This window comes from Amycolatopsis sp. NPDC033938, from assembly GCF_055575975.1.
Genome location: NZ_JBVIRO010000016.1, coordinates 28,674 through 77,433 on the forward strand (window position 1 = coordinate 28,674; position 48,760 = coordinate 77,433).

At 69.3% G+C, this 48,760-nt stretch carries 47 protein-coding genes and 1 pseudogene; 22 read left to right on the top strand and 26 right to left on the bottom strand.

The features are described from left to right. Window positions 1-152: 152 nt before the first annotated feature. The 7 genes and pseudogenes from ACZ5ZX_RS31335 to ACZ5ZX_RS31365 form a co-directional block, all read left to right on the top strand. Window positions 153-911, top strand: a complete 759-nt coding sequence (locus ACZ5ZX_RS31335; protein ID WP_465505742.1) for an ABC transporter ATP-binding protein — start codon at window positions 153-155, stop codon at window positions 909-911. Then, a complete protein-coding gene (locus ACZ5ZX_RS31340; RefSeq protein WP_465505585.1) occupies window positions 898-1,599 on the top strand; it encodes an ABC transporter ATP-binding protein in 702 nt (233 codons plus the stop codon). Before ACZ5ZX_RS31335 ends, ACZ5ZX_RS31340 begins: the two co-directional genes overlap by 14 nt. 11 nt (window positions 1,600-1,610) lie before the next feature. After that, window positions 1,611-2,489: a branched-chain amino acid ABC transporter permease gene (locus tag ACZ5ZX_RS31345; protein WP_465505586.1), complete on the top strand. Its 879-nt coding sequence runs from the start codon at window positions 1,611-1,613 to the stop codon at window positions 2,487-2,489. A 1-nt stretch (window position 2,490) separates the two neighbouring features. After that, entirely contained in the window at window positions 2,491-3,492 is a 1,002-nt protein-coding gene (locus ACZ5ZX_RS31350; RefSeq protein ID WP_465505587.1) for a branched-chain amino acid ABC transporter permease, read from the top strand. After that, window positions 3,489-4,796, top strand: a complete 1,308-nt coding sequence (locus tag ACZ5ZX_RS31355) for an ABC transporter substrate-binding protein (protein ID WP_465505588.1) — start codon at window positions 3,489-3,491, stop codon at window positions 4,794-4,796. Before ACZ5ZX_RS31350 ends, ACZ5ZX_RS31355 begins: the two co-directional genes overlap by 4 nt. Window positions 4,797-5,105: 309 nt before the next feature. Next, window positions 5,106-6,365, top strand: coding sequence for an HNH endonuclease signature motif containing protein (locus ACZ5ZX_RS31360; protein ID WP_465505589.1), 1,260 nt, complete (start codon window positions 5,106-5,108; stop codon window positions 6,363-6,365). A gap of 428 nt (window positions 6,366-6,793) precedes the next feature. Then, window positions 6,794-7,102, top strand: a pseudogene (locus ACZ5ZX_RS31365) (HNH endonuclease signature motif containing protein); the annotation flags it as partial. Window positions 7,103-7,106: 4 nt separating this feature from the next. Here ACZ5ZX_RS31365 and ACZ5ZX_RS31370 read toward each other — a convergent pair. Further along, window positions 7,107-8,513: a hypothetical protein gene (locus ACZ5ZX_RS31370; RefSeq protein WP_465505590.1), complete on the bottom strand. Its 1,407-nt coding sequence runs from the start codon at window positions 8,511-8,513 to the stop codon at window positions 7,107-7,109. Between the two features lie 182 nt (window positions 8,514-8,695). Here ACZ5ZX_RS31370 and ACZ5ZX_RS31375 point away from each other — a divergent pair, with 182 nt between their 5' ends. Next, a complete protein-coding gene (locus tag ACZ5ZX_RS31375) occupies window positions 8,696-9,157 on the top strand; it encodes a hypothetical protein (protein WP_465505591.1) in 462 nt (153 codons plus the stop codon). 176 nt (window positions 9,158-9,333) lie between these two features. On the opposite strand, the gene fahA is transcribed toward ACZ5ZX_RS31375, so the two are convergent. The 3 genes from fahA to ACZ5ZX_RS31390 form a co-directional block, all read right to left on the bottom strand. Then, window positions 9,334-10,509 carry a fumarylacetoacetase gene (gene fahA / locus ACZ5ZX_RS31380; protein WP_465505592.1) on the bottom strand — a complete coding sequence of 392 codons (1,176 nt, stop codon included), beginning with the start codon at window positions 10,507-10,509 and terminating at the stop codon, window positions 9,334-9,336. Then, window positions 10,506-11,351 (bottom strand): hypothetical protein, encoded by an 846-nt coding sequence (locus ACZ5ZX_RS31385; RefSeq protein WP_465505593.1) that lies wholly within the window; start codon window positions 11,349-11,351, stop codon window positions 10,506-10,508. Before ACZ5ZX_RS31385 ends, fahA begins: the two co-directional genes overlap by 4 nt. Before the next feature lie 80 nt (window positions 11,352-11,431). Beyond that, window positions 11,432-11,965 (bottom strand): MarR family winged helix-turn-helix transcriptional regulator, encoded by a 534-nt coding sequence (locus ACZ5ZX_RS31390; RefSeq protein ID WP_465505594.1) that lies wholly within the window; start codon window positions 11,963-11,965, stop codon window positions 11,432-11,434. Between the two features lie 151 nt (window positions 11,966-12,116). Here ACZ5ZX_RS31390 and ACZ5ZX_RS31395 point away from each other — a divergent pair, with 151 nt between their 5' ends. From ACZ5ZX_RS31395 to ACZ5ZX_RS31405, 3 genes are read left to right on the top strand one after another with little or no spacing between them, the layout of a single operon-like run. Further along, window positions 12,117-12,755: a DUF1989 domain-containing protein gene (locus ACZ5ZX_RS31395; protein ID WP_465505595.1), complete on the top strand. Its 639-nt coding sequence runs from the start codon at window positions 12,117-12,119 to the stop codon at window positions 12,753-12,755. Next, window positions 12,752-13,879, top strand: a complete 1,128-nt coding sequence (locus ACZ5ZX_RS31400) for an oxidoreductase (protein ID WP_465505596.1) — start codon at window positions 12,752-12,754, stop codon at window positions 13,877-13,879. Before ACZ5ZX_RS31395 ends, ACZ5ZX_RS31400 begins: the two co-directional genes overlap by 4 nt. Continuing rightward, window positions 13,876-14,745 (top strand): polysaccharide deacetylase family protein, encoded by an 870-nt coding sequence (locus ACZ5ZX_RS31405; RefSeq protein ID WP_465505597.1) that lies wholly within the window; start codon window positions 13,876-13,878, stop codon window positions 14,743-14,745. The genes ACZ5ZX_RS31400 and ACZ5ZX_RS31405 overlap by 4 nt, the downstream gene beginning before the upstream one ends. Here ACZ5ZX_RS31405 and ACZ5ZX_RS31410 read toward each other — a convergent pair. Further along, window positions 14,733-16,295, bottom strand: a complete 1,563-nt coding sequence (locus tag ACZ5ZX_RS31410; RefSeq protein WP_465505598.1) for a PucR family transcriptional regulator — start codon at window positions 16,293-16,295, stop codon at window positions 14,733-14,735. The genes ACZ5ZX_RS31405 and ACZ5ZX_RS31410 overlap by 13 nt on opposite strands. 117 nt (window positions 16,296-16,412) lie before the next feature. Between ACZ5ZX_RS31410 and ACZ5ZX_RS31415 the strand changes: the two genes are divergently transcribed. The 3 genes from ACZ5ZX_RS31415 to ACZ5ZX_RS31425 are packed head-to-tail and all read left to right on the top strand — an operon-like array spanning window position 16,413 to window position 18,906. After that, complete coding sequence (locus ACZ5ZX_RS31415; RefSeq protein ID WP_465505599.1) at window positions 16,413-17,636, top strand: serine/threonine-protein kinase; 1,224 nt, start codon at window positions 16,413-16,415, stop codon at window positions 17,634-17,636. A 56-nt stretch (window positions 17,637-17,692) separates the two neighbouring features. Further along, window positions 17,693-18,319, top strand: coding sequence for a ClpP family protease (locus ACZ5ZX_RS31420; RefSeq protein WP_465505600.1), 627 nt, complete (start codon window positions 17,693-17,695; stop codon window positions 18,317-18,319). Continuing rightward, on the top strand, window positions 18,316-18,906 hold the full coding sequence (locus tag ACZ5ZX_RS31425) for a ClpP family protease (protein WP_061983772.1): 591 nt from the start codon (window positions 18,316-18,318) through the stop codon (window positions 18,904-18,906). Before ACZ5ZX_RS31420 ends, ACZ5ZX_RS31425 begins: the two co-directional genes overlap by 4 nt. Before the next feature lie 4 nt (window positions 18,907-18,910). Here ACZ5ZX_RS31425 and ACZ5ZX_RS31430 read toward each other — a convergent pair whose 3' ends face one another. The 3 genes from ACZ5ZX_RS31430 to ACZ5ZX_RS31440 are packed head-to-tail and all read right to left on the bottom strand — an operon-like array spanning window position 18,911 to window position 20,761. Then, window positions 18,911-19,258, bottom strand: a complete 348-nt coding sequence (locus ACZ5ZX_RS31430) for a helix-turn-helix domain-containing protein (protein WP_465505601.1) — start codon at window positions 19,256-19,258, stop codon at window positions 18,911-18,913. A gap of 45 nt (window positions 19,259-19,303) precedes the next feature. Then, a complete protein-coding gene (locus tag ACZ5ZX_RS31435) occupies window positions 19,304-19,771 on the bottom strand; it encodes a hypothetical protein (RefSeq protein ID WP_465505602.1) in 468 nt (155 codons plus the stop codon). Between the two features lie 54 nt (window positions 19,772-19,825). After that, window positions 19,826-20,761 (bottom strand): GlxA family transcriptional regulator, encoded by a 936-nt coding sequence (locus ACZ5ZX_RS31440; RefSeq protein WP_465505603.1) that lies wholly within the window; start codon window positions 20,759-20,761, stop codon window positions 19,826-19,828. Between the two features lie 97 nt (window positions 20,762-20,858). Between ACZ5ZX_RS31440 and ACZ5ZX_RS31445 the strand changes: the two genes are divergently transcribed. Beyond that, the gene (locus ACZ5ZX_RS31445; protein WP_061983769.1) at window positions 20,859-21,194 is read left to right on the top strand and encodes a cupin domain-containing protein; all 336 of its coding nucleotides are present in this window, start codon (window positions 20,859-20,861) and stop codon (window positions 21,192-21,194) included. A gap of 70 nt (window positions 21,195-21,264) precedes the next feature. Here the strand turns inward: ACZ5ZX_RS31445 and ACZ5ZX_RS31450 are convergent, their stop codons facing one another. From ACZ5ZX_RS31450 to ACZ5ZX_RS31460, 3 genes are all read right to left on the bottom strand, one after another. After that, window positions 21,265-21,924, bottom strand: coding sequence for a pentapeptide repeat-containing protein (locus ACZ5ZX_RS31450; RefSeq protein WP_465505604.1), 660 nt, complete (start codon window positions 21,922-21,924; stop codon window positions 21,265-21,267). A 79-nt stretch (window positions 21,925-22,003) separates the two neighbouring features. Beyond that, a complete protein-coding gene (locus tag ACZ5ZX_RS31455) occupies window positions 22,004-22,180 on the bottom strand; it encodes a CsbD family protein (protein WP_037313578.1) in 177 nt (58 codons plus the stop codon). A gap of 41 nt (window positions 22,181-22,221) precedes the next feature. Beyond that, complete coding sequence (locus tag ACZ5ZX_RS31460) at window positions 22,222-22,641, bottom strand: ATP-binding protein (RefSeq protein ID WP_465505605.1); 420 nt, start codon at window positions 22,639-22,641, stop codon at window positions 22,222-22,224. A gap of 467 nt (window positions 22,642-23,108) precedes the next feature. Between ACZ5ZX_RS31460 and ACZ5ZX_RS31465 the strand changes: the two genes are divergently transcribed. After that, window positions 23,109-23,639, top strand: coding sequence for an EF-hand domain-containing protein (locus ACZ5ZX_RS31465; RefSeq protein WP_465505606.1), 531 nt, complete (start codon window positions 23,109-23,111; stop codon window positions 23,637-23,639). A 519-nt stretch (window positions 23,640-24,158) separates the two neighbouring features. Here the strand turns inward: ACZ5ZX_RS31465 and ACZ5ZX_RS31470 are convergent. Next, window positions 24,159-24,794: a helix-turn-helix transcriptional regulator gene (locus ACZ5ZX_RS31470; RefSeq protein WP_465505607.1), complete on the bottom strand. Its 636-nt coding sequence runs from the start codon at window positions 24,792-24,794 to the stop codon at window positions 24,159-24,161. A 73-nt stretch (window positions 24,795-24,867) separates the two neighbouring features. Next, window positions 24,868-25,125 carry a hypothetical protein gene (locus ACZ5ZX_RS31475; RefSeq protein ID WP_465505608.1) on the bottom strand — a complete coding sequence of 86 codons (258 nt, stop codon included), beginning with the start codon at window positions 25,123-25,125 and terminating at the stop codon, window positions 24,868-24,870. 193 nt (window positions 25,126-25,318) lie between these two features. Here ACZ5ZX_RS31475 and ACZ5ZX_RS31480 point away from each other — a divergent pair, with 193 nt between their 5' ends. The 3 genes from ACZ5ZX_RS31480 to ACZ5ZX_RS31490 are packed head-to-tail and all read left to right on the top strand — an operon-like array spanning window position 25,319 to window position 32,298. Further along, complete coding sequence (locus ACZ5ZX_RS31480; RefSeq protein ID WP_465505609.1) at window positions 25,319-27,310, top strand: BTAD domain-containing putative transcriptional regulator; 1,992 nt, start codon at window positions 25,319-25,321, stop codon at window positions 27,308-27,310. 58 nt (window positions 27,311-27,368) lie between these two features. Further along, window positions 27,369-31,022 carry a BTAD domain-containing putative transcriptional regulator gene (locus ACZ5ZX_RS31485; RefSeq protein WP_465505610.1) on the top strand — a complete coding sequence of 1,218 codons (3,654 nt, stop codon included), beginning with the start codon at window positions 27,369-27,371 and terminating at the stop codon, window positions 31,020-31,022. 16 nt (window positions 31,023-31,038) lie between these two features. Then, window positions 31,039-32,298: an ABC transporter substrate-binding protein gene (locus ACZ5ZX_RS31490; protein WP_465505611.1), complete on the top strand. Its 1,260-nt coding sequence runs from the start codon at window positions 31,039-31,041 to the stop codon at window positions 32,296-32,298. 39 nt (window positions 32,299-32,337) lie between these two features. Here the strand turns inward: ACZ5ZX_RS31490 and ACZ5ZX_RS31495 are convergent, their stop codons facing one another. The 8 genes from ACZ5ZX_RS31495 to ACZ5ZX_RS31530 form a co-directional block, all read right to left on the bottom strand. Then, window positions 32,338-33,165, bottom strand: a complete 828-nt coding sequence (locus tag ACZ5ZX_RS31495; protein WP_465505612.1) for a carbohydrate ABC transporter permease — start codon at window positions 33,163-33,165, stop codon at window positions 32,338-32,340. A gap of 2 nt (window positions 33,166-33,167) precedes the next feature. Next, entirely contained in the window at window positions 33,168-34,061 is an 894-nt protein-coding gene (locus ACZ5ZX_RS31500; RefSeq protein WP_465505613.1) for a carbohydrate ABC transporter permease, read from the bottom strand. Between the two features lie 13 nt (window positions 34,062-34,074). Continuing rightward, window positions 34,075-35,277 (bottom strand): RNA polymerase sigma factor, encoded by a 1,203-nt coding sequence (locus ACZ5ZX_RS31505; protein ID WP_465505614.1) that lies wholly within the window; start codon window positions 35,275-35,277, stop codon window positions 34,075-34,077. Continuing rightward, complete coding sequence (locus ACZ5ZX_RS31510) at window positions 35,277-35,636, bottom strand: YciI family protein (protein ID WP_465505615.1); 360 nt, start codon at window positions 35,634-35,636, stop codon at window positions 35,277-35,279. Before ACZ5ZX_RS31510 ends, ACZ5ZX_RS31505 begins: the two co-directional genes overlap by 1 nt. Before the next feature lie 28 nt (window positions 35,637-35,664). Beyond that, a complete protein-coding gene (locus ACZ5ZX_RS31515) occupies window positions 35,665-36,060 on the bottom strand; it encodes a DUF6069 family protein (RefSeq protein ID WP_465505616.1) in 396 nt (131 codons plus the stop codon). A gap of 125 nt (window positions 36,061-36,185) precedes the next feature. Continuing rightward, entirely contained in the window at window positions 36,186-38,006 is a 1,821-nt protein-coding gene (gene glmS, locus ACZ5ZX_RS31520) for a glutamine--fructose-6-phosphate transaminase (isomerizing) (protein ID WP_465505617.1), read from the bottom strand. Between the two features lie 69 nt (window positions 38,007-38,075). After that, complete coding sequence (locus tag ACZ5ZX_RS31525) at window positions 38,076-38,348, bottom strand: hypothetical protein (RefSeq protein WP_465505618.1); 273 nt, start codon at window positions 38,346-38,348, stop codon at window positions 38,076-38,078. A gap of 57 nt (window positions 38,349-38,405) precedes the next feature. Then, a complete protein-coding gene (locus ACZ5ZX_RS31530) occupies window positions 38,406-39,386 on the bottom strand; it encodes a helix-turn-helix transcriptional regulator (RefSeq protein WP_465505619.1) in 981 nt (326 codons plus the stop codon). 91 nt (window positions 39,387-39,477) lie between these two features. On the opposite strand from ACZ5ZX_RS31530, the gene ACZ5ZX_RS31535 reads away from it, so the two are divergent. After that, the gene (locus ACZ5ZX_RS31535) at window positions 39,478-39,873 is read left to right on the top strand and encodes a RidA family protein (protein WP_465505743.1); all 396 of its coding nucleotides are present in this window, start codon (window positions 39,478-39,480) and stop codon (window positions 39,871-39,873) included. 176 nt (window positions 39,874-40,049) lie between these two features. On the opposite strand, the gene ACZ5ZX_RS31540 is transcribed toward ACZ5ZX_RS31535, so the two are convergent. Further along, window positions 40,050-41,123, bottom strand: a complete 1,074-nt coding sequence (locus tag ACZ5ZX_RS31540; protein WP_465505620.1) for a M20 family metallopeptidase — start codon at window positions 41,121-41,123, stop codon at window positions 40,050-40,052. A 22-nt stretch (window positions 41,124-41,145) separates the two neighbouring features. On the opposite strand from ACZ5ZX_RS31540, the gene ACZ5ZX_RS31545 reads away from it, so the two are divergent. Both ACZ5ZX_RS31545 and ACZ5ZX_RS31550 read left to right on the top strand, forming a co-directional pair. After that, a complete protein-coding gene (locus ACZ5ZX_RS31545; protein ID WP_465505621.1) occupies window positions 41,146-42,333 on the top strand; it encodes a cytochrome P450 in 1,188 nt (395 codons plus the stop codon). A 92-nt stretch (window positions 42,334-42,425) separates the two neighbouring features. After that, window positions 42,426-43,361 (top strand): helix-turn-helix domain-containing protein, encoded by a 936-nt coding sequence (locus ACZ5ZX_RS31550; RefSeq protein WP_465505622.1) that lies wholly within the window; start codon window positions 42,426-42,428, stop codon window positions 43,359-43,361. On the opposite strand, the gene ACZ5ZX_RS31555 is transcribed toward ACZ5ZX_RS31550, so the two are convergent. The 4 genes from ACZ5ZX_RS31555 to ACZ5ZX_RS31570 all read right to left on the bottom strand — a co-directional run bounded on the left by ACZ5ZX_RS31555 (window position 43,348) and on the right by ACZ5ZX_RS31570 (window position 48,593). Continuing rightward, complete coding sequence (locus ACZ5ZX_RS31555; protein WP_465505623.1) at window positions 43,348-44,121, bottom strand: hypothetical protein; 774 nt, start codon at window positions 44,119-44,121, stop codon at window positions 43,348-43,350. The two genes, ACZ5ZX_RS31550 and ACZ5ZX_RS31555, sit on opposite strands and share 14 nt — an antisense overlap. A 9-nt stretch (window positions 44,122-44,130) precedes the next feature. Next, window positions 44,131-44,802: a papain-like cysteine protease family protein gene (locus tag ACZ5ZX_RS31560; protein ID WP_465505624.1), complete on the bottom strand. Its 672-nt coding sequence runs from the start codon at window positions 44,800-44,802 to the stop codon at window positions 44,131-44,133. A gap of 187 nt (window positions 44,803-44,989) precedes the next feature. Continuing rightward, window positions 44,990-46,552 (bottom strand): adenylate/guanylate cyclase domain-containing protein, encoded by a 1,563-nt coding sequence (locus tag ACZ5ZX_RS31565; RefSeq protein WP_465505625.1) that lies wholly within the window; start codon window positions 46,550-46,552, stop codon window positions 44,990-44,992. Between the two features lie 61 nt (window positions 46,553-46,613). Continuing rightward, window positions 46,614-48,593, bottom strand: a complete 1,980-nt coding sequence (locus ACZ5ZX_RS31570; protein ID WP_465505626.1) for an APC family permease — start codon at window positions 48,591-48,593, stop codon at window positions 46,614-46,616. Between the last annotated feature and the right edge of the window lie 167 nt (window positions 48,594-48,760).

Consider the following 48,760-nt stretch of genomic DNA (forward strand, 5'->3'; position numbering starts at 1 on the left):
CCCACCCGGCCCGCGGTCAGTTTCGGGGGGGTGGGGGGGGTGTGGTGGGGTGGGTTTTGTTCCCAAACACCACCCCCCCCCACCGGACCCCCCTCCACACTCCGTCCCTTTTCGCCGTTGGGAGCACCTGCGTGACCCTGTCGACCTTCGAGATGTCCGGCGTGTCGGTGACCTTCGGCGGTCTCGTCGCGCTGTCCGGCGTCTCACTGACCGTCGCCCCGGGCCGGGTGCTCGGCGTGATCGGCCCGAACGGGGCGGGTAAGACCACACTGTTCAACGTCGCGTGCGGTTTCGTCCGGCCGGACACCGGCACGCTGACCTGGCGCGGCGCCGAACTGCACCGGCTGCGCCCGCATCATCTCGCCGGCCTCGGCATCGCCCGCAGCCTGCAGGAACTCGGCCTGTTCGACCGGATGACGGTGCTGGACAACGTCCTGGTCGGCGCGGACAAGCATGCGGAAGCGGGCTTCTGGTCGTCGATGCTGGGCCTCCCGCGCCGGACCCGGGACGAGAAGGCGCTGACCGAGCGGGCGATGGCCTACCTCGACGACTTCGACATCGCCGACGTCGCCCACCGCTATCCCGCCAGTCTCCCTTATCCGGTCCGCAAACGGGTCGCCCTCGCCCGGGCCCTGGTCGGCGAACCGGATCTGCTGCTGCTCGACGAACCGGCGGGCGGGCTCTCGGCCGCCGAGATCGCCGACGTCGGCACGCTGGTGCGCGGTTTGACCGAACGGATGTCGGTGATGCTCGTGGAACACCACATGGATCTCGTCATGGGGGTGTGCGACGAGATCGTCGTGCTGGATTTCGGCAAGGTGATCGCCACCGGCACGCCGTCGGAGATCCGCGTGAACCCGGCGGTGCAGGCGGCCTACCTCGGCGAGGAGGTGGCCGGTGCTGACCGTTGAGCATCTTTCGGCGAGCTACGGCCCGGTCCGGGCGCTCGATTCCGTCAGCCTGTCCGTCGCGCCCGGTGAGATCACCGCGGTGCTCGGCGCGAACGGGGCGGGCAAGACCACCTTGCTGCGCACCATTTCCGGCCTCGTCCGGCCCTCGGGCGGCCGGGTCACCCTCGCGGGCCGCGACCTCACCGGAGTGTCCACTGAGGACCTTCCCGGGCTGGGTCTCGCCCACGTGCCCGAGGGTCGCGGCGTGCTGGCCGAACTGACCGTCGAGGAGAACCTGCGGCTGGGCGCGCTGGGGGCGCGCGGCCGCGCGTCGGCGACCGAACTGCGCCGCGTCTACGACCTGTTCCCGGTGCTCGCCGACCGCAAGAACGGGCTCGCGCACGTCCTTTCCGGCGGGGAACGGCAGATGCTGGTGATCGGCCGCGCACTGCTGTCCCGGCCGAAGGTGCTCCTGCTGGACGAGCCGTCGCTGGGCCTCGCGCCGCGGATCGTGGCGCAGATCTTCGAACTGCTGCGTGGCCTCGTCCTCGACGGGCTGGCCGTCGTGCTGGTCGAGCAGAACGCGCGCAGCGCGCTGTCCATCGCCGACCACGGCGTCGTGCTCAACCTCGGCCAGGTCGTCGTCCGGCGGGAAGCGGCCGCGCTGGTCGCGGACGACGGCCTGCGGCACGCCTACCTCGGATTCTGAAAGGGAGCTTCGTGCAGCAACTGCTGACCACCGCGCTCACCGGCCTGACACTCGGCGTGGTCTACGCCGCGTTCGCCTTGGCGCTGGTGCTGATCTGGCGCGCGACGCGGATCGTGAACTTCGCGCAGGCGCCGATGGCGATGATCACCACCTACATCGCGCTGGTGCTGATCGACGCCGGCTGGTCGTACTGGCTCGGTTTCGCCGTCGCCCTGCTTTCGGGGCTGGTGCTCGGCGCGGTGGTGGAACGTTTCGTGGTCCGGTTCGTCTCCGGCAAGGCCGAGATCAACGCCGTGATCCTCACCCTCGGGTTGTTCATCGTGCTGCACGCGCTGGCGGCACTGGTGTTCGGCTCGCGGTACCGCTCGTTTCCCGCGCCGTTCGGGCTCACCGGTTTCCAGGTCGGCGGCACGACGATCGCGCTCACCGGGTTCGGCGTGTTCACCATCGTCGCCGTCGCGGTGGTGCTGACGGGGTTGGTGCTGTTGTTCCGCGGTACCGATCTGGGCCTGCGGATGCGCGCGGCGGCGTTCGACCAGGAGGTGGCGCGGCTGCTCGGCGTGCGGGTGGGGCGGATGCTCACCCTCGGCTGGGCGCTCGCCGCGCTCGCCGGTTCGCTGGCGGGACTGCTGATCGCGGGCGGCGGGCTCGTCCATCCGTCCTATATGGACGGAGTGGTGGTGTACGGGTTCGTCGCGGCGGTGCTCGGCGGGCTGGACAGCCCGGTCGGCGCGGTGGTCGGCGGGGTCGTGCTCGGCCTGTCACTGAGCCTGGTCAGCGGGTACGTCGGCTCGGAACTGGTGCCGCTCGCCGCGCTGGCGATCCTCATGGTGGTGCTGCTGCTCAAACCCGGCGGACTGTTCGCCAGTGTCCGCGAACGGAGGGTCTGACGTGCTGCGCAGACATCTGCTCCTCGCGCTCGCCGCGCTGGTCGTCGTCGTGCTCGTCCTGGAGAGCACCGGTCCGTTCCTCAACGCGCAGTTCACCGCGATGGCGTACTTCGCGATCGCGACAGGCGGTCTGACCGTCCTGACGGGACTGAACGGGCAGCTGTCACTCGGCCACGGCGCGCTCATGGCGGTCGGTGCTTATTCGACCGCGCTGCTGCTGAAGCCGTCGGCCTTGCCGCTACCCGTGATCCTTCTCCTCGCGGTGGTGATCACCCTGGCCGTCGGCGCGCTGGTCGGCGTCGCCGCCGCCCGGCTGCACGGACCGTATCTCGCCGGTGCCACGCTGGCGCTCGCCGTCGCCGTGCCCGGGATCCCCTTGTTCTTCGGCGAAACACTCGGCGGAGAACAAGGACTCCCCGTCCGGATGCCGGACATCCCCGCCTGGCTCGCCGACGCCGCGTACTTCGTCACCGGCCAGGACCTCACCCCGATCCGTTATCTCGCCTACCTTTCCTGGCTCGCCGTGATCGTCGTGTTCATCCTGCTCGCGAATCTCTCCCGCAGCCGCGTCGGCCGCAACTGGCGTGCGGTGCGCGACGAAGACGTCGCCGCCGAACTGGCCGGGATCGACCTCGGCCGCACCCGGGTGGGCGCCTTCGTGGTCAGCGCGGGCTGCGCGGGGCTCGCCGGGGCACTGATGGCGTTGTCGGCGCGGCTCGCGGCGCCGAGCGGGTTCGCGCTGACCTTGTCACTGTCACTGGTTTCCGCGGTGGTGCTCGGCGGCCTGGGGACGCTCACCGGCGCGCTCGCGGGAGCGGCGCTCTTGACGTTCCTGCCGCCGCTGGTGACCGGCACGGGAACGGATCTCGGGCTGTCCGACGTCCAGGCCGCGCATCTGGCGCCGTTGATCTACGGCCTGGTCACTGTCCTGATCGTGCTGCTCGCACCGGCCGGCCTCACCGGCGGGCTGCGGAAACTCATCAACCGGAGGCGAAGTTCATGAAACGCTGGTACCAGGCCGTGGCCGTACTCCTGGCCGTCACGGTCACCGCCGCCTGCGGGGCGGGCGGCAGACCCGAGGGCGAGCAGAAGGGTTCGACCGTCGGTGTCACCGACACCACCATCAAGATCGGCGCGCATTTCCCGCTCACCGGCGTCGCCGCGCCGGGCTACAGCGAGATCCCGAGCGGGCACCAGGCCTACTACGACTACGTGAACGCCAGCGGCGGGATCAACGGCCGCAAAATCGAGTTCGTGGTCAAGGACGACGGGTACAACCCGACGAACACCAGCGCGGTCACCAACGAACTGGTACTGAAGGAGGAGATCTTCGCGATGGTCGGCGGCCTCGGCACGCCGACGCACAGCGCCGTCGTCGACTTCCTGAACAACTCGAAGGTCCCGGACCTGTTCGTGTCTTCCGGATCGCTGCGCTGGGGCGAAGATCCCAAGAAGGCGCCGTTCACCTTCGGCTGGCAGCCGGACTACGAGATCGAAGGCAAGATCATCGGCGACTGGGTGCGGAAGAACCTGCCGAACGCCAAGGTCGGCCTGTTCGTCCAGGACGACGACTTCGGCCGCGACGGCGAGAAGGGCGCGCGCCGCTACCTCGACAAGCAGATCGTGGAGGTCGCGAAATACTCGCCGGGTAACATCGACATCGCACCGCAGATCGCGAAACTCAAGGCCGCGGGCGTCGATCTGGTGCTGGGCTTCAACGTCCCGTCGTACACCGCACTCTCGCAGCTGGCGTCGTTGAAGATCGGCTTCAAGCCGAAATGGTTCTACAGCAACGTGGGTTCCGACCCGGCACTGGTCGGTTCCCTGCTCGCGCGGTTCTCCGAAGGCAAGGTGACCAATGGGGCGTCGCTCATCGACGGCGTCCTCACCACCGAGTACCTCCCCGGCGTCGACGCCCCGGACAACGCGTGGACCAAACTGTGGCAGAAGGTCTGGGGCGCGCACGGCAAGGGCGGCGACCTGACGAACTACCGGATCTACGGGATGGCTCAGGCGTACACCTTCGTCCAGGCGCTGCAGGCGGCCGGACGGGACCTGACCCGCGAACGTGTCGTCGAGGCGATCCAGCAGTCCGGCAAGACGTTCGAAGGGCCGGGCCTGGCGCCGTTCCGCTACACCGGGGACAGTCATATGGGCATCTCCGGTATGTCGGTGGTCGAACTCCAGGGCGGCGTCGGCAAGGACCTGACGCCGGTTCTCGTGACCGACGTCGGCGAGGCCCCCATCGAGGCGAACGACTCGGCGGCCAACGACTCGCCGCCACCGAACGGGATCCCGGGTAGCTGAGCGTTGGCCTGCCAGGCCGGTCGCCACTGTGTGTCGGGTGGTGGCCGGCTTGGCGGGTGGATCTGTGGGAGTGCCGGACGGGTGGAATGCGCGGTTGCGATTCCCTCGACTCCCGCCCGATGATTCGGACTGTGAATCCTCCTTTTCCGCGCACCAATCACCGCATCTCGTCGATCAGTTTCCGCTGGGCCCACTTCGACAGCCGACCCGGCGGAGCGCCGTGAATCACCCTGGAGTGGGAATCGCACCATTTCACCGTCACGGAAAATTACGAACACATGTTCGATCGTTGTTTGGTATTATCGAAGGGTGTCCGAGACTTTTCTTCCTGAACTCCCGCAGGAGTTGTGGCGTGCCGGCAGGCTGGAGCTTGCCCACGGTGTGCAGCACACTCTGCAGGTGATCCGGATCGCCTCCGCCGCGCTGGGGCAGTTTCTGGCGGAGATCGAATCCCGTGGCCCGAAAGACTTGTACGGCTATGGTTCGACGGCGTCGTGGCTCGCTGATGTGGCGGGGCTGACCCGGGGTGAGGCGGGCGCGATCGTGCGCCGCGCGATCGCGCTGAACCCGACCCGTGCACTTGATGGCACCGAGATCCCGGCGTTCGCTCCGGCGACCGCGGCGGCGGCTGCTGAGGGTGTGATCGGGGAGCATCGGATCGATCAGATCCTCGAGATCTTGAAGAAGATCCCGGCGGATACGGCCCTAGAGGACCGGGAGTACGCGGAGAAGGTCCTGGCTGATCTTGCCCGGGAGGCAGGGCCGAAACAGCTCGGGAAGGCCGAGGAGAACCTGCTGGGCTGGCTCGACCCTGACGGCAAGGAACCGAAGGATCCCGAACCGGCCCAGCCCGTGCGGGAAGTCAGCCTGGAGCGCCGCAAGGACGGCTTCTGGAAGCTGACCGGGCTGCTGGATGACGAGTTGGGTGCTCGCACCGCGGCCGTGCTCGACGCGTACGCCAAACCGCGTCCGGTGGATGAGTTCGGCCAGGCGGATCCGCGCACGAAAGCCGAACGGCAAGGCGACGCCTTTGCCGAGGTCCTGGATCTGGCGATCGCCTGCCCGGACCAGCCCGGCACCAGCGGTTACCGGACGTTGGTGCATGTCACCATCGGGCTTGAGGAACTCAAGACTGGGATCGGGACCGCGTGCCTGGACTTCGTAGGGGAGATGACCGCCCGCGAGGCACGACTGGCCGCCTGTGATTGCCTGATGTTGCCGGTGGTGCTGAGCGCCGCCGGGGAACCCCTTGATATGGGGCGGCTGCGACGGTTCGTCACCCCCGGGCAACGACGGGCGCTGAACATCCGAGACCGAGGCTGCGCCTTCCCCGGCTGTCACCGGCAACCCAAGCACTGCCACGCCCACCACATCGATCACTGGGCCGACGGCGGACCCACTGACCTGCGGAATCTCACCCTGCTCTGCGGTTTTCATCACCGGCTGATCCACCACGGGGATTGGCAAGTCCGCATGGCCCCCGACGGACTACCCGAGTTCACGCCGCCCCAGTATCTGGACCCGTTACGAAGACCCCGGCGCAACACCCTCCACCGCGCCGCCGCCTAATTCCTGCATCACCCGAGGAGCCCGCCAGCCACACCGGCGACGGGCCCCTCGGCATGCCCACAGGCCGCTCTGGAGAAAGCCGTGAAGGCCTCCTTCCGTACCTTTGCGTCAGGGGTCCCGGCAAAGTCGCATAACCGCTGGTCGACTCCACTGCTAGAGCGAGACAAGGCGAACCTGCCGCAATGGCCCCGACGGAAGCAGGCTCACGCAAAGGGACCCCACGCCGAACCGTACGTAGCGACATCAGGCCTGCCTGCCCCACCTCGACCCATCCTTGAGCAACGGAGGATCAGGGACAGTGAGCGTCCCCGATCCTCCGTTGATCAAGCTCCGCCACCGGCACGAAGACCCCGCCACATCCAGGAATAGTCGCCTGACCCGCAAGATCCCGACTTTGCCGCGACCCTGACCTTGAGGGTTAACGACCCGCCTGCGACTGCCTCATACTGCCGGCAGTAAAACCCCCGACACGGGACGGCTACGACGATTCGTCACCCCTGGCCAACGACTCGCCCTTTGAACATCCGCGGCTGTACGTTCCCGGCTGCCATCGGCAACCGAAACACTGCCACCACATCGATCACCGGGCCGACGGTGACCCCACCGATCTGCGGAACCTCACTCTGCCCTGCGGCTTCCACCACGGCGACTGGCAAGTCCGCGTGGCCCCCGACGGACTACCCGAGTTCACGCCACCCCAATATCTGGACCCGCTACGAAGACCCCGGCGCAACACCCGGCTCAGCCCCGGTGATGACTGTTCGGCATGTCGTGCACCACCCGTTGCCATCGACGCAGCGAGTTGCCCGGCATCCCCGCCTGCCGCAGCACCTCGACCTTGTTCTGCCCGCTGAGCCAAAGCAGGAAGGACCGGTCGACGACGTTCAGCCGCCGCGCGCTGAAGTCGTAGTCGAGGACGATCGGGCTGATCTCGAGGTAGTGCATCTGGAATTCCGCGATGTTGGGAAGTTCTCTGATCAGGTCACGCAGGTTCGGATCGACGGCGGCACCGAAAGTGCCGATGAAGTCGGCGATCTCCGTCACGCTGAGACCACCTTCCAACCTGGCGGTGTCACTCGCGACGACCGCGTAGATCGTCCAGCGGTAGATGTTCGTCAGCAACGTCGAAGGTCCAGCGGAAAAGCTGTCGATGAAGCTCTCCGACCTGCTCGCCTGATCTTGGATTATCCCTTCTATGAGCTTCTTCGCGTGTTCCAACGAACCGACGACTCTGCCTTCACTCGAGTCGCTCACCACACCGGATTCGATGCAGGCCTGATAGCAGGCTTGCTGGACGACCCAAACACTGTCGAGGCACCTGTCCAGGATGTGACTCTTGAACTCGTCTTCGAAGGTGACCCCGATCAGGTTCTCTCCCGCGGAGACCACGGTTTCCAGTTCGGCGCGCGACCATCGGTCGGCGTTCACCGTCGAAATCCGCCCACCGAGGTCACCGTTGTAGCGGAGCAGCTTGTTGTCATCGAGCCAGACCCCGATGACCAGGAATCTGTAGTTGGAGTAGTCGAAGTAGCCTTTCAGTGATCGCGAGAACGACTTCTGGACATCGCTGGGCAGGTAGTGGAAGTCCTCGAGCACGATCAAGGAGTCGACGCTCGCCGAATCCAGGGCCGCGATCATGTCGTTGATGTCCTCGACGTCCAATTCCAGCGGTGCCGTGACGGCCGACTCGTCCCTCTGGTTCTCCCGGTCCCGACCTGCCGAAGCGGTGATCTCCTTGCCCAGAAGGGGAACCTTCACATCCAGTCGCGCGGTCACCTTGGATCTGCCGGAGACGGTCACCGAGCGCGACTTCTCGACCCGGTACCCCACCGCCTTCAGTATCGCCGCGTTGAGTTCGGAAAGTGTCTTTATCTCGATGCAGGCGACGACGACATGCGGCCGATCCTTGATGTTCCACTTGCGCAGGCAGGTCTTACCTTGTTTCGAAGAGCCGTGAATGACGATGTGATGATTCTGCGCCAGCGCGAGGAATAGTTTGTTGTCGACCTTGTCGCGTTCGACGTAGTTCAGCGGAAGGTCGCGCGAAACGCCGAAGACTTCGTGGACCAAAGTGATCTTCGGGGCCTTGTCGGGAAAAGTGGGAAAATCGCGCACCAGTCTCGGTGGATTGTTGATGAAGTCCGGCACCGGCCCTCCCAGCTCACGGCAAGGCCGCAGAGCCTAGCGCATTGGTCACTGGCGATCTACGCGGAATCGGCACTGGCCCGGATCACTGCGAAACCCTTGAAAATACTTGAAACACAACACCCGGGATGCGCGACTACGGCCAAGAAGGACCGAACTCGGTCCCACTCGCCGCCGGAGTGTGGATGACCGCGAGACAGGAGCACGACAAGATCACGAACGACGGCTGGTTGCCCGACCGGGAACAAGTCGAACGTTGGCTCAACTACACGTTGCTGGCCGGACCGATCCTGCTCGCGCTCATCCGGCTCTTGATCGTGGCACGCTTCGACGAACAGCGTCTCAAGGTCCTGCTGCGGACACTCGACGTGACGGCCATCGTCGTCAGTACGGTGGTACCGATCCTGCCGCTGGTAGCGGGTTTCGTGGCCACGGTGCTCTTGCGTCTGCTGTCGAGGCTCTCCTGGTGGCGACTCCGGTGGGCCGTGGTCACGGGAATCGGCCCGGAAGATGACCGGGCGATGGCGCCTGATCCTGATGGGGCTCGGTTACTTCGCCACCGGGACAACAGCGCTGATCGCGGCGCCGTACCTGGGCGGGCGACCACGACCTCACTTTGCTCCACAAGGATCGGGGCCGGATCCTGATCATCCGCCAGGATGACGTGCTCGCCCGGACCTTGTGCCGGCTGGAGGAAAGCGGCTGGGACTCGCCACGACATCCTTGGCGCCTGCTCAACGACAGATCCCTGGAGCAGCTCCTCACGAAGGACTGGGAGAGTTCCGGTTTGCCGCCTTCCTGCCCAGGAAACCGATAGCCACGCTCACTTCGACGGCAGAACCCGCCCCCGCACCTCGCCGAACCCGATCCGCGCGCCATCGGCGCCCGGCGCGGATCCGGTGATCACGACCTCGTCGCCGTCCAGCAGGAAGGTGCGCTCCTCCCCCTTGACCGTGAGCGGTTCCTTGCCACCCCAGGACAATTCGAGGAACGCGCCGCGCTGATGCTTCTCCGGTCCGGAGATCGTGCCGGAGCCGTACAGGTCTCCCGTGCGCGCCGACGCGCCGTTGATCGTCATATGCGCCAGCATCTGGGCGGGCGACCAGTACATCTCGCGGAACGGCGGGCGGGCGACCTCCTCGCCGTTCCATTCGACGACCAGGTCGATGTCGAGGCCCCACGGGGCGCTTTCCCGCAGGTACGGCAGCGGTTCCGGATCCGTCTGGCCGGGCAGCGGGATCCGCGCGGCCTCCAGGGCCAGGATCGGGACCACCCAAGGGGAAATCGACGTCGCGAAGCTCTTGCCCAGATGCGGGCCCAGCGGAACGTATTCCCACGCCTGGATGTCGCGGGCCGACCAGTCGTTGAGCAGGACGGCGCCGAAAACGTGACGGGGGAAGGCATCCGGGGTGATCGGGGTGTTCAGCGGCGTTCCGGTGCCGACGACGAAACCCATTTCCGCTTCGATGTCGAGCCGCGTGCTCGGTCCGAACACCGGCGACGCGTCGGCGGGGGTCTTGCGCTGGCCGCTCGGGCGCACGATGTCGGTGCCGGAGACCAGGACCGTGCCGGACCGACCGTGGTAACCGACCGGGAGGTGTTTCCAGTTGGGCAGCAACGGTTCCGCGTCCGGGCGGAAGAGCCTGCCCACGTTCGACGCGTGATGTTCGGAGGCGTAGAAGTCGACGTAGTCCGCGACTTCGAACGGCAGGTGCATCCTCACCTGTCCGACGGGATGCACCGCGCCGTCGGGGATCTCACCGGAGACCAGTTGGCGGATGCGTTCCCGGACGGCCACCCAGCGGTCGTATCCCTGTGCCATGAACGGGTTCAGCGACGGCGCGGCGAACACGTCGTCGCCGAGCGCGGCGGCCAGGTCGACGACCGAGTCCCCGGCGCGGACGCCGACGCGCGGGGAAGCACCGTCGACGGAGAACACGCCGTAGGGGAGGTTGCCGAGGCCGAACAGGGAACCGGCGGGGATGTCGATCGTGGTCATGCCTCTCCTCGGGGCGTTTCGAGCAGGCCGAGGCCGGTCAGCTCGGTCAGGGGGTCGGTGATACTGCAGGTGCCGAACGACGTGAAGGCCGCGCGGACGGCGGCGGTCCGGTCCTCGTCCCACTCTCGCAGCCGCGAAGCGACCACCGTGCCGTCTCGTTCGGCGAGCAGGGCTTCGGGATCGCCGTCGGCGTGGAGGACGGCGTCGGTGGCGAGCAGCAGGTTCAGGAACCCGTGCTGCTCGAATCCGGTCTCCGGGTCGGTGTTGCGCAGCGCGTGGTGCAGCCCGGCGGTGGCCTTGAACGGGACGCCCGCCCCGACCGCCGCCCGGACCGCGGCGGCGAGTTCGGCCCCGTCGGGGTACAGCTCGGCCCGGACACCGCCGGTGCGGAACTTCGCGCGGTGGCCGGTGCCGGAAAGCGCGGTCAGCAACGGGATCCGCCGGTCGTCACGCGGGATCTCGACGAACACCGGGGCGGTGGCGCCGCCGATCGCGGCGAGCACCTCGTCCGGCCCCATCCCTTCCGGAACGGCGATCTCCAGGGCGTCGAGTTCGACCGGGAGCGTGGTGACGGCGTTGAGCACGCCGTCGAGCTGCGCGGGGCCGCCGGGCAGGGTCACCGAGACCGGCAGCGGGGCCGCCCGGTCCCCCAGCACTTCGGCGAGGTCGCCGAGCGCGGTGGCGGCGATGACGAGCGGGCCGACGAGGTCGGCGTACCAGGCGGAAACGTGGTCGTCGTGCGCGGCGACGGCGTCCGGCAATGGGGCCAGCCCCGGCGGGAACACCGCGGCGTCGTCGCACAACCCGGCGAAGAGCGCGGGAATCCGTCCGCTGTCCACCATGGTGTCCTCCTCGCCGATTTAGTTCACACTTTGACTACCCCTCGGGCAGCGTAGCCCGGTCTTCCTCGCGACGGGAAGGCCTACTTGCGGCTGCGGGTGCCGAACTCGGCGCGGCTCGTGATCAGCTTGCCCAGCAGCATCACGAGGATGCGCTGTTCGGTCTCGGTCAACGCGTTCGTCCAGCCGAATTCGCGCTCGTTGTGCTCGCGGAAGACCGCGACCATCTCCTCGTGCCCCGCGTCGGTGAGCGACAGCCGCACCGAACGGCCGTCGCGCTCGTCCGGGACCCGGTGGAGCATTCCCTCCGCGACCAGCGTCTTGACCAGATTCGACACCGCCGCCCGGCTCATCCCGGTCAACCTGGCGGCGCTCGTCGGTTCGAGCGGTCCGGCGAGCCAGACGACGAACAGCAGCCGGAACGCCGACCACGACCGGCCGCGTGGCCGGTGCACCGCGGCTTCGAGATCGTAAGTCACCAGGTCAGAGGCGCGGTTGAGGGTCAGCAGCACCTCGGTCGCCAACTGGTGACGGAAGCCGTACTCCTGCGCGAGCCGCCGGTTGGCCAGCGCCACGAACGACCAGAAGTCCAGTCCGGCCGCCTCCACGTCTTCCATCGCCGAACACTAACCCGGTACTGCGAAAATGGTCAAAGTCGAAACTAGTTTTGCCCTCAACCGAGACACTTGGAGATATCCACATTCGTGCCGGAAATCAGTGGAGACTCCTCCATGGCGAGCCACCCGTCTCCACGGGTTTGCTGAAGACATGAGCAACACGCAAGTCCCACCGGGCACCGCCAAGGCCGTCAGGGTGGCAGCCGGAGACCTCGTCCGGGTGATCGACGTCGAAGGAGGCCAGGTCGGCGACGTGTTCGCGTTCACCGACACCCGAGCCGAAGCCGGGGCCGAAGCCGGGATCGGACTGGTCGAGCACCACAGCGCCGCGCACACCCGCGCCGCGATCGACAGGTTGTTCCCCGCCGTCGGCGAGTCCTTCGTGACCGATCGGCGCCGTCCCATCCTGACCCTGGTCGAGGACACCTCGCCCGGCGAGCACGACATGCTGATCCCGGCGTGCGACCCGGCCCGGTACGCCGCGCTTGGGGCGCCGGGTCACCGATCCTGCGCGGCGAACCTGCGTGAGGCGCTGGACGAGCTCGGCCTGAGCTTCGCGGGCCCGGTTCCCCAGCCGATCAACGTCTTCATGCGTGTCCCGGTCGGCGAGGACGGGCGGCTGAGCTGGCTCACCGCGTCGTCGCGGCCTGGCGACGCGGTGACGCTGCGAGCCGAAATGGACTGCGTCGTCGTGGTCTCCGCATGCCCGCAGGACCTCGTCCAGATCAGCGACATCCGCCTCTCCCCGCTCGCCATCGCAATCGTCCACAATGGAGGAAACCCGTCATGACCAGCACCGTCGGCCACGCCCACCCCGCGCTGGCCCCGATCACGCTCGGCGGTCTCGCCCTGCGCAACCGCTACGCCGTCGCCCCCATGTCCCGCGTCTCGGCGCGGCCCGACGGCACGCCGACCGGCGAAATGGCCGACTACTACGCCGAATTCGCCCGTGGCGGCTTCGGCCTGGTGTTCAGCGAAGGAACCTATCCCGACACGGCCGCCAGCCAGGGCTACCTCAACCAGCCGGGGCTCGCGCGTGACGAGCACGTCGCGGGCTGGCGGGTGGTCACCGCCGGGGTCCGCGCGGCGGGCGGGCGGATGATCGCCCAGCTCATGCACGCGGGGGCGATCTCGCAGGGCAATCCGCACCAGGAACACACCGTCGGTCCCTCGCCCGTCCAGCCGCGTGGGGAAATGATGCGCGCGTACGGCGGTTCCGGACCGTGGCCCGTGCCCCGGGAGCTGACCACCGCCGAGATCGACGACGTCGTCGCGGGCTTCGCCGCCGCGGCCGAGCGTGCCCGTCAGGCGGGCTTCGACGGCGTCGAGGTGCACGCGGCCAACGGTTACCTGCTCGACCAGTTCCTCACCGACTACACCAACCAGCGCACCGACTCCTACGGCGGACCGGTCGCCAACCGGGTCCGGCTGACCGCCAGGGTCGTCTCCGCCGTCGCCAAGGCGGTCCCGGAGCTGCTGACCGGCGTACGGCTGTCGCAAACCAAGGTCAACGACTTCACCTACCGCTGGCCCGGCGGCCGCGACGACGCCGAGGTGATCTTCGCCGCGGTCGCGGAGGCGGGCGCGGACTTCCTGCACATCGCCAGCGAGGGGCGGAACTGGCTGGAGACCGCGAAACTGGCCGACGGCGGCACCGTCACCGCTCTCGCCCGCCAGGTCACCGGTCTGCCGGTGATCGCCAACGGCGGGATGCACGACCTCGCCCAGGCGCACGAGGTCCTCACCGGCGGGCACGCCGACCTGCTCTCCCTCGGGCACGGCGCGCTGGCCAACCCGGATCTGCCCGCCCGGGTCGCCGCGGCGGAACCGCTCGCCGAATTCGACCGCGCGATGGTCACCCCGACGGTCACGGTGGCGAACGCGCGCCGGTGGCGGGAGAGTCGGCAGGCGTGACGGAACCGAACTGGCACGGCGGCGCGGCCGCGGTGGCGACCCTGACCTTCGACGTGGACGCGGAGTCCCCGATCCTCGCGCGAGGCCGGGGCTACGCCGATCACCTGTCGACCATGTCCCACCAGGCGTACGGGCCGAGGGTCGGGGTGCCGCGCATCCTCGACCTGCTCGACGAACTGGCCGTGCCGGCGACCTTCTTCGTTCCGGGCTGGGTCGCCGAACAGCGGCCCGGTCTGGCCGCCGCGATCGTGGAACGCGGGCACGAGGTGGCCCACCACTCCTACAGCCACCGTCCGCCGACGACGATGACCGCCGCCGAACAGCGAGCCGATTTCGAGCGCGGCATGGCCGTCTTCGCGAGCCAGGGCATCGAGGTCAGCGGGCATCGCGCGGCGGGCTGGGAGTCCACTTGGGACACTCCGGGGCTGGTGGCCGAATACGGTCTGAGCTACGACTCGTCGTTGATGGCCGACGACCGCCCTTACCTGATCGAGACCGGATCGGGCCGGATCGCCGAGCTGCCGGTGCATTGGTCGCTCGACGACTGGGAGCAGTACGCGTTCCTTCCCGCGCCACAGATCGGTTCGATCATCGCGTCCCCGGTGCGGGTGCTGGAGATGTGGCGCGCGGAACTGGACGCGATGCGCCGCCATCGGTGCCTGTTCAACCTGTGCCTCCACCCGTTCCTGTCGGGCAGGCCGGGACGGCTGGCCGCCGTACGGGCGCTCATCGAGTTCGGGCTCGGCCTCGGCGACGTCCGGTTCGCCCGCTGCCGGGACGTGGCGGCCGCGGCTTTGGCCGACCCAGCCTTGCCCGCGGAACCGTTGCGGCGCCTGGAAATCGATCCGGCGGTCTATCCGGACTGAGTCGCCTCCAGCGCCAGGAACAGGTCGACCCGGTCGGCGGTCCGCCCGACGTCCCGGCCGGTGAGCTCGGTGACCTTCGCCAGCCGGTTGCGCAAGGTGTTGACGTGCACGTACAGGGCGGCGGCGGTGGCCGCCCACTGGCCGTCGTGGTCGAGGAACGCCCGCAGCGTCGTCTCCAGCGCGCCGTCGCGGGCGCGGTCGTGCTCGCGGAGCGGACCGAGCAGGGCGTCGGCGAAGGTCCGCCGCCACTGCTCGTCGTGTGATTCCAGCAGCAGCCGGTAGCTGCCCAGTTCGGCGAAACTCGCCGCCACCGGGCCGCCGCGCCTGCCACGGAGCACGCGGCAGGCTTCACGGCTGCGCGACAACGGCGTGCGCAGTTCGGCCGCGCCGGAGACGGGCTCGGCCAGCCCGACGACCACCCGCCCGCCGCCGAGCCGGTGTGACACCGCCGCCGCCAGCCGGGGCGCGAACGTGGCGGGTGACCGGGCGCCCGGCCGCCAGGACAGCACCGCCACCACGTCCCGGCTGCCGGCCGCCACGACCGCGGGCAGCCCGTCCGCCAGCAGGAAATCCGTCACCGCCTCCGCCATCCCCGGCCGGGTCGCGGCGTCGTCGTCGCCCGCGAACGCCAGCGCGAACACCGCCAGTGGCCCGTCCGGGTCGACGCCGAACGCGCGCAGCCTGCCTGGCACCTCCGCGACCCGCTGCGCGCCGGAAAGCACCATGTCCAGCAACTCGACGGCGAACCGCATCTCGATGGCCTGCACCGCCTGATGCCGGGCCACCTCCAGGCTGAGGTAGCGGGCGGTCTGCTCCAGCGCGTCCCGCTCCCCCTGGGTCAGCTCGGCCACGGGACGAAGGCAGAGCAGCGCGGCGTCCGCTTCGCCGATCGCACCGACCGGGTACAGCGCCGCCCGCGTTCCCGCGCCCAGATCGGCTTCCAGTGGCGGTGGATGCCCGGCCAAGGCCTCCGCCGCGGCGCGCAGCTGCCCGGCGTCCAGTACGGCACCGGCCGACGCCAGCTCCCGGCCCATCCGGTCCACCACCGCCAGCGGCAGCTCGTGCTCCGCGCGCAGGACCGCCAGCACCCCGGAAGCACCGTCACCCCTGGACAACGCCGAGGTCAGCTCGTCGCCTCGGCGCACCAGCGACATCAGCGCGTGCTGCCTGCCTTTGGCCTGGATCGCCGCCGCGGCGCGGGTGACCGCCGTGAACGGCACCGCCACCGAGATCTGCAGCAGCGGCAGCCCTGCCGCGCGGCACGCCTCGGCGAGCGCCGCCGGTGTGTCGGGCTGCTCGACGCGCAGCCCGAAGATGATCCCCGCCGCTCCCGCGCGGACCACCCGAGCGACGAAGTCCGCCGGATCGACGCGGTCCAGCCACAGGCCGTTGGTCAGCACGACCTCGCGCTCACGTACGTACGGCCCGGGATCGGGCAGCTCGGTGTTGTGCACCCACAGCACCTGCCCGGTCAGCGCCCCGTCGCGGCCGGGAACGACCACGCTCAGTTCGAGGTCCGGGTCCGCGACCAGCGCCGCCAAGGTCAGCATGGCTGTGAATATATCCAGCCTGCTGGGGCCATTTTGGACAATCAGCCATTTCATCGTTTTTTCATGACCACTGGTTAGCGTCCGTCGAAGACCCTTCAGTATTCGAGGAGACCGACTGTGACCGCAGTTCCCCGCACGATCGCCGAGCGCTACACCCTGCTCGAGAAGCTGGGCGGCGAGTCATGGCGTGCCGAGGACGGGACTGACGGCCGCCAGGTCGCGATCAGGGAACTGCCGCTGCCCACGCTCGACGAGCCTGCCCGCGCGGCACTCGTGGAGCGGCTCCGGCGGGCTGCCGTCGTGGGGGTGGATCATCCGTCGGTGCTGCCCGTCCACGACGTCGTCGCCGACGAGGGGACAGCGTTCCTCGTGACGGACCTGGTGGATGCGCGGACTCTGGAGGATCTGACGTCTTCAGGCCCGCTGCCGCCGCGTTTCGTCGCCGAGATCGGCAGGCAGGTGCTCGGCGCGCTCGCGGCCGCGCATACGGCGGGTGTCGTGCACGGGGACGTGCGGCCCGCGAACATCCTGGTGGGTCCCGACGGCACGGTGAAGCTGACCGGTTTCGGGATCGCCACCGTCCTGGACCCGTCAGGGACACCGGCTTTCCTCGCCCCGGAAACGATCGCGGGGCATGACCGCACTCCCCATGCCGATCTCTGGTCGTTCGGCGCGACCCTGCTCAGCGCGAGCGAGGGCGGGAATCCCTTCCAGCGGGTGAATGTCGCGGCCACGCTGTACGCCGTCGTCAACGAGCAACCCGCGTTCAGCCGGACCCAAGGACCGCTCGCGGACGCTCTCCGCGGGCTGCTGGCGAAATCACCGCAGGCACGCATGTTGCCGGATCAGGCGCTTCCACTGCTGGCCCAAGCCGCGAGCGGAATCGAAACGCCGGTACGGCAGCCGCCTTCTCCCGGCCTCGGAATGCCTTCGGTGTTCGCGATCCTGGCCGGTGTGGTGAGCATGCTGTTCGGCTTCTTCGTGTTGGCCGACGCGATGATGATCCACCACGCGTACCACATGTTCGAACTGCTCTGGCCACCGCTGCTGCTGGCTCGCGTCGGCATCGTCCTGGCGGGTGTGCTCTGGGTGGTCGGAGGCGGACTCCTCTTCGCCAGGGTCCGCTCTGGACAAGCCGTGCTCACCACGGCCGGTGCGCTGACGGTGCTCACCGTGGTCATGCTGAACGTGGGCGACGACGAACGGGAGTACTTCGGCCTCGCCCTGCAACCGGGTCTCACCCTCGATCGCGTCGCCTTGATCCTGGCCGTCGTCCTGGCCATCGCCGTCTGGTTCGTCCCGGCCCGGCGGTCCACAGTGGAGCGTCCTGCTGTGGGCTGATCCGCTCACAGCAGAGAAACCGGCGGACGGCCGGGCCCCGGCGGCATGGTCGGGGCATGACCGACCACGAGAAACAACCACTCTTCGACCAACGGCTCCGGGAACGGTTCTTCAGCCAGCGGGTGCTGGTCCTCGACGGCGTGCTCGACGACGACAACGGGACGGTGCTCACCACCCAGCTGCTGTCGCTGGCGAGCGAGGACCCGCGCAAGGACATCGCGTTGTGGATCCACTCCCCCGGCGGATCGGTCCCCTCCATGCTGGCGATCCGGGACGTGATGCGGCTCGTGCCGTGCGACGTCGCCACCCTCGCGCTGGGGCTGGCGTGCAGTGCCGGGCAGTTCCTGCTGTCCGCGGGGACCCCTGGCAAACGGTTCGCCCTGCCGCACGCGCGGATCCTGATGCACCAGGGCTCGGCGGGTATCGGCGGTTCGGCCGTCGAGGTGGAGGTCCAGGCGGACGATCTTCGCTACACGCGCGACACCGTGCTCGGCCTCATCGCGGAAGACACCGGGCAGCCGATCGACCGGATCTTCGCCGATTCCCTGCACGATCGCTGGTTCACCACCGAACAGGCACGCGAATACGGCTTCATCGACCACATCGTCGAAAGTCTCGACCAGGTCATCCCGGTACGCACCCACAGGCTCGGCCTCGGCTCGGAAAGGGGTGTCGGCGCATGAGCACCTACACCATCCCCAACGTCATCTCCCGCAGTCCCGCCGGCGAGCGGATCATGGACGTCTACTCGCATCTGCTGTCGGAGCGGATCATCTACCTCGGCACGGCGATCGACTCCGGCGTGGCGAACGCGTTGATCACCCAGCTGCTCTATCTGGAGGCCGACAACCCGGAGCAGGAGATCAACCTCTACATCAACTCCGAGGGCGGCGACCCGTCGGCGATGCTCGCGCTGTACGACACCATGCGCTTCATCAAGGCGCCGGTGGCGACGACCTGTGTCGGGCAGGCCGTCGCGGCGGGCGCGATCCTGCTGGCCGCGGGCGAGGCGGGGCACCGGTTCGTGCTGCCGCACACCCGCGTGGTGCTGCACCAGCCCGCGGCGCAGGGCCGCGGCACGATCCCGGACCTCATCCTCCAGGCCGACGAGGTCGTGCGAGTGCGGACGCAGCTCGAGGAGATCCTTTCCGCGCACACCGGACGCGCCGTCGCGGATCTCCGGCACGACACCGACCGGGACCGGGTGTTCGACGCGGCGGGTGCCGTCGCCTACGGGCTCGCGGACCGCGTCCTGGACCAGCGGAGCTGAGGGTTCAGGCGGCCATGAGCACGGGTCCCGCCGGACGGCGGCCGACCGCGAGACCCGTGCCGCGCCGCCGCCGGACCGTGCCCGCGATGCCGACGAGCAGATCCGCGAGGTCGACCCCGAGCGCGCCGGTGACCGCGGCGATCATCTCGCTGGAGGGTTCTTTGCGGCCACGCTCGATCTCCGAGAGGTACTGCGGGGAGATCCCGGCGCGCTCCGCGACGTCGACGAGGCGGCCGCCCTGCTCCTCCCTGGCCGCGCGCAGGCTCTGGCCCAGCACGTCACGCCACAGCGGTTCCGGCTCGCGGGTTTCGGTCGAGGCACGCTTCTGGTGGAAAGGGAGGATGTCCGCCATACGGTCATCGTGACATCGCGACGGCGCCCGGGTGCGCCGTTCCGCTCAAGGCGAAACGAGGGGTGTGGCCCGGCGGAGAAGCGGTTCGGCGCCGGCCGCGACGCAACGCAATGCCTCGTTCAACCGGTCCCGCACCTCCGCCGGGCGCAGCCCGAAATCCGCCGCGACGTCGGAAATGGGCCGATGCCGCTCGATCACGGCTTCGACGACGACACGCTGGGGTTCGGGCAACGACCGGTATTCGTCCAGCAGGACCGCGTCCTCCAGCACCCTGGCGAGCAGTCCTTTGTCGACCCTGCTCTCGAGGACGAGCTGGAGGGCGGTGACCACCCGGTCACGGTCACCGCGACAGACGAGGGCGGGATCCGGCAGGAGGCCTTCACCGCGCAGATCGCGGGCGATCCGCACGGCGGTCCGCCGCGAGATGCCGACACCGGCGATCACCCGGAAGATCAGCGCGACCAGCCGATCAGGCCGCGAGCCGGCTTCGGTCAGCCGGTGCTGGAGTGCCACGGGCGGGGAATACCCACGCCGGCGCGGACCCCAAACCCGAGCCACCCGTCCAGGTCATGAGCCTCGGAACGCCCGCCGATAGGCGCCCGGCGTCGTCCCGACCTGCGCCCGGAACCGGCGGCGAAGGTTGACCGCCGACATGAGCCCGACGCGGGTCGCGATCACCTCCACCGGCAGATCGGTCTCCTCCAGCAGGGTGCGGGCCTCGGTCACCCGGCGCGACAAGAGCCAGGCGCCCGGCGTGGTGCCGAGCCTGTCGGCGAAACGCCGGGCGAGAGTGCGGGACGAGACGCTGAGGTGCGCGGCCAGGTCGGACACCGAGAGCGGTGCTCCCAGCCGCGCGGCCGCCCACTCGAGCAGGCCGTCCAGCTCGTCCGCCGGTGGCGGGGGCGGGATGTACTGCGCCTGACCGCCGTCGCGGTGCGGCGGCATCACCATATGCCGCGCGACGAGAGCGGCGTGCGCGGCTCCGTGGTCCCGCCGGACGAGGTGCAGGCAGAGGTCGATCCCCGCACCGGCCCCGGCGCTCGTGGCGACGTCACCGTGGTCCACGTAGAGCACGTCCGGTTCCACTCGCACCTGAGGGAACTCCTCCCGCAGCCGGGCCGCGTTCGCCCAGTGCGTGGTCGCCGCGCGGCCGTCCAGCAGGCCGGTGCGCGCCAGCGCGAACACACCGGAACAGATCGTGACGAGCCGTGCTCCCCTGGCGTGCGCGCGCAGGAGCGCCCGGCGCACGGGCGCGGACAACGGTGCGTCCACCGGAGCCCAGCCGGGGATGAGCACGGTGTCCGCGGCAGCCAGCGCGGAAAGGCCACGTGTCACCGAAATCGCGTATCCGGCGGTGGTCGGCACCGGACCGGGTTTCTCCGCGCAGACATCGAATTCGTAGTACCGCGGCACGCCGGCCCGCGCCGTCCCGAAGACCTCGGCGGCGATGCCGAGTTCGAACGTCGACTGGACCGGCCGCACGAGAGCGGTCACGCGATGCATGGCTGCCTTCTCTCCGGCCACTTCATGGCAGGAAAGTACCCCATGGTGTCTTCACTGACACTGTCCGACCGTACGAAGATCGCGGCACCCTGTGATCATGCATCCCGAGATCCTTGCCCAAGAGGGCTACACTTCCGTCTCCGTCAAGGAATCCCCCGTTCGCGAGATCTTCCCCGGGATCCGCGTTCGTCCACTGTGGACAGGTGCGAACGGGGCGCACGCCAACATGCTGGAAATGGACCCCGGTACCTCGTGGCCGCGTCGCGACGTCCACGAACCAGGACCCGAGGAGGTGTACGTCGTCTCAGGCACGTTCAACGACGGCGCGCGTGACTATCCGGCCGGGACCTTCCTGCACGCTCCGGCCGGTTCGTGGCATGTGCCCGCGTCGGTGACCGGATGCACGCTCTTCGTCTTCTACCCCGAGGGCTGAGCGTCACCGCGTCGCGGGCACGCTCGGCGAAGGTCCGGCGTGGTGACCTCGTGTGTCGTGGCGGCGAAGCTCAGCCGATGACCGACAAGCCGCTCTCGGCCGCGATGATCCCCGCGACCGAGACGGCTTGCTCACTCGTGATCTTCGCGCCACGCAGCGTCAGCAGGCCCCGGACACCGGACAGCCTCGAACCGCGGAGATCGCATCCGGCCGCGCCGCTCGCCGCGAATTCCGTGCCGGTGAACTCGCAGTCCACAAAGGTCAGCCGGGACAGGTCGCCGGAGAACACCGTCTCCCGGAACGAACATCCGGAGAACACGACCGCGCTCTTCACCCGGACGACGTCCACCGACGCGTAATCGAACCGCGCGTTCTCGACGTAGAGGTCGGTGGCGGAACCGAGCGAAACACCCAGGCCGATCGCGCGGCAGCGCAGGATTTCGACGCGGCGCGCCGTCAGTTCGCGGATCGCCGCGTTGGACAGGTCGACGCCGTCGAAGACCACATCGGACAGCGTCAGCCGGTCGAGCCGGGCGTTCGCCAGATTCACGTCCGAGACGAGGGAACGCACGATCTCCCCGCCGCCGCGGACTCCGTCCTGAGCACCGCCATCGAGGTGAACGGAGTCGAAATCGAAATCGCCCTGGAGCACGGCGGTTCTGCTCTCGAGCCCGGCACGTTCGACCGAGGGCCGTCGTACCTTGACGCCGTCGAACTCGCGGAACTCCATGGGCGGGACCGTACCGCAGCGACCTGCCGGTCAGACGAAGAAGGGCCCGCCCGGAGGCGGACCCTCATCGGCCACTCGTTCAGTCCCGGACGCCCTTCACGGCGTCCTTGATCTTCTCTCCGGCCTGCTTCACATTGGCCTTGCCCTGCTCGGCCTTGCCTTCGGCCTGCCACTGCTCGTTGTCCGTGGCGTTTCCGACGGCTTCCTTGGCCTTGCCCTTGAGTTCTTCAGCCTTGTTCTCGGCTTTGTCGTTCATCAGGCCTCCGTTCGTAGTCGTCCGGTGCCTCCGGATACCCCTCAGACCGGCTCCGAAACGGCCTCGGGGTAGGTGAGTTCGGCCCACACGGTCTTGCCGTCGTCGCGGACTTCCTGGCCCCACGCCGAGGCGCAGGCGTCGATCAGGGTGAGACCGCGGCCACCGTTCTCCGAGGGTGGACGGGGGGCGGCGGGCGTCTTTTCGGCGTCGTCGACGTCGATACGCACCCGGCCGGGCGACCGCGTCAACCGCACCCGCCGCGGCGACTTCCCGTGCCGAAGCGCGTTGGAAACCAGTTCGTCCAGCACGAGGATGGTGTCCGCCATGGCCTCTTCAGTGAGGTCGGCGAGTTCCGCACGTGCCCAAGCCCGGACTCGCGCGGACTCGGTGACGTCGGTGCCGACGTCCAGCGTCAGGCTCTCGACCTGGCCACCGATCCGCGCGGCTTGCTCGGTGGGCACGGGGACCTCCATGTTCTCCGTGACCCCGTGGAGGGTCACACCGATCTAGTACCCCGAACACGGCGATCCTTAACTTTCCACCTTCATCGTTCGCTCCCTGTGTGGCCGCACGGGTAGACCGTTTTCGCGGCGAGGGCTTCGCACGACGGGCAATTGTTCACCGGCCGCTCGCGACGGCCCCAGAAGGGGTGAGTGGCACCACAGAGCGCGGTGACCGGGTCTCCGCGGCCGGGATCGGGATTGCAGACGGGACAGTAGGCATGCGCCGCGCGCTCGATTCCGGCGGTCATCCTTCTCCCTCCGTCCAGGGTTTCAGCTCATCGTGGTCATGGTCTCACGCCGCGCGCGTCCGGTGGGGCGGGTTCGGCCCATCACCGCGCCGATGACGCCCTCCCCCGTTAGTGGCTCGTCGTGGCCCCTGAATGGCCGATGTGTCACTACGGCATCCGGTCCTATCGTTCGGACGCATGGCAAGTGACTTGCAACGACGCAAGATCTCGGGGGTCTTCGCCGCGATGGACGTCGACGGTGACGGTTTCCTTCAGGAACAAGACTTTCAGGCGCTCGCCGAACGCTGGGCGCGGCTGCGTGGCCCGGGTGACGAGCGACGGCTGACCGGCATCATGCTGAGCTGGTGGTCGACCTTGCTGGCCGCCTCGGATCTCGACCGCGACGACAAGGTCTCCCTCGACGAAGTCCTGCTGGTGGTGGACAAGCTGCCGGACACGCCGGAAGCCGTGACCGCGACGGCCGACGCCATGTTCGAAGCGATCGACGAGAACGGGGACGATCTGATCTCCGCGGCGGAGTACCGCCGGATGATCGAGGCCTGGAACGGCCGTCCCACCGACACCGACACCGCGTTCCCGCTGCTGGACTCCGATGGCGACGGCATGCTGTCGCGGGCCGAGTTCGCCGCGCTGTGGCTGGAGTTCTGGGCGGGCGACGACGCCGAGGCGCCGGGAACTCTCGTGTTCGGACCGCTCGCCGTGTCGTGAGTGGCGATTCGGTTTTGGCCCCTCTCTCAGGTACCTGCTCGTGGCCTGCGTCCTGCGTACTGGAGGAAGCGCGTGAAGGCCCCCTTCCCTCGGCTGAGCCGAGGGAAGCTTCCCGGTCGTAACGGCCCGATGCGAGCGACAGCCGGCCGCCGACGAGATGCGGGAAGTCCGTGAAGGCCTCCTTGCCTACCTTGAAGGTAGGCAAGGAGGCCTTCACGGACTTAAGCATACGGTCAAACTGTAGCTAAACGGACATTTCTACTTGACTTGTGTCCCTTGTGGACAATCAGGAGCGGCGGGTGCCACCCCTTAAGTCCCTGGCATTGCGGCTCAGCGAGGGAAGGGGGCCTTCACGCGCAGCCGGTGTGACAGGTGGTGCTGGTGAGGCTAGTGACGCCATCCACGACGGGTGAGGGGAACTTTGAGGGACTCTGAGTCCCTCAAGGAGTCCTTCACCGCCCGGCCTCGCCCGCCGAACCCCGAATCGCCACTCACGACCGACCCAGCCCACGACCGTGCTCAGATGACGCCCGCCCGCACCGCGTAGGCGACGGCGTGCGGCCGGTTGCGCAGGTTCAGCCGTCCGGTGATGCCCTGGATGATGTGCTTGACGCTGCGCTCGGAGTAGCTGAGCTCACCGGCGATCTCGATGGTGTCCTTCCCGTCCGCCATCAGGCGCAGTACGTCGATCTCCCGCGTGGTGAGCCCGGCGGTGTTGACGCCCATCGGGTCGAGCACCTCACGTTGCATCCGTTCGACGTGTTTGAGCAGTTCGCCCAGCAGGCTCGGCGGGAGCACTCCGCCGCCGGAGGCCGCCGCGTGGACGGCGTGCGCCAGTCGTTCGCCGGTCGTCGCGGCGCGCGGGAGCACCGCGACCACGCGGCATTCGATGGCGGGTACCAGTTCCGCCTCGCCGATCTGGCTCACCACGAGCACCACCGGCTTGCCCGCCTCGGCGGCCAGCCGTCGCAGCCACAGTACGGTCTCGGGTGCCAGCCGCTCGGCGGCGACGACCAGTACGCCTGCCTCGGCGCGCTGCTCCCAGTCCCGGATCTCGATCCCCTGGCGCGTGGCCAGCTGGCTGGCCAGGCCGGCACTGGTGATCGGGTCGGGCGCGTGCACCGCCACGGTGATCTCTCGGGTTTCGGTGTCCACGTTCGTCCCCTCCGCTTGCTCCGTCCCCCCAGTCGGATGGGACACAGTCTGCGAAAGGGCTCTTCACGAATTCTCACCGAGCCGTGAAGGACTTCGTGGCCAGCTGAAACGCCTCCACGTACTTGGGCAATTCGCCCAGGATCTCCCGGAGCCTGCCCTCGTGGCCGTCGAAGCCGGGGTCGGCGAGCCGGGCGTACCCGGCAGCCAGGGTCCGCCGCAGTTCGGCGATCCGGGCTTCGGCCTCGTCGGCGTCCAGCACCAGCCTGCCGCTGTAGGCGAGGTCGAGCAGGACATCTCCGGTGAACCGTTCGTGCTCCTGGCCCACCGCCACCGCCCTACTCTTGCCGCCGGTCCGACCCAGCATGCGCGGCCGCGTACGTGCTCACCCGGCTCCGGACGACTTTCTGCCCCTGTGAACGTCCGGTTTGCCCAGCCGGGCTCGATTGCGGGCCCCGGAACGGCACGACTAGGGTTTTCCCCGGGCAGGGTGATCAGTTCGAAGTCGGGCGCACAGGCGGCAGGTCATGGACGAGGTTCCCTCGCTGACGGTCCGGCTGCTGGACGGTGTCGCGGCGGTGCACGGTGACGCCGGGATCGCCCTCGGGCCCGCTCAGCGACAGGCGGTCTTCGCCACGCTCGCCCTGCACGCCGGTCAGGTCGTCTCCCGCCAGGAGATCATCGACGCCGTCTGGGGAGAGAGCCCTCCCGGCAGCGCCACCGGCATCGTCTACAACCACGTGTCCGCCCTGCGCCGAGCCCTCGCCTCCGTCGGTGAACCGTTGGCGGCCAGTCGCGCCGGTTACTGCCTCGACGTGGCGAAACAGCAGGTGGACGTCCACGTCTTCGAAGCCGCGCTGGACCAGGCCCGCGCGTATCGGCTCGCCGACGCGCGGCACCAGGAGCTGGAGTCGCTGAGAGCCGCGCTCAACCAGTGGCGGGGTTCCGCGCTTGACGGGATCCCCGGCCCGTTCGCCGAAACCCAGCGCGCCCGGCTGGCCGAACTGCGCCTGTACGCGCTCGAACGCCGGGCCGAGATCGAACTCGACCTGGGCGGCCACCACGAACTCGCGGAGGAACTGGCCACGCTGGTGGAGCGGCATCCGTTGCGTGAAGGCCTGCACCGGATGCTGATCACCGCGTTGTCCCGGTCCGGCAGGCGGGCCGAGGCACTGGCCGCGTTCGATCAGGCCCGCGAGACGATCGTCGAGCGGTCCGGCCTCGAACCCGGTCCGGAACTGCTGACCCTGCGACAGCGGATCCTGGACGACGACCCATCGCGGCGCCGCCACGACCAGCCGGGAAGGCCGATGCCCGAACGACCGTCCGCCTTCGTCGGCCGCGAGGTCGAAGCGGGCAGGCTGCGCCACCAGCTGTCCGCCTTGCTGGACGAAGGCCGCGGCGGCACGGTGTGGCTGGACGGCGAGGCGGGCAGCGGCAAGAGCGCGCTGCTGGCGGAGGCCCTCGCCCCGGCGAGAAACCGGACGCGCTGGGTCGAAGCCGACGAACTGACCGGCGCCGTCCCGTTCGGTCTCATCGCCGACTGCCTCGGCGGCGAAGCGGTCGGCGATCTCGTCGGGACGGTCACCGAACTGTGCGAAGACGGGCCGCGGGTGCTCGTCTTCGAAGATCTGCACTGGGCCGACGAGGACAGCCTGCTCGCCTGGCGGCAGCTCCGCCGCCTCACCGGGCACCTGCCGCTGCTGCTGATCGGCTCCGCGCGCCCGCTCCCCCGGCGCCACACCCTCGACGTCCTCCGCTCACGGCTCGACGGCGAGATCGTCTCGCTGCCGCCGTTCGACGGTCCGGCCGTCGCCGCGCTGGCCGAGGAGACCCTGGCCAGGAATCCCGGCGAGGAATTCCTCCGCTTCGCCGCCGAATACACCGCGGGCAACGTCGGCTACCTGTGCGAACTGTTCGCCGGGTTCGCCGACGGCCGCGACATCACCGCCGCGCCCCACAGCGAGCTCGCCGACCTGGTGGACGCCCATTTCGCCACGCTTTCCCCGCCGGGCAAGCGAACACTGAACTCGGCGGCGCTACTCGGCTCGTCGTTCACGGTCGACGACCTGGCAGGCGTCACCGGCCGCGAACCGCGGGCGCTCATCGGAGCGGTCGAAGAGGCCGTCGCCGCACACGTGCTGGAAACCGAAGGGGAACGTCTGCGGTTCCGGGTCCCGCTGGTGCGTTCGGTGTTCGCCGCGAACACGCCACCGGCCATTCGCGCCGTGCTGCATCAGGAGATCGCCGCGACCATGGTGGATTCCGGAGCTCCCGCGGATCGCGTCGCCGAGCAATTGCTCCAGGCAGGCGGCGACCTGACAGCGGGTTGGATCCCGCGGTGGCTGCTCGACAACGTCGGCGCGCTGTCGGCCGGGCCCGCGGTCGAGCTGCTCCATCTGCTCTCGCACCACCGGAATCTCACCGAGGAACAGCACGAGAGGCTCACCGCCGAACTCGCCGCCTTGCTGCTGCCCGAAGCACGGGTGTGCAACCGAACCGCCGTGAGGACGTCCTAAACTGCGTGGCAGAGTAGTAAACCGGCCACTTTCGGTGATGACGGGAAAGGGAGCCGGCGTGACGAACGGGCTGCGCGTCGAGCTGCTCGGGCCGCCTCGTGCCTGGATCGACGACGTCGAGCTGAGGCTCGGTCCCGCCCGCCAGCGCGCGGTCTTCGCCACCCTCGCCGCGCGCCGGGGCCAGGCGATCTCACTCGGCGAACTGATCGCCGCCGTCTGGGGCGAATCGGCGCCCGCCAGCGCCACCGGCAGTGTGCACACCTACGTTTCCGGGCTGCGCGGGGCGATCCGCGAGGCGGGTGGCGCCGCGCACGAGATGCTGCGCTCGTCCGGTTCGAGCTATGTGCTGCGGTTGGCCGGGGAGGCACTCGACGTCCGCCGGTTCGAGCAGGACACCGCCGATGCCCGCCGGCTCCTCGCCGGCGCGGATCAGCGCGGCGCGGCGGCACGGCTCACCACCGCGCTCGGCCGCTGGCGCGGCGAGGCCTATTCCGGGGTACCCGGTCCGTTCGCCGAAACCGAGCGCGTCCGCCTCGCCGAGCTCCAGCTGAGCGCCACCGAAACGCGGGCCACGGCGCTGCTCGGCCTCGGTGACCACCGCGAACTCGTCCCCGAGCTGACCGCGCTGATCCAGCGCCATCCGTTGCGCGAGCCGCTCCACGAGGCGCTCATGCGAGCCCTGTACGCCGGAGGGCGACGGACCGAAGCGCTGACCGTCTACCGCGACGCCAGGCAGGTACTCCGGGACGAACTCGGCGTCGAACCCGGTGCCCCGCTGCGGGAACTGCACCAGCGCATCCTGAACGGCACCGAAAAACCGGTCACCGGGCCGGAACCGGCTCCGGTGCTCATCGTGCCGCCACCGGTGGCCAAGGCCATCGACCGCGGTGGCCCCGCGTACCTGCCCGGCCGCAACCGGCAGGTCGGGCGGCTGGCGGGCTTCGTCACCGACCTGCTCGGCGGACGCGGCCGCCCCGTCTGGCTCGAGGGCGAACCGGGTATCGGGAAATCGGAACTGCTGATCGCCGGGCTGTCGAGTGCCGCGGCGCGCGGCTGCCAGCTCGCCTGGACCGCGGCCGACGAACTCCAGCAACGCTTCCCGCTGCAGGTCGTCATGGAATGTCTCGGGGTGCACCACGGTTCGGCCGATCCGGCCAAGGCCAGGCTGGCCGGCGCGCTGCACGCCGAACCGGCGCACGGCGACTGGGGCCCCACCGACCCGGTCCCGTCCACTGTGGACAAGTTGCTGGCCTTGGTCGACGAGACCTGCGCGGCGGGCCCGCTCGTGCTGGTGATCGACGATCTCCACTGGGCGGACGAGGCCAGTGTGCTGCTGTGGCAACGCCTCGCCGCCGCCACCCGTCAACTGCCGCTGCTGCTCGTCGCCGCCACGCGCACCGGGCACGGAAGGCGGGATTTGGCGCGGCTGCGTCGCGGGATCGAGGCAAGGGACGGCGAGATCATGCCGGTCGAGGTGCTGACCGACGACGAGATCGCCGCCGTGTTCGAGGTCGTCCTTGGCGCGAAACCAGGGCAGAGCCTGCGCCCGCTGGTCCGCCGCGCGGCCGGGAACCCGCTTTACGCCAGGGAAATCGCGCACGACCTGGTCCGGACCGGCTCGGTGCGGATCGAGGCGGGTGTGGCCGAGGTGACCCTGGACGGCACCGAGAACGCGCCGCGATCGCTGCTGGCCGCGGTGGGCCGCACGCTGGACTGCTTCGACCCGGCCACGACCGAGATCCTGCGCACCGTTTCGCTGCTGGGCGCGGAGTTCGCGGTCGAGGACGTCGCCGCGCTGACCGGCAGGACCCCGCTGGAGGTGCTGCGGGACCTCGAACCGGCCACCACCGCCGGGGTGATCGAGTACGCGGGCGACAAACTCGCCTTCCACCATCCGTTCCAGCGGCAGGCGCTCTACGCCGGAATCGCCGCGCCGGACCGCGCCGCACAGCACCGGCGCGCGGCCGAGGCGCTCGCCCGCGGCGGCGCGCCGATCAAACGCGTCGCCGAGCAGCTGGCGGCCGAACCGGCGCCGGTCGACCCGTGGCTGGTCGGCTGGCTCACCACCAACCACGTCGCGGTCTCCAACCGCGCGCCGCAGATCGCGGTCGACCTCCTCCGCGGCGCGCTCGCGAGCCGGGTGCCCACCCGCGAGCAGCGGGAGATCCTGATCGCCGCGCTGGTGCGCGTGCTGTTCCGGCTCGAAGAAACCCCGGAGGCCGAGGCCGGGCAGGCGGTCGAGGTGGTCCGGGACAAGGCGGATCTGGCCGAGATGCGGCATATCCTCGCCGCGCTGCGGTACCGCCGCGGCGAGACCGCGGCCGCGATCGAGGCACTCGCCGACACCGCGGACGATCCGTCGATGCCGGAGCTGTGGCGTACCAGGACCCGGACGCTGCTCGCCAACTTCCGCCGCGGTGATCTCGCCGATCTCGGCGAAACCGAACGGATCGCGCGGAATCTGCACGCCGAGGCCGCCGAGGCGGGCGATCGCTACCCGGCCGCGCACGCGCAGCAGACCCTGTGGCTCGTGCACTCGATCCGCCGCGAGCACGACCGCGCGCTGATCGCGGTCGACGCCGCGCTGGAAACCGTCGGCGACGAAGCGGAACTGGCGACGCTGCGGTTCGACCTGCTCGACAACCGCCTCTTCACCTTGCAGAACCTCGACCGGCTCGACGAGGCCGACGCCACGCTGCGCGCCGGGTACGAAACGGCCGCGCGGCACGGCCTGCCGACCGGCCCGCAGGTCTCGGCCGCCGTGCACTACTTCTGGACCGGGCGCTGGGACGAAGCGCTGGCCGAGCTGGACTCGGTCACCGAAGACGGCCCGGCGATCACCTTCAACGGCGTACGTGACGAGGGTGCCGCCGCGCTGCTGCTGCACGGCGTCGCCGCCCTCATCGCGGGGCACCGGGACGAACGCGTGTCCGTCCGCACACATCTCCACGCGGCCGAGGCGCATTCGCCGTCGAACCCCGCCGAGCGCGAGAGCTGCGACTTCTACCTGGCGGCCCAGGCGATGGCCGCCGAACAACGCGGCAGGCTCGACGACGCGCTCCGGCTGTTCGCGCCGGTCCTGCGCCCCGACTACGCCCGGATGATGCTGCGCCACCAATGGTTACCCGACGTCGTGCGCGTCGCACTCGCGGCAGGAAACGACGACGTCGCACAGCAAGCGCTCGCCGTCTGCGCCGAGGAAGCGAGCCAGGAGACCGTTCCCGCCAGGGCGACCGCCGCCGCGAGCCGGTGCCGGGCACTGATCGACGGCGACCCCGAAGGAGTGCTGGCCGCGGCCGACCACTACCGCGAGGTCCGCCGCCCGATCGAACTCGCCGCCGCGCTGGAGGACGCCGCCGAACTGCTCGGCCGCGCGGGCTACCTCGAATCGGCCACCCGCGCGCTCACCGAGGCGTGCGAGGTGCTCGGTCCGGTCGGCGCCACCTGGAGCATCCGCCGGGCGGAGAGCAGGCTTCGCCGCTACGGCGTGCTGAGCCGTGCCGAGCGGGGTCCCCGGCACGCCGGGACGCTCTCGCCACTGGATCTGCGGGTCGCCCGGCTGGTCGCGGCGAAACTGTCCAATCCGGAGATCGCCGCGGAACTGAGCCTGCCGAGACGGACGGTGCAGTCGCTGGTGTCCCGGGTACTGACCAAACTGCACGCCGACTCCCGCCTGACCGTCGGCGAGCAGTTGCCCCAACGGTTCGCGTGAACGACCGAGGAGAACCATGACCCGCCTGCTGGCCGGACTGACGGCCGTCGTGTTGCTGCTCACGGGCTGTTCCGGTGCGGCGGAACCCGGCGGCCCGATCAAGCTCACCGTCGCCACCTTCGGTGAGTTCGGCTACGAGAAACTCTTCGACGAGTACGAAAAGACGCATCCGGGGATCACGGTCGAGGGCCGGGTCGCCGATTTCGAGACGCATCACCGGCAACTCGCCACCGGTCTCGGCGCCGGGCGCGGCGCCGCGGACGTCGTGGCCATCGAAGAGCAGTACCTCCCGAAATTCCGCCAGGCAAAGGACAAGTTCACCGATCTGTCCGAGTTCGGCGCGCAGGGCCTGCGGAACGACTGGCCTGCCTGGAAATGGGACCAGGGCACCGCCGACGGCGGGAAGTTCGTGCTGGGCCTCGGCACCGACATGGGCAGCCTCGCGCTCTGCTACCGCCGTGACCTGTTCGCGAACGCCGGGCTGCCGACCGACCGCGACCAGGTGGCCGCGTTGTGGCCGACGTGGGAGAAGTTCGCCGAAACCGGTGCGCGGTTCAGCGCGAAGACACCGGAGGTCAAGTTCGCCGACTCGGCGGGCACTGTCTACACGGCGATGCTCAACCAGAGCGAGGAGAACTACTTCGCCAAGGCCGACGAAACATTCATCGCCGACACCAACCCGAACGTGCGCAAGGCTTTCGAACTGGCGGGCGGGATGGCGCTGAAGAAGGAGACCGCGGCCGTCACCACCTTCACGCAGCCGTGGACGGTGGCGATCAAGCAGAGCCGGTTCGCCGCCATCACCTGTCCCGCCTGGATGCTCGCCCAGATCGAACAGGCGGGCGGCCCGGAACTGGCTGGCAAATGGGACGTCACCTCGGTCCCCGGCAAGGCGGGTAACTGGGGCGGGTCGTTCCTGACCGTCCCGAAACAGGGCGCGCACCGCAAGGAGGCCTACGACCTCGCCGTCTGGCTCACCGCGTCCGCACAGCAGAAACGGATCTTCCTCGACAGCGGTCTGCTGCCGAGCGCGCTGGGCGCCTACCAGGACGGCGCCGTGCTGTCGCACACCAGCAAGTACTTCAGTGACGCGCCGGTCGGCGAGATCTTCGCCGCGTCCGCCGAAGCCCTGCGGCCCAACTACCGCGGCCTGCGCGACGGCGAGGTGCGGCCGGTGTACGGGCACGCCCTCGGCCGGGTCGAAGAGGGCAGGCAGCCACTCGACCAGGCCTGGGCGCAGGCCGCGACCGAAGGCCGCGCCGCGGCGGGGAAATGAACGGGTGACGGCGCGGCCGTGGTGGCTCGCAACGGGCTTTCACCCTCGTAGCGCGCCCCGCATGACGCCGTCGACCACCTTCCTGGCCAGGACGATGAACAGCACGATGACGGGCAGCACGCCGATCGTGGCCGCGGTCAGCATGAGCGAGTAGTCGGTGAAGTAGCCGCTGGCCAGCCGGGACAGTGCCACCTGGACGGTCGGGTGCTCGTTGGGGTCGAGCACGATCAGCGGCCAGAAGAAGTCGTTCCAGGCGGTCATGAACGTCAGCATGGCGAGCACGGCGGCCTGGGGGCGGATGGCGGGCAGGGCGACGCTCCAGAACAGCCGCGCCGGCGAACAGCCGTCGACGCGTCCGGCGTCGAGCAGTTCGGCCGGGATCGCCTCTTCGCAGGCCTGCCGCATCCAGAAGACGCTGAACGCGCCGACCAGTCCCGGCACGATCACCGCCTCCAGCCGCCCGTACCAGCCCAGTTCGCCGACCACCAGGTAGAGCGGGATGACCCCGAGTTGCGCGGGCACCATGGCGGTGCCGATGACGACGAGGAAAAGCGAGTCACGGCCGGGAAAACGCAGCCGGGCGAAGGCGAATCCGGCCATACTGGACAGCAGCACGTTCGACACGGTCACCGTGCCGGCGACGATCAGCGAGTTCTGCATCGCCAGCCAGAAGTCGACGGTGTCGAAGACCCGGCGCACGTTCTCGACCAGGTTGCCGCCGGGCACCAGCGGCGGCGTGGTCTCGCCGAGCGCGGAATTGTCCTTTGAGGACACCACGAACGACCAGTACAACGGGAAAAGGGAAGCCAAGCCGACGGCGAGCAGCGACCCGTAGACGACGAAGCCGGCCCGTTCCCTCGCCGCCACGGTCACTCACCGCCCCGGACGCGACGCACCAGCGAGAAGTTGACCAGCGCGAACCCGGCCGAGAACAGGAAGAGCAGCCACGCGATGGCGGCCGCGTATCCGGCGTCGAACTGGCCGATCCCCTTCTCGTACAAGTACATCGCGAGCGTCTGGAACTGCCGGTCTGCGCCGCCCGTCCCGGCGACCCCGGTGTCGTCGAACAACTGCGGCTCGGCGAACAGCTGCAGCCCGGCGATGGTCGAGACCACCACGGTGAAGGCGATCGTGGGCCGGATCGCGGGCACGGTGATCGACCAGAAGCTCCGCCAACGCGAGGCGCCGTCGAGCATGGCGGCGTCGTAACGCTCCTGCGGCACGGACTGCATGGCCGCGAGATAGAGCAGCGTGTTGTAGCCGGTCCAGCGCCACATCACCATCGCGCTCACCGCGACATGCGAGGCGAACCGATCCGTGTGCCACTCCACCGGGTCGATGCCCACCAGTCCCAGTGCCCAGTTCACGACGCCGTAGTCCTCGGCGAAGAGCTGGCCGAACACCAGCGCCACCGCCACGACCGAGACGACGTTGGGCAACAGCACACTGGCCCGCCACAGGGTCCGCGCGCGCAGGGGGCGATCGAGCAGCGCGGCGAGCCCGAGCGCGGCCAGCAGCTGCGGGACGGTCGCGAGGACGAAGATGCTGACCGTGTTGAAGAGCGCGTTGTAGAACTTCGGGTCCTGCAGCAGGACGGCGAAGTTGCCGAGCCCGGCGAACCCGGTGTCACCGTTGATCAGATGCCAGTGGTGCAGCGCCACCCAAGCGGTGTAGAGCAGGGGAAAGAGGCCGAAAACGCCGAACAGGACGTAGAACGGCGCGGTCATCAGGTATCCGGCGAGCCGCTCGTCCCGTCGCCTCAACCGGACACCTCCTTCAGCCGTGGTTCGGACATTCACTCACGAGACGAGACCGCCGGGTCTGCAGGAAGGTTCGTTCGGTGTCGTTGGTGACCAAGGCGATCGCCTCGTCGTAGGCGGCGACGGCGTCGGCGGCCCGGCCGAGGCGGGCGAGCAGGTCCGCACGAGTGGCCGGCAGCAGATGGTAACCAGGAAGGTCCAGCTCGTCGACGGCCGCCAGCGCCGCCGCCGGACCGTGCACCTCGGCGACTGCGACAGCGCGGTTGAGCGCGACGACCGGCGACGGGCTGAAGCGCAGGAGCTGGTCGTAGAGCGCGAGCACCTGCGCCCAGTCGGTCGACTGCCCGTCCGTGTGGACCGCGTTGATCGCGGCCTGTATCTGGTACGGCCCCGGCCGGTCACGGCGCAGACATCGGCGCACCAGCTCGTGTCCCTCGGCGATCAGCTCCCGGTTCCACCGCGACCGGTCCTGCTCCGCGAGCACGACCAGCTCCCCCGACGGTCCCACCCGCGCGGGGCGGCGGGCTTCGGTGAGCAGGAGCAGTGCGAGCAGACCGATCACCTCCGGTTCGTCGGGCATCAGCCCGGCGAGCGCTCTGGCGAGGCGTACCGCTTCCAGGCACAGATCCGTCCGCAGCAGCTCCCCCGACGTCGACGTGTAGCCCTCGTTGAAGATGAGGTAGAGCACGGCGAGGACGGAGGTCAGCCGGTCGGGGAGTTCGGCGTCTCCTGGCACCCGGTACGGAATGCCCGCGTCGCGGATCTTCTTCTTCGCGCGGACGATCCGCTGGGCGACGGTCGCCTCCGGCACCAGGTACGCCCGCGCGATCTCCGCCACCTCCAGCCCGCCGATCAGGCGAAGGGTGAGCGCGGTTCGCGCGAGCGGCGAAAGCGCCGGGTGGCAGCAGGTGAAGATCATGCGGAGCTGGTCGTCGCGCACCGGTCCCACCTCCTCCGGCTCGTCGGCTTGGTGCAGCAGCAAAGCTTGCGCGTGCCGGGCTTCCCTGGTGGACTCCCGCCGGAGCCGGTCGATCGCCCGGTTGCGGGCGGTGGTCACGATCCACGCGCCGGGATTGGGCGGCGCCTCGTCCCATTTCCGCACGGCCACCGCGAACGCGTCTTGCACGGCCTCCTCGGCGAGCCCGATGTCTCCGAGGACACGCGTCAGCGTGGCCACGCAACGGCCGTATTCCGCCCGGTAGATGCTGTCCAGATCCATCAGCGCCGACGCGACCCGTCGTCGAACGGGCGAACCTCGATCGGCTGCCCGCAGGCCAAGGCGCACTTCTCGGCCCACGCCAGCGCCTGGTCGAGGTCTTCGACCTGGATCACCCAGAACCCGCCGAGCTGTTCCTTCGTCTCCGCGAACGGCCCGTCGGTGATCGTGGTCTGTCCGTTGGCGGGGTGGACGACGGTCGAGGCGTCCGAGTGCTGCAGGCCGCCGACGAACACCCAGGAACCGGCGGCCTTCATCTCGTCGGTGACCCTGCCCGTCCTGGCCATCATCGCGCGCACCTCGTCCTCGGGCTCCGGCGGCGCGCTTTCGTCGAACTGGACGGCTAGCAGGTACTGCCTCATGGCGGGCTCCCTCAGGGGATCGGCGTGCTCAGGCGGACAGACGGCGGGCGATGACCGGGATGACGATCGCGGCCGCGACCACATGAGTCAACATCAGCAGGAGCTTCGTGGCGGTGGAGGCGTCCGCGAGCACATCCGGCACCAGTGACAGCGCGGTGAGCACGACCGTGGTCCGCACGAAGACCAGGCGGGGACGGCGGACCGAGCGGGCCAGCACCAAGGCCAGCACCAGGCCGACCATGGAGAAGACGACGGTCAGCACGGCGAACCCCGGCGCCGGGATCGGCGCGCCGCCGACGGCGAGGCTGATCCCGGCGACGTCTCCGGCGGCGGCGACCGCCGCGGTCGCCACGGCGGCGACGACCGTGGCGGTCGAACCGCCGATGAGCAGGGATTTCGCGGGAGCGGTGGTGGCGATGGACATCGTGAGCCTCCGGTGAGCGGTGACCGGCCCGGTGCCGGTCTCTCACCTTGGCTACGAACGGGCTCGACGCCATTCGACATCATCGCGAAAAAAATCCGGAGAAATCTTCGCCCGCCGGGCAGGGCTCACTCCACGGTGACGGACTTCGCGAGGTTCCGCGGCTTGTCGATGTCGTGGCCGAGGATCAGCGCGGCGTGGTAGGCCAGCAGCTGCAGCGGGATCGTGAGCAGGATCGGGTCGAGTTCCGGCTCCGAACGCGGGACCACGAACCGCGGCACGTCGAGTTCGCCGAAGTCCACGTCGTCGTGCGTGATCGCCAGTACCGGACCCTTGCGGGCCTTGATCTGCTGCACCGCGGCGAGGTTCCGGTCGGCGAGGTCGTCGAACGGCACGATGGCGACCGTCGGCACCGAGTCGTCGATCAGCGCGAGCGGGCCGTGTTTGAGTTCCGAGGTCTGGTAGGCCTCGGCGTGCCGGTAGGAGATCTCCTTGAACTTCTGCGCGCCTTCCCGCGCCACCGGGAAGCCACGGACGCGGCCGACGAAGAACAGGCTCCGCGCGTCCGCGCACGTCTTGGCGTGCTCGGCGATCTCGGCCTCCGCCGCCACGATTTCCGCGACCTGCCCCGGCAGGGCCCGGATCGCCGCGACGATCCGCTGTCCGTCCGCGTTGGACAGATCGCGGACCCGGCCCAGCGCCAGCGCGATCATCGCGAACCCGACGGCCATATTGGTGAGCGCCTTGGTCGAGGCGACCGCGATCTCGGGACCGGCGTGCAGGTACAGACCACCCTCGCAGGCCCGCGCGATCGTCGAGCCGACGACGTTGACCAGACCGACTACCCGGCCGCCCTTGCGCTTGACCTCTTCGACGGCGAAGGCGGTGTCCGCGGTCTCGCCGGACTGGCTGACCGCGATGTAGAGGGTGTCCGCTTCGATGATGGGGTTGCGGTAACGGAATTCCGACGCGGCCTCGGCGTCGGCCGGGACCCGCGCCAGCTCCTCGATCATGGTCGCGCCGATCTGGCCGGCGTAATACGCGGAACCGCAGCCGAGGATCTTCACCCTGGCGAATCCGCGCAGGTCACGCGGAGTCAGGTTCAGACCGTCCAAACGGGACACCCCGAACCGGTCGTCGAGACGGCCGCGGATCATCCGCTCCAAGGACTCCGACTGCTCCTGGATCTCCTTGTACATGTAGTGCTGGTGCCCGGCGAGGTCGAGGTCGTCGGCCTTGATGTCGATCGCGGTCGCGGCCTTGCCGGTGTCGCTTTCGTCGACGGTGAAGGTGCGGTAACCCGTGGCCGAGACACTGGCGAACTCGCCGTCGTCGAGGTGCACGACCTGCGAGGTGTGGCGGACCAGCGCGGACAGGTCGCTGGCCACGAACATCTCCCGGTCACCGACGCCGATGATCAACGGCGAACCGTTCCGCGCGACCACGACGCGGTCGGGATGCTCGGTGTCGGTCACCGCGATCGCGTAGGTACCGGTGATCCGGGAAACGGCTTCGACGACAGCGTCTTCGAGGGTCTTCGCGTCCGACCGCGCGATGAGATGGGCGAGCACCTCGGTGTCGGTCTCGGAGGTCAGCTTCACCCCGGCCTGGCCGAGCTGCTCGCGCAGGCTGACGGCGTTGTCGATGATCCCGTTGTGCACCACGGAGATCCGGCCGTCCTCGGAGACGTGCGGATGCGCGTTCGCCTCGGTCGCCGGACCGTGCGTCGCCCACCTCGTATGCCCGATGCCGACCTTGCCCCCGAGCCGCTTCGGCAGGGCCGCGGTCAGATTCCGCACGCGCCCCACGATCCGGTGCACCTGGGCGCCTTTGCCGCCCAGTACCGAGATCCCGGCCGAGTCGTAGCCGCGATACTCCAGCCGCGTCAGCCCCTCGATCAGGATCGGGGCGGCGTTCTGGCCACCGATGTAGCCGACGATTCCGCACATGACGAGTCAACCTCACAAAGGAAGAACGGACGGTTTCCCGCGCAGGCCCTTGCCGCGCGGCGTGCTCCGTCAGCCGTAGACGATGCGGCGTAGCTGCCGCTCGGACAGATCGGGAGGCGCGACGAGCCGACGGCCCAGTTCCCCGGCGATCAGCGGGAAGATCTCGGGGTTCTTCCTGCCCTCGGCCTGTAACTGGGTGTGCCTCGTCCGGACGAACTGCTCGACCGGTTGCCGGTAGAACGCCAGGACGTCCTCGACGACGCGTGCGGCGATGGCCGTCGACAGCCCCGTCGACAAGGCCACCTGCTCGACGAGCTCCGCGTCCTCCACGGTCCCCATCATGCACAGCGGGAGGTCGAAATGCCAGTTCTTGCCCGAAATCGGGCAAGAACTGGCGTTCTAGCAGTCGGACGGCTCGCTGTAGTGCGCAGCGACGGCCGTGGCGCGGTCGCGGAGGGCGGTACGCAACGACTGCGGAGCGAGTGCTTCCGCGCTCGTGCCGAGCTGCCACAGCGCCCATTCGGCGTGCCGCGCGTCCTGGAAGGTCACCTCCAGCCGCAGCCGTCCGTCCGTCTCGACCTCTTCGGACCGCACGGCCAGCGCCGTGTCCAGCAACTCCTCCCGCCGCGCCGGGTCGATCCGGACCAGCACGGCGATCTGGTCGCCGCCGGTCCGGAACCGGATCCCGCGCTCCCGCCAGGCCCGGTCCAGATCGATCCGTTCGGGCCGGTCCGCGGCTTCGTCGAGTTCCTCGGCCGCCAAGACCCGGGACAGCCGGTAGGTGCGATCCGCGCCGGATCTCGTGGCCAGCAAGTAGCCCTGCTCGCGCACGGTGACCATGCCGATCGGATCCACCGTCCGCCACCGCGGCGGCTGACCTGTCGCCGCGTAACGGATACGCAGCTTGCGTCCGGCGAACACCGCGCGCCGGATCTCGGCCACGACGGCGTCGGGCACCTCCTCGGCGGCCACCCGGCGGGTGAGCAGGTCCGTCTCCGGGTCGATGAGCAAACGTTCGGCCACGCCTGCCGCGGTTTCGCGATGACTCTCGGGGAGCGCGTCGACCACCTTGAGCATGGCCGAAGCGAGCGCCGAACCGAGACCGAACGCCTGCGCGCCCCGCCTCGATCCGGCGATCAGCAGGGCGAGGGCCTCGTCGTGATTCAGGCCGGTGAGCTCGGTCTGGAAACCCGGCAGCAAGGAGAACCCGCCGTGCCTGCCGCGTTCGGCGTACACCGGCACACCTGCCACGGACAGCGCGTCGATGTCGCGCAGCACGGTGCGGGTGGAGACCTCCAGTTCGCGGGCCAGCGTGGCCGCGGACAGCCGTCCGCGCCGTCGCAGCAGCAGGACCAGCGAGACCAACCGGTCGGCACGCATCCGGAAACCCTAGCGGAATACACGACACAGGATGTCGTGATTCGTTGGGAGGCTTCCACCGCAGCTGAAAACGAATGGAGCACAAGTGACACTGGAACGAACGGCGGTCAACCCGTGGGGTTGGTCGGTGGCGATGGGCTACAACCAGGGCGAGATCGTCACCGGGCAGACCCGGACCCTGTACTGCGCCGGGCAGACCGCGATGAGCGGCGAAGGTGAACCCCGGCATCCCGGGGACATGGCGGCGCAGCTGGCGCTGAGCCTCGACAATCTGGAGGCCGTTCTCGGCGAGGCGGGCATGAGCCTGGGGAACCTCGTCCGGCTCAGCGTCTACACCACCGACGTCGACCTGCTTTTCCAGCACTACGGCGTGCTGGCGTCGCGGCTCGGCGCCGCCGGGGTGGCACCGACCACCACGATGCTCGGGGTGACCCGGCTGGCGATCCCGCCCCTGATGGTGGAGCTGGAGGGGACCGCCGTCGCTTGAGGTGCGGGCTGCGCGTGAAGGCCCCCTTCCCTCGGCTGAGCCGAGGGAAGGGGGCCTTCACGCGCTTCACCGCGAGCCAGGCCGGCAGGCCACGCGTAGGCACCTAAGAGAGGATTCGCTCTTCACCACTCACGACTCTCCCTTGTGGACATTCGTGAGGGTGCGAGATCTCTTTGTCAGGACCGGATCGCCCGCACCAGACCGGTGACCAGCCCCGCCCGCTCCACCATCGAATCGACCAGCAGGTATTCGTGGTCCGCGTGGGCGCCGCCCCCGACAGCGCCCAGGCCGTCGAGGGTCGGGATGCCGAGCGCGGCCGTGAAATTGCCGTCACTGCCACCGCCGACCGCGACGCCCTCGGCTCCGGGCAACAGGCCTTTGGCCACGGCGAACAGGCTCGCGGCGGCGGACTCGGGCATCGGCGGCCGGTGGATCCCGCCCAGCACCGTGAGCTCCGCGCCGTCGAGGCGCGGGGTCAGCGCGGCGAACGCCGCCTCGACGCGTTCCTTTTCGGCGGCCGACTCGACACGGACGTCCACGACGACGCGGGCCTCGGCGGGGACGACGTTGCTTCCGGTGCCCGCGCTCGCCACCGTGGGGGTGACGGTGGTGCCGCTTTCGGGCCTGCCGATCGCCACGATGTCCAGCACCTGATGCGCGGCTTCGGTCAGCGCGTTCACCCCGGCTTCGGGTTCGAGGCCGGCATGCGACGCCCGGCCTTTGACGACCACCTCGAACGTGCCGCAGCCCTTGCGGCCGATCTTGAGGCCTCCCCCGTCGGCCGCGCCTTCGAACACGAGCACCGCGCCGCACGCGCGCGCTCGTTCCTCGATGAGCGCCCTGGACTCGTGCGAGCCCGTTTCCTCGTCCGCCGTGACCAGGATCTCGACGCCGGTCAGGTCGTCGAGCGCCGCCAGGCCGTGGATCGCCTGCACCAGTCCGCCGAGCATGTCGAACACGCCGGGCCCGGTCACCCGGCCGTCGGCCACCGCGAACGGGCGGCGTGCCAGCGTCCCGATCGGGAACACGGTGTCGTGGTGCCCGAGGATCAGCACCCGGGGTTCGCCACCGCCGGACCACCAGACATGGGGCCCCGCGGCGCTTTCCACCAAGGTCGCCGTTCCGCCGAGGCGCTTCCCGATGAGGGCGGCCACCGCTTCGGCAGACGCCGTCAAAGCCTCGATGTCCCCCGAGGGGGACTCGATTTCGACGAGCGTCCTGAGGTCTTCGATCATCGCGTCCACTGTCACCCCGACACCCTAGGATCAGGCCATGCTGGAAAACCTCCTCACCCCGGAGACCAGGGCCGACCCGTACCCGTTCTACCGCCAGGTGTTCGATCGCGGGCCGGTGCTGAAGCTGAACGACCGGTTCTTCGTGGTGAGCGGATTCGAGGAAGCGGCCGCGCTGCTGCGGAACCCCGCGTTCGGCCACCCCGAGCCGGAGGTGCTGCCGAACCCGCACGAGAACGAGCCGGTGGACGAGCAGGGCCGGGTGATCCGCTCGTTTCTCGGTCTCGATCCGCCCGATCACACGCGGCTGCGGCGGCTGGTCTCCAAGGCGTTCACCCCGAGGATGGTCGAGCAGCTCGCGCCGAGAATCGAAGAGCTGTCGAAGGAACTGGTCGAGAAGGCGCTCGAAATGGGCGAGTTCGACCTGATGGACGAGATCGCGAGGCCGCTCCCGGTCACCGTCATCAGCGAGATGCTCGGCGTGCCACTGGCCGACCGTGACCGGTTCGAAGGGTGGTCGCACGCGATGGGACGGGCGCTCGACCCGTCCTTCCTGATCGCGGACGAAACGGTCGCCGCGGCGGTCGCCGCCCGGCGCGAGTTCGTCGCCTATTTCCGTGATCTGGCGAAGGAGCGGCGCGAACGGCCGACCGGCGACCTGTTCTCCGATCTGGTGTCGGTGTCCGACGAGGGCGACAGGCTCAGCGAGGGCGAACTGGTGATCACCGCGATGCTCCTGCTGGTCGCCGGGCACGAGACGACGACCAACCTCATCGGCAACGGGATCCTCGCGCTGCTGAGGAATCCCGCGCAGTCGCGGGCGCTGGCCGAGGATCGGTCGAAGATCCCGAACGCGGTCGAAGAGATACTCCGCTACGACTCCCCTGTCCAGCTGACCACGCGCACCGCCTTACGGGACGCGACCGTTGGCGGCGAGTCCGTCGGCGCCGGCGCGCAAACGGTCGTGCTGCTGGGAGCGGCCAACCGCGATCCCCGAACACACGAGGACCCGGACCGCTTCGACATCGACCGCTCTTCGCCGAGGCATCTCGCGCTGGGACAAGGCATCCACTTCTGCCTCGGCGCCCCGTTGGCACGGTTGGAAGGCCGCTCGGTCTTCGAGGCGCTCCTCGGCACGGGTCGCGCCTTCCAGCCGACCGCTGATCCGGTCTGGGTGAAGCAGGTGACGCTGCGCGGCCTCGAAAGCCTGCGGCTCGAATTCGCCTGAGGGGAAGAAAGTCCGGTTTTCGACCTTAGACGGTTGCCGTCCGCCGCCGGACTGCGCATGCTGTGCGCCAACCCGGCGTGGTGGGGGTGCCCATGTACCAGCAACGCAAGGAACCCGGCACGGCGAGCGCGGTCAGGTTCGGTCCTTTCTCCCGCGCGCTTTCCGAAGCGGTGGAGCATCGCGGACTGTCCTTGTCCCGTATCCGCGCGCATCTGGCGGCACGCGGCGTTTCCGTGGCCGAGTCGACGTTGAGCTATTGGCAACGCGGGCTCCGGCATCCGTCGACGCCGCGCTCGCTCGACGTCGTCCGCGCGCTCGAAGCGGTGCTGGGCCTCGCCCCGGACAGCCTGATCGTCCTGATCGGCCCGCAACGCCGTCCCGGTGAAAGCGACCGCAGGCCGTCGCTGACGGAACTGCGGCAGAGCTGGACCGAAACCTGCACCCTGCTGGACGAGCTGAGCGAATCCCCCGGTGCGGCGGTGAACGCGAAGCTCGATGTCGTGACCGTCTTCGACGTGCTGACCATGACCGCGCAGGGGCGGATCGCGGAGATCACCTCGACCATGGTGGTGCGGGCGCGGGAGTCCGGCGCGGACGGCTTCGTGGTGACCCACCAGGACGAACCCGGTACCGATATGGAGGCCACCACGGTCTTCGCCGCCGACGGCTGCCGGAAAGGCAGAGTGCGCCGAAGCACCTCGTCGCCGGGGATGGTGTTCGAGCTTCTCTTCGACCGTGGCTTGGCCGAAGGGGAAACCCATACCTTCGCGTTCACCCTGCGGCTCGCCGCCTCCGTTCGTTCGACCTGCTTTCACCGGACAGTGCGGTCTCGCATGTCGGCGTACCTGCTTCGGTTGCGTTTCGACGCCGGCGCGATTCCGGCCAGATGCGTCAAAACCGTGCGCGAGCGTGAAGAACTGGCCCCCGTGGTCAGCGAGCCGCTGCATCCGGGCCAGGGTGCTTCGGTCAGCGCCTATTTCGAGGGTCTCGACGTCGGGATCGCGGGGATCGACCTCATCTGGGAGTGAGCCGGCGCTTCCGGCGCACCACGAACACCACGGCGCCCAGCCCGGCGACACCGGCGGCGACCAGGCCGGCCACGACCGCGAGCGGCGGGCCGCTTTCCACGGGCGCGGAACCCGCTTGCGCGAAGCCGATCCCACGATTGCGCTGATAGTCCGATCCCGGCAGCTTGTCCGCGTAGCGGTCGTGCACCGCCCGCTGGTATTCGGGAAGCGGGACGAACTTCCCCACCGGCGACTGCGGCAGACTCGCCCGCAGGAGCACCACGCCGTCCGGCCCCAGTTCGTACCAGCCGTTGATCTGGGGCTCGTTGAGCAGGACCGAACCGGGACGCAGCCGCGCGCTCAGGGTCTCTTCGTCGTTTCCGGAGAACACGCTCGCCGCGACCCACGTTCCCCGGCTTTCCGGCATCGCCTGCAGCGTGGCCTTCTGGCCGGAATCCGCGGTGGCCGTGACGGCGACGGATCTCAGCACGCCCGCCGGTGCCCCGGCGATACCCCTGACGAAGTCGGGATTGAGGCTGTAGACCGGGAAACCCTTGTCCGCCATCGTGATCTGTCGCGGTTCTAGGTGGTCGACCTGCCGGAAGTTCGATCTCGCGAGACCGATCGCGTTCGGCTGCCCGGCGACGCGCACGGCGGCCGCGAGTTCGTCGGCCGAGGGCGGGACGACTCCCTCGCTCGCCGCGGCGGGCAGTGTGGCGGGCAGGAGCATCGCGACGGCCACCACGAGACAACCGGAGAACTTCCGGCAGATCCTGTTCATGACCGCGGCTCAGCCCTTCCGGATGTTGACGATGGTGTCGTTCCAGCGGAACTGACCGTTGCTCCGGTACTGGTTGTAGTTCCAGGTCTGGTAACGCTGATACGTCGGCCACGGGTCGCCGACCATGATCGACTGGTTCGTCGAGTCGTAGCCGTAGATCACCTCGGCGTGGCCACCGCCCGAAGTCCAGTAGATCCCCGTCAGATTCAGGATTCCGGAGTCGATCTGGCTGACGACCGAGCTGAAGCCGATCGGGCCGCCCGCGTCCTGCGCGGAGAAGCCGGTGCCCCGGAAACCGCGGACGATCTCGTAGATCTGGGCCGCCTGGTTCGGGCAATACCCGGCCGACGTTCCCTTGCCCGCGGCGCAGAACTGGGCCTGGCTGGCGGTTCCGCCCTGCGACTGCTCGATGCTCGAACCGTCCGCTGCCCAGCACCACTGGTTGTACTGCTGCACCTGCTGGGTGTAGTTCAGCTGCTTGGAGGCGGCCGACGCGGCGAGCGTGGTCGCGGTCCCCGCCACGGGCGTGACCTCGCGGACCTGGGTGTGGGTCTGGGTCTGGATCAGACCACTGGGCCGGTCACCGGCGCCGTCCGGCTGTGCGAGAGCGGCGGCGGGCACCATGGTCAGCGCGAAGACGGCGGCTCCGGTCGCCAGCGCGGCCCTCGATAGGCTCTTCACAGATGTCTCCTTTGACACGGGGATGGGGAGATCACCGTGCGCTGTCCCGATTCCGGGGACAACGGCCTCATCGGGCGCAAGGGAAACGCTGTGATCGTTCACAGCACCCGGGCTGACGAGACACGGGCCTTCGCGCAAGATTCACGACCCGTTCACAAAGGCTGTGAATCCGGCACGGCGCCGAAGTTCAGGACTCCGGTGTCGCCAGGGTCGTGGGCCTGGTGCGGCCCCGCAGGGTGACGTCCTCGGTCGCCTTCCAGTGCCCGGCCTCGTCTTCGGACGCCGACTCGACCGCCGTCCACGAAGCGAGCAACCTGGCTTCGACGTTCTTCGCCAGCTCGGTCAGCCGGGCGGCCTCGTTGACCGGGTCGCCGATCACCGTGTATTCGAACCGCCGTGGGTCGCCGACGTTCCCGGCCACCACCTCACCCGTCGCCACCCCGATCCCGGCCGGGCATTCCGGGACCTCCGCCGCCAGCCTGCGCCCGATCGCCCTGCCCGCCGACAGCGCGAGGGTCGCGTGGTCGGTCAAGCGCACCGGTGCGCCGAAGATCGCGAGCACGGCGTCACCGACGAACTTGTTGACCAGCCCGTGGTTGCGGTCGACCTCGTCGACCACCACCGCGAAGAACCGGTTGAGCAGTCCGACGACCTCTTCCGGCGGACGGCTCGCGGCCAGCGTGGTCGAGCCGATCAGATCGACGAACAGCACCGACACCGTCCGCACCGTGCCACCGAGTTCGGCCGAGGTGCGCATCGCCTCGATCGCGACCTCCTCGCCGACGTGCCTGCCGAACAGGTCGCGCAAACGTTCGCGTTCGGCGAGTCCGGCGGCCATCCCGTTGAAGCCCGCTTGGAGCAGGCCGAGTTCGGTGCCGTCGTAGACCGGGATCTCCACGGCGAAGTCGCCTGCCCGCACCCGGCCGAGGGCATGCTGCACCGACCGGATCGGGTTCACCACGGCGCGGGCGGTGAACACGGTCACCAGCAAGCCGAAGCACAGCACCACCATGCCGAGCGCGATGACCGAGACCGCGAGCTTCGTGGTCGACACGTCGCCGCGCACCCAGGCCAGGATCGCCGTGACCACCAGCCCGGCCACCGGAACCCCGGTGCCGAGGCACCAGAACAGCAACATCCGCAGGTTCACCCCGCCGCTGAGCGGCCGCTCGGGTGAGGTGCCCGCCAAGGCCAAGGCCGCGTACGGCCGCAGGATGAACTCGCCCGCCAGATACGCGATCGCGCAGACGACCACGCCGGCGAACGCGACGACGAGCAGTTCGGTCAGCACGACCTTCGGCTGCACCAGCGCGGCCAGCGCGCCGAACACCACGGTCGCGACACCCCACAGGACCGCTTGGACCAGCGTCAGGCGCAAGGGGACCCGCAGGCTCGCGACACGCTCCGCTTCGGTCGGCGTCCGGCCGTCGCCCGCCCAGCGCAACGTCCGCAGCGCGCCACGGGTGCCCCACAGCGCGCCGACGACGACCGCGGAGACCACGTACACGGGCACCGCGATCGCGGTGACCCGGACCAGCTCGCCGGACATCCCGGGAGCGGGCATGAGCAGGGCGGCCAGCCCCACCACGATCAGCGCGCCGATGACGTTGGTCGCGATCAGCGTCCCGGTGAGCAGACCCTGGACGCGACGGCGCAACACGGCCACGTCCTGGTACAGCGGGCCGAGCAGCCACGAGCCGAACGGCCCTTGGCCGCGCTCCCGAGCAGAGGACTCTTTGACTGGTCGCACCCTGTTCCCGCCGTTCACCCGGTTTGAGTGAACGAATGTACACCGAAATCCGCCCCGTGGGTCAGCCGACGTGGATGCCGGGGCGCCGGGCCGGGTCGCGTTCGCTGGTGCGGATGATTTCGCGGACCACCGGGGCGGTGTCGCCGCGGCCGAGGATCAGGTAGCGGAACAGGTGTCCGAGCGGATTGCCCTCACTCCACTCGAAATGGCACTGCGGCCGCACGCCGGTGTTGTCCCGCAGGGCGAGCAGGATCGCGGCGATCGCGTTCGGCGCCGCGGGACTTTCCGCGCGCAGCACCCGGAACCCTTCGATCTCGACACCGCGGACCTTCAGCACGTCACTGAAACCGGACGGGTCGATGACGTCGATCTCGAGGAAGAGCACGTCGGCGGCGCCGGGCACCGGGTTCATGCCGCGCTGTTCGGCCTCCTTCGCCCGGTACTCGTCCGCGTCCCCGGCCTGACGACGGTTCGCGATGATGGTCAGCGCGTTGTCGTGTTCGATCGATTCGGTGATGAACCGGCGGGCGGGTTCGTCGAACTCGATGTGCTCGACGCGCAGTTCGGTGGTCCGGCTGACCCGCGAGACCAGCGACACGACGATGATCCCGATGATGAAGAACGCGGAGATCGTGAGCCCGTCGGGCTTCTCGATGACGTTCTCCACCAAGGCGTAGATGAGGATCAGCGTCAGGACGGCGAAGGCGATCGCGGCCTTGCGCTGCCGCCTTTTCGCCGCGGAGATCGCCACGGCGACCGAAGCCGACACCATCATCGCGAGGATCCCGGTGGCGTACGCCCCGGCCTGCGCGTTGACGTCGGCGTTGAAGATGATCGTGACCAGGACGCAGATCGCGGTGTAGACCAGCACCACCGGACGGACGGCCCTTGCCCAGTCCGGGGCCATCCCGTATGCGGGCAGATACCGCGGCACGATGTTGATCAGCCCGGCCATCGCCGACGCCCCGGCGAACCAGAGGATCAGGATGCTGCTGATGTCGTAGGCGGTGCCGACCGCTTCGCCCAGCAGTTCATGGGCGAGGTACGCCAGCGCGCGGCCGTTCGCTTCGCCGCCCGGTTTGAACTTCTCCGCCGGGATCAGGACCGTGGTCACGAAGCTGGTCGCGATCAGGTACACCGACATGATCAGCGCGGCGACGGTGAGCAGTTTGCGGGTGTTGCGGATGCGGTCCGCCAGTTTCCGCTCGGCGTTCTCACCCTTGGCCGCCACCAGTGGCATCATGCTCACGCCGGTCTCGAAACCGGACAAACCGAGTACCAGCAAGGGGAACGCGAGGATCGCCGGGCCGACGACACCGCCGATTCCGCCACCGCCGGAGGTCAGCGCGTCCAGCCAGCGGTCCAGTGCGCCGGGTTCGGTGAGCACCTCGCCCACCCCGGCGACCACCACCACCGCGTTCAGCAGCAGGAAGATGGCGACCAGCGGGATCGCGACGCCGACCGCCTCGCTGAACCCGAGCAGGAACACCCCGCCGAGGATCAGCAGCAGGATCACCGTGATCAGCACCTCGTGCCCATGCAGGAATGCCGGGGCGAGCGGGTTCTCCAGCGCGTGCACGGTGGCGTCGGCCGAGGACAGGGTGATGGTGATGATCCACGAGGTCGCGACGAAACCCAGCAGCACCAGCACGAAGAGCTTGCCGCGCCAGAACGGCAGCAGGTGTTCCAGCATCGCGACCGAACCCTGGCCGTGCGGGCTTTCCTTCGCCACCCGCCGGTACATCGGCAGCATGCCGAGCAGGGTGAGCGCGACGATCAGCAGCGTCGCCAGCGGCGAAAGCGCGCCCGCGGCCAGCGCGGCGATGCCGGGGAGGTACGACAGCGTGGAGAAGTAGTCCACACCGGTGAGGCACATGACCTTCCACCACGACTGCGGGGTGGTGTGCTCGTCATGGCTTTCCGGGCCGACGGGCTGGACCCGGTGCTCCATCAGCCACCGGCCGACCTTCCCCGACGGCGCGGCCTGCCGGACCGGGCTGTCCACCCGTTCCGGCACAGCGTGTTCTGGGACCTCGGACATACCATTCCTCCCCGACCTTCACGTTCGGGCACAGCATGCCGGACTTCCCCTGGTGGCGCTGGGCCGGGTTGGGTGTTGGGTGGGGGTTTGGGGGTTTAACCCCAATGCCCCGAAGTGCCAAGACCGGCCCCGGTTTTAGTTGCCCCGCCTTAAGTGCGCCTGGCCCG

What these genes read in the sequence shown, in the direction of transcription:
- ACZ5ZX_RS31335 (WP_465505742.1), top strand. Translation starts at nt 153, where the DNA reads ATGTCCGGCGTGTCGGTGACCTTCGGCGGTCTCGTCGCGCTGTCCGGC.
- ACZ5ZX_RS31355 (WP_465505588.1), top strand. Translation starts at nt 3,489, where the DNA reads ATGAAACGCTGGTACCAGGCCGTGGCCGTACTCCTGGCCGTCACGGTC.
- ACZ5ZX_RS31375 (WP_465505591.1), top strand. Translation starts at nt 8,696, where the DNA reads ATGACCGCGAGACAGGAGCACGACAAGATCACGAACGACGGCTGGTTG.
- fahA (WP_465505592.1), bottom strand. Translation starts at nt 10,509, where the DNA reads ATGACCACGATCGACATCCCCGCCGGTTCCCTGTTCGGCCTCGGCAAC.
- ACZ5ZX_RS31385 (WP_465505593.1), bottom strand. Translation starts at nt 11,351, where the DNA reads ATGGTGGACAGCGGACGGATTCCCGCGCTCTTCGCCGGGTTGTGCGAC.
- ACZ5ZX_RS31390 (WP_465505594.1), bottom strand. Translation starts at nt 11,965, where the DNA reads ATGGAAGACGTGGAGGCGGCCGGACTGGACTTCTGGTCGTTCGTGGCG.
- ACZ5ZX_RS31395 (WP_465505595.1), top strand. Translation starts at nt 12,117, where the DNA reads ATGAGCAACACGCAAGTCCCACCGGGCACCGCCAAGGCCGTCAGGGTG.
- ACZ5ZX_RS31400 (WP_465505596.1), top strand. Translation starts at nt 12,752, where the DNA reads ATGACCAGCACCGTCGGCCACGCCCACCCCGCGCTGGCCCCGATCACG.
- ACZ5ZX_RS31410 (WP_465505598.1), bottom strand. Translation starts at nt 16,295, where the DNA reads ATGCTGACCTTGGCGGCGCTGGTCGCGGACCCGGACCTCGAACTGAGC.
- ACZ5ZX_RS31420 (WP_465505600.1), top strand. Translation starts at nt 17,693, where the DNA reads ATGACCGACCACGAGAAACAACCACTCTTCGACCAACGGCTCCGGGAA.
- ACZ5ZX_RS31425 (WP_061983772.1), top strand. Translation starts at nt 18,316, where the DNA reads ATGAGCACCTACACCATCCCCAACGTCATCTCCCGCAGTCCCGCCGGC.
- ACZ5ZX_RS31430 (WP_465505601.1), bottom strand. Translation starts at nt 19,258, where the DNA reads ATGGCGGACATCCTCCCTTTCCACCAGAAGCGTGCCTCGACCGAAACC.
- ACZ5ZX_RS31440 (WP_465505603.1), bottom strand. Translation starts at nt 20,761, where the DNA reads ATGCATCGCGTGACCGCTCTCGTGCGGCCGGTCCAGTCGACGTTCGAA.
- ACZ5ZX_RS31445 (WP_061983769.1), top strand. Translation starts at nt 20,859, where the DNA reads ATGCATCCCGAGATCCTTGCCCAAGAGGGCTACACTTCCGTCTCCGTC.
- ACZ5ZX_RS31450 (WP_465505604.1), bottom strand. Translation starts at nt 21,924, where the DNA reads ATGGAGTTCCGCGAGTTCGACGGCGTCAAGGTACGACGGCCCTCGGTC.
- ACZ5ZX_RS31455 (WP_037313578.1), bottom strand. Translation starts at nt 22,180, where the DNA reads ATGAACGACAAAGCCGAGAACAAGGCTGAAGAACTCAAGGGCAAGGCC.
- ACZ5ZX_RS31465 (WP_465505606.1), top strand. Translation starts at nt 23,109, where the DNA reads ATGGCAAGTGACTTGCAACGACGCAAGATCTCGGGGGTCTTCGCCGCG.
- ACZ5ZX_RS31480 (WP_465505609.1), top strand. Translation starts at nt 25,319, where the DNA reads ATGGACGAGGTTCCCTCGCTGACGGTCCGGCTGCTGGACGGTGTCGCG.
- ACZ5ZX_RS31490 (WP_465505611.1), top strand. Translation starts at nt 31,039, where the DNA reads ATGACCCGCCTGCTGGCCGGACTGACGGCCGTCGTGTTGCTGCTCACG.
- ACZ5ZX_RS31505 (WP_465505614.1), bottom strand. Translation starts at nt 35,277, where the DNA reads ATGGATCTGGACAGCATCTACCGGGCGGAATACGGCCGTTGCGTGGCC.
- ACZ5ZX_RS31510 (WP_465505615.1), bottom strand. Translation starts at nt 35,636, where the DNA reads ATGAGGCAGTACCTGCTAGCCGTCCAGTTCGACGAAAGCGCGCCGCCG.
- ACZ5ZX_RS31515 (WP_465505616.1), bottom strand. Translation starts at nt 36,060, where the DNA reads ATGTCCATCGCCACCACCGCTCCCGCGAAATCCCTGCTCATCGGCGGT.
- glmS (WP_465505617.1), bottom strand. Translation starts at nt 38,006, where the DNA reads ATGTGCGGAATCGTCGGCTACATCGGTGGCCAGAACGCCGCCCCGATC.
- ACZ5ZX_RS31525 (WP_465505618.1), bottom strand. Translation starts at nt 38,348, where the DNA reads ATGATGGGGACCGTGGAGGACGCGGAGCTCGTCGAGCAGGTGGCCTTG.
- ACZ5ZX_RS31530 (WP_465505619.1), bottom strand. Translation starts at nt 39,386, where the DNA reads ATGCGTGCCGACCGGTTGGTCTCGCTGGTCCTGCTGCTGCGACGGCGC.
- ACZ5ZX_RS31545 (WP_465505621.1), top strand. Translation starts at nt 41,146, where the DNA reads ATGCTGGAAAACCTCCTCACCCCGGAGACCAGGGCCGACCCGTACCCG.
- ACZ5ZX_RS31550 (WP_465505622.1), top strand. Translation starts at nt 42,426, where the DNA reads ATGTACCAGCAACGCAAGGAACCCGGCACGGCGAGCGCGGTCAGGTTC.
- ACZ5ZX_RS31555 (WP_465505623.1), bottom strand. Translation starts at nt 44,121, where the DNA reads ATGAACAGGATCTGCCGGAAGTTCTCCGGTTGTCTCGTGGTGGCCGTC.
- ACZ5ZX_RS31570 (WP_465505626.1), bottom strand. Translation starts at nt 48,593, where the DNA reads ATGTCCGAGGTCCCAGAACACGCTGTGCCGGAACGGGTGGACAGCCCG.